Source organism: Mesorhizobium sp. M0030 (genome assembly GCF_040323695.1).
Taxonomy (GTDB): Bacteria; Pseudomonadota; Alphaproteobacteria; order Rhizobiales; family Rhizobiaceae; genus Mesorhizobium.
The window spans coordinates 1-55450 of record NZ_JAMYVE010000010.1; the positions used below are offsets into that span (position 1 = coordinate 1).

The 55450-nt window shown below is 61.9% G+C and carries 52 protein-coding genes, 2 tRNA genes and 4 pseudogenes (1 of these 58 cut by a window edge); 29 read left to right on the forward strand and 29 right to left on the reverse strand.

The genetic code is table 11. The features are described 5' to 3' along the window. The 5 genes and pseudogenes from NKJ80_RS19790 to NKJ80_RS19810 all read right to left on the reverse strand — a co-directional run. On the reverse strand, positions 1-550 hold a 550-nt coding region (locus NKJ80_RS19790), incomplete at its 3' end, for an IS256 family transposase (RefSeq protein WP_352498168.1). 462 nt (positions 551-1012) lie between these two features. Continuing rightward, positions 1013-1810, reverse strand: a complete 798-nt coding sequence (locus NKJ80_RS19795) for an alpha/beta fold hydrolase (RefSeq protein ID WP_156936044.1) — start codon at positions 1808-1810, stop codon at positions 1013-1015. A gap of 143 nt (positions 1811-1953) precedes the next feature. Next, positions 1954-2127: pseudogene (locus NKJ80_RS19800) on the reverse strand (IS110 family transposase); the annotation flags it as partial. A 262-nt stretch (positions 2128-2389) separates the two neighbouring features. Continuing rightward, positions 2390-2635, reverse strand: coding sequence for a hypothetical protein (locus NKJ80_RS19805; RefSeq protein WP_023804518.1), 246 nt, complete (start codon positions 2633-2635; stop codon positions 2390-2392). A 275-nt stretch (positions 2636-2910) separates the two neighbouring features. Continuing rightward, positions 2911-3183, reverse strand: coding sequence for a helix-turn-helix domain-containing protein (locus NKJ80_RS19810; protein ID WP_348524314.1), 273 nt, complete (start codon positions 3181-3183; stop codon positions 2911-2913). Positions 3184-3313: 130 nt separating this feature from the next. Between NKJ80_RS19810 and NKJ80_RS19815 the strand changes: the two genes are divergently transcribed. Then, positions 3314-3826, forward strand: a complete 513-nt coding sequence (locus NKJ80_RS19815; RefSeq protein ID WP_081740608.1) for a helix-turn-helix domain-containing protein — start codon at positions 3314-3316, stop codon at positions 3824-3826. Between the two features lie 14 nt (positions 3827-3840). Here NKJ80_RS19815 and NKJ80_RS19820 read toward each other — a convergent pair whose 3' ends face one another. The 4 genes from NKJ80_RS19820 to NKJ80_RS19835 all read right to left on the reverse strand — a co-directional run bounded on the left by NKJ80_RS19820 (position 3841) and on the right by NKJ80_RS19835 (position 7491). Next, positions 3841-5094 (reverse strand): CapA family protein, encoded by a 1254-nt coding sequence (locus tag NKJ80_RS19820; RefSeq protein WP_023690244.1) that lies wholly within the window; start codon positions 5092-5094, stop codon positions 3841-3843. 73 nt (positions 5095-5167) lie between these two features. After that, complete coding sequence (locus tag NKJ80_RS19825; protein WP_023690243.1) at positions 5168-6016, reverse strand: transporter substrate-binding domain-containing protein; 849 nt, start codon at positions 6014-6016, stop codon at positions 5168-5170. Between the two features lie 50 nt (positions 6017-6066). Continuing rightward, positions 6067-6819 (reverse strand): ABC transporter permease, encoded by a 753-nt coding sequence (locus NKJ80_RS19830; RefSeq protein ID WP_023690242.1) that lies wholly within the window; start codon positions 6817-6819, stop codon positions 6067-6069. Between the two features lie 12 nt (positions 6820-6831). Next, complete coding sequence (locus NKJ80_RS19835) at positions 6832-7491, reverse strand: ABC transporter permease (protein ID WP_023683618.1); 660 nt, start codon at positions 7489-7491, stop codon at positions 6832-6834. A 269-nt stretch (positions 7492-7760) separates the two neighbouring features. On the opposite strand from NKJ80_RS19835, the gene NKJ80_RS19840 reads away from it, so the two are divergent. The 6 genes from NKJ80_RS19840 (at position 7761) to NKJ80_RS19865 (ending at position 12381) form a co-directional block, all read left to right on the forward strand. Continuing rightward, on the forward strand, positions 7761-8699 hold the full coding sequence (locus NKJ80_RS19840; RefSeq protein ID WP_352498169.1) for a LysR family transcriptional regulator: 939 nt from the start codon (positions 7761-7763) through the stop codon (positions 8697-8699). A 973-nt stretch (positions 8700-9672) separates the two neighbouring features. After that, the gene (locus NKJ80_RS19845; RefSeq protein ID WP_023684828.1) at positions 9673-9933 is read left to right on the forward strand and encodes a metal-sensing transcriptional repressor; all 261 of its coding nucleotides are present in this window, start codon (positions 9673-9675) and stop codon (positions 9931-9933) included. After that, positions 9930-10961 carry a cation diffusion facilitator family transporter gene (locus NKJ80_RS19850; protein WP_023694080.1) on the forward strand — a complete coding sequence of 344 codons (1032 nt, stop codon included), beginning with the start codon at positions 9930-9932 and terminating at the stop codon, positions 10959-10961. The genes NKJ80_RS19845 and NKJ80_RS19850 overlap by 4 nt, the downstream gene beginning before the upstream one ends. Before the next feature lie 39 nt (positions 10962-11000). After that, a complete protein-coding gene (locus NKJ80_RS19855; protein ID WP_023690239.1) occupies positions 11001-11714 on the forward strand; it encodes a HoxN/HupN/NixA family nickel/cobalt transporter in 714 nt (237 codons plus the stop codon). A 134-nt stretch (positions 11715-11848) separates the two neighbouring features. Then, entirely contained in the window at positions 11849-12037 is a 189-nt protein-coding gene (locus NKJ80_RS19860; RefSeq protein ID WP_023699951.1) for a hypothetical protein, read from the forward strand. A gap of 98 nt (positions 12038-12135) precedes the next feature. Next, complete coding sequence (locus NKJ80_RS19865; protein ID WP_023723634.1) at positions 12136-12381, forward strand: hypothetical protein; 246 nt, start codon at positions 12136-12138, stop codon at positions 12379-12381. A 1018-nt stretch (positions 12382-13399) separates the two neighbouring features. Here the strand turns inward: NKJ80_RS19865 and NKJ80_RS19870 are convergent. Further along, positions 13400-13693 (reverse strand): helix-turn-helix domain-containing protein, encoded by a 294-nt coding sequence (locus NKJ80_RS19870; RefSeq protein ID WP_081731668.1) that lies wholly within the window; start codon positions 13691-13693, stop codon positions 13400-13402. Between the two features lie 323 nt (positions 13694-14016). Further along, positions 14017-14316 (reverse strand): DUF1236 domain-containing protein, encoded by a 300-nt coding sequence (locus NKJ80_RS19875; RefSeq protein ID WP_023669226.1) that lies wholly within the window; start codon positions 14314-14316, stop codon positions 14017-14019. A 1102-nt stretch (positions 14317-15418) separates the two neighbouring features. Here NKJ80_RS19875 and NKJ80_RS19880 point away from each other — a divergent pair. Then, complete coding sequence (locus tag NKJ80_RS19880) at positions 15419-15736, forward strand: hypothetical protein (RefSeq protein WP_352498170.1); 318 nt, start codon at positions 15419-15421, stop codon at positions 15734-15736. A gap of 348 nt (positions 15737-16084) precedes the next feature. Here the strand turns inward: NKJ80_RS19880 and NKJ80_RS19885 are convergent. After that, positions 16085-16282: pseudogene (locus NKJ80_RS19885) on the reverse strand (DoxX family protein); the annotation flags it as partial. Positions 16283-16899: 617 nt separating this feature from the next. Between NKJ80_RS19885 and NKJ80_RS19890 the strand changes: the two are divergent. The 3 genes and pseudogenes from NKJ80_RS19890 to NKJ80_RS19900 form a co-directional block, all read left to right on the forward strand. Next, positions 16900-17112: pseudogene (locus tag NKJ80_RS19890) on the forward strand (nucleotidyl cyclase domain-containing protein); the annotation flags it as partial. 261 nt (positions 17113-17373) lie between these two features. After that, entirely contained in the window at positions 17374-17664 is a 291-nt protein-coding gene (locus tag NKJ80_RS19895) for a hypothetical protein (protein WP_023690232.1), read from the forward strand. Beyond that, complete coding sequence (locus tag NKJ80_RS19900) at positions 17657-18844, forward strand: site-specific integrase (RefSeq protein WP_050587499.1); 1188 nt, start codon at positions 17657-17659, stop codon at positions 18842-18844. Before NKJ80_RS19895 ends, NKJ80_RS19900 begins: the two co-directional genes overlap by 8 nt. A 45-nt stretch (positions 18845-18889) precedes the next feature. Here the strand turns inward: NKJ80_RS19900 and NKJ80_RS19905 are convergent. Further along, positions 18890-18966, reverse strand: a tRNA-Asp gene (locus tag NKJ80_RS19905). 218 nt (positions 18967-19184) lie between these two features. Between NKJ80_RS19905 and NKJ80_RS19910 the strand changes: the two genes are divergently transcribed. Continuing rightward, positions 19185-19260: transfer RNA gene (locus NKJ80_RS19910), tRNA-Val, on the forward strand. 75 nt (positions 19261-19335) lie between these two features. Here the strand turns inward: NKJ80_RS19910 and NKJ80_RS19915 are convergent. Further along, complete coding sequence (locus tag NKJ80_RS19915; protein WP_245260457.1) at positions 19336-19914, reverse strand: hypothetical protein; 579 nt, start codon at positions 19912-19914, stop codon at positions 19336-19338. Positions 19915-19971: 57 nt separating this feature from the next. On the opposite strand from NKJ80_RS19915, the gene NKJ80_RS19920 reads away from it, so the two are divergent. Beyond that, entirely contained in the window at positions 19972-20793 is an 822-nt protein-coding gene (locus NKJ80_RS19920; RefSeq protein ID WP_156941057.1) for a M15 family metallopeptidase, read from the forward strand. Here NKJ80_RS19920 and NKJ80_RS19925 read toward each other — a convergent pair whose 3' ends face one another. From NKJ80_RS19925 to NKJ80_RS19945, 5 genes are all read right to left on the reverse strand, one after another. Continuing rightward, positions 20794-21564, reverse strand: coding sequence for an SDR family oxidoreductase (locus NKJ80_RS19925; protein ID WP_023806457.1), 771 nt, complete (start codon positions 21562-21564; stop codon positions 20794-20796). It lies immediately after the preceding gene. Positions 21565-21577: 13 nt separating this feature from the next. Beyond that, the gene (locus NKJ80_RS19930) at positions 21578-22573 is read right to left on the reverse strand and encodes an ABC transporter permease (protein ID WP_023690226.1); all 996 of its coding nucleotides are present in this window, start codon (positions 22571-22573) and stop codon (positions 21578-21580) included. Positions 22574-22733: 160 nt separating this feature from the next. Continuing rightward, the gene (locus NKJ80_RS19935; RefSeq protein ID WP_352498171.1) at positions 22734-23774 is read right to left on the reverse strand and encodes a sugar ABC transporter substrate-binding protein; all 1041 of its coding nucleotides are present in this window, start codon (positions 23772-23774) and stop codon (positions 22734-22736) included. A 41-nt stretch (positions 23775-23815) separates the two neighbouring features. Further along, the gene (locus NKJ80_RS19940) at positions 23816-24580 is read right to left on the reverse strand and encodes an ATP-binding cassette domain-containing protein (RefSeq protein WP_352498172.1); all 765 of its coding nucleotides are present in this window, start codon (positions 24578-24580) and stop codon (positions 23816-23818) included. Further along, positions 24577-25743 carry an ROK family transcriptional regulator gene (locus NKJ80_RS19945; protein ID WP_023694099.1) on the reverse strand — a complete coding sequence of 389 codons (1167 nt, stop codon included), beginning with the start codon at positions 25741-25743 and terminating at the stop codon, positions 24577-24579. Before NKJ80_RS19945 ends, NKJ80_RS19940 begins: the two co-directional genes overlap by 4 nt. A 212-nt stretch (positions 25744-25955) precedes the next feature. Here NKJ80_RS19945 and NKJ80_RS19950 point away from each other — a divergent pair, with 212 nt between their 5' ends. Then, entirely contained in the window at positions 25956-27137 is a 1182-nt protein-coding gene (locus tag NKJ80_RS19950) for a M24 family metallopeptidase (protein WP_023748552.1), read from the forward strand. Between the two features lie 47 nt (positions 27138-27184). Here the strand turns inward: NKJ80_RS19950 and NKJ80_RS19955 are convergent. From NKJ80_RS19955 to NKJ80_RS19965, 3 genes and pseudogenes are all read right to left on the reverse strand, one after another. Continuing rightward, a pseudogene (locus tag NKJ80_RS19955) lies at positions 27185-27442 on the reverse strand (ABC transporter permease); the annotation flags it as partial. Positions 27443-27535: 93 nt separating this feature from the next. Next, a complete protein-coding gene (locus NKJ80_RS19960; RefSeq protein WP_023690221.1) occupies positions 27536-28819 on the reverse strand; it encodes a M23 family metallopeptidase in 1284 nt (427 codons plus the stop codon). Between the two features lie 165 nt (positions 28820-28984). Then, positions 28985-29452, reverse strand: coding sequence for a peroxiredoxin (locus tag NKJ80_RS19965; protein WP_023706427.1), 468 nt, complete (start codon positions 29450-29452; stop codon positions 28985-28987). Positions 29453-29636: 184 nt separating this feature from the next. Between NKJ80_RS19965 and NKJ80_RS19970 the strand changes: the two genes are divergently transcribed. Continuing rightward, on the forward strand, positions 29637-33023 hold the full coding sequence (locus NKJ80_RS19970) for a YhdP family protein (protein WP_352498173.1): 3387 nt from the start codon (positions 29637-29639) through the stop codon (positions 33021-33023). A 17-nt stretch (positions 33024-33040) separates the two neighbouring features. Here NKJ80_RS19970 and tyrS read toward each other — a convergent pair whose 3' ends face one another. Further along, the gene (gene tyrS, locus NKJ80_RS19975) at positions 33041-34294 is read right to left on the reverse strand and encodes a tyrosine--tRNA ligase (protein ID WP_023669134.1); all 1254 of its coding nucleotides are present in this window, start codon (positions 34292-34294) and stop codon (positions 33041-33043) included. A gap of 254 nt (positions 34295-34548) precedes the next feature. Here tyrS and NKJ80_RS19980 point away from each other — a divergent pair, with 254 nt between their 5' ends. From NKJ80_RS19980 to NKJ80_RS19995, 4 genes are read left to right on the forward strand one after another with little or no spacing between them, the layout of a single operon-like run. Beyond that, complete coding sequence (locus NKJ80_RS19980) at positions 34549-35283, forward strand: glycosyltransferase family 2 protein (protein WP_023694104.1); 735 nt, start codon at positions 34549-34551, stop codon at positions 35281-35283. Further along, the gene (locus NKJ80_RS19985) at positions 35276-35608 is read left to right on the forward strand and encodes a lipid-A-disaccharide synthase N-terminal domain-containing protein (RefSeq protein ID WP_023669132.1); all 333 of its coding nucleotides are present in this window, start codon (positions 35276-35278) and stop codon (positions 35606-35608) included. The genes NKJ80_RS19980 and NKJ80_RS19985 overlap by 8 nt, the downstream gene beginning before the upstream one ends. 39 nt (positions 35609-35647) lie before the next feature. Continuing rightward, positions 35648-37291 carry an ArnT family glycosyltransferase gene (locus tag NKJ80_RS19990; RefSeq protein ID WP_023819423.1) on the forward strand — a complete coding sequence of 548 codons (1644 nt, stop codon included), beginning with the start codon at positions 35648-35650 and terminating at the stop codon, positions 37289-37291. 30 nt (positions 37292-37321) lie between these two features. Beyond that, positions 37322-38227 (forward strand): phosphatase PAP2 family protein, encoded by a 906-nt coding sequence (locus NKJ80_RS19995; RefSeq protein ID WP_023826176.1) that lies wholly within the window; start codon positions 37322-37324, stop codon positions 38225-38227. A gap of 30 nt (positions 38228-38257) precedes the next feature. On the opposite strand, the gene NKJ80_RS20000 is transcribed toward NKJ80_RS19995, so the two are convergent. Together NKJ80_RS20000 and NKJ80_RS20005 are read right to left on the reverse strand one after the other, a co-directional pair. After that, positions 38258-38905, reverse strand: coding sequence for an FMN-binding negative transcriptional regulator (locus NKJ80_RS20000; RefSeq protein ID WP_023700865.1), 648 nt, complete (start codon positions 38903-38905; stop codon positions 38258-38260). 212 nt (positions 38906-39117) lie between these two features. Continuing rightward, positions 39118-39792, reverse strand: coding sequence for an alpha/beta hydrolase (locus NKJ80_RS20005; protein ID WP_023669128.1), 675 nt, complete (start codon positions 39790-39792; stop codon positions 39118-39120). Positions 39793-40047: 255 nt separating this feature from the next. Between NKJ80_RS20005 and NKJ80_RS20010 the strand changes: the two genes are divergently transcribed. The 7 genes from NKJ80_RS20010 (at position 40048) to sufA (ending at position 47282) form a co-directional block, all read left to right on the forward strand. Next, positions 40048-41211 (forward strand): cysteine desulfurase family protein, encoded by a 1164-nt coding sequence (locus NKJ80_RS20010; RefSeq protein ID WP_352498174.1) that lies wholly within the window; start codon positions 40048-40050, stop codon positions 41209-41211. 185 nt (positions 41212-41396) lie between these two features. Further along, positions 41397-42914 carry a Fe-S cluster assembly protein SufB gene (sufB, locus tag NKJ80_RS20015; RefSeq protein ID WP_023706434.1) on the forward strand — a complete coding sequence of 506 codons (1518 nt, stop codon included), beginning with the start codon at positions 41397-41399 and terminating at the stop codon, positions 42912-42914. Positions 42915-42941: 27 nt separating this feature from the next. Then, positions 42942-43697 carry a Fe-S cluster assembly ATPase SufC gene (gene sufC, locus NKJ80_RS20020; RefSeq protein WP_023711504.1) on the forward strand — a complete coding sequence of 252 codons (756 nt, stop codon included), beginning with the start codon at positions 42942-42944 and terminating at the stop codon, positions 43695-43697. 43 nt (positions 43698-43740) lie between these two features. Further along, complete coding sequence (gene sufD, locus NKJ80_RS20025) at positions 43741-45009, forward strand: Fe-S cluster assembly protein SufD (protein ID WP_023825123.1); 1269 nt, start codon at positions 43741-43743, stop codon at positions 45007-45009. A 137-nt stretch (positions 45010-45146) separates the two neighbouring features. Further along, on the forward strand, positions 45147-46388 hold the full coding sequence (locus tag NKJ80_RS20030; RefSeq protein ID WP_352498175.1) for a cysteine desulfurase: 1242 nt from the start codon (positions 45147-45149) through the stop codon (positions 46386-46388). Positions 46389-46409: 21 nt separating this feature from the next. Beyond that, positions 46410-46796: an SUF system Fe-S cluster assembly protein gene (locus NKJ80_RS20035; RefSeq protein WP_023709315.1), complete on the forward strand. Its 387-nt coding sequence runs from the start codon at positions 46410-46412 to the stop codon at positions 46794-46796. 105 nt (positions 46797-46901) lie between these two features. Continuing rightward, positions 46902-47282 (forward strand): Fe-S cluster assembly scaffold SufA, encoded by a 381-nt coding sequence (sufA, locus tag NKJ80_RS20040; RefSeq protein WP_013532156.1) that lies wholly within the window; start codon positions 46902-46904, stop codon positions 47280-47282. A 149-nt stretch (positions 47283-47431) separates the two neighbouring features. Here sufA and NKJ80_RS20045 read toward each other — a convergent pair whose 3' ends face one another. Continuing rightward, positions 47432-47929 carry a GFA family protein gene (locus tag NKJ80_RS20045; protein WP_023706439.1) on the reverse strand — a complete coding sequence of 166 codons (498 nt, stop codon included), beginning with the start codon at positions 47927-47929 and terminating at the stop codon, positions 47432-47434. An 83-nt stretch (positions 47930-48012) separates the two neighbouring features. Between NKJ80_RS20045 and NKJ80_RS20050 the strand changes: the two genes are divergently transcribed. Continuing rightward, on the forward strand, positions 48013-48336 hold the full coding sequence (locus NKJ80_RS20050; RefSeq protein ID WP_023669120.1) for a TfoX/Sxy family protein: 324 nt from the start codon (positions 48013-48015) through the stop codon (positions 48334-48336). Between the two features lie 201 nt (positions 48337-48537). Here the strand turns inward: NKJ80_RS20050 and NKJ80_RS20055 are convergent, their stop codons facing one another. Further along, positions 48538-49455 carry a pseudouridine-5'-phosphate glycosidase gene (locus NKJ80_RS20055; protein ID WP_352498176.1) on the reverse strand — a complete coding sequence of 306 codons (918 nt, stop codon included), beginning with the start codon at positions 49453-49455 and terminating at the stop codon, positions 48538-48540. A 70-nt stretch (positions 49456-49525) separates the two neighbouring features. Next, the gene (locus NKJ80_RS20060; protein WP_352498177.1) at positions 49526-50470 is read right to left on the reverse strand and encodes a carbohydrate kinase family protein; all 945 of its coding nucleotides are present in this window, start codon (positions 50468-50470) and stop codon (positions 49526-49528) included. Between the two features lie 282 nt (positions 50471-50752). Between NKJ80_RS20060 and recA the strand changes: the two genes are divergently transcribed. Together recA and alaS are read left to right on the forward strand one after the other, a co-directional pair. Continuing rightward, the gene (gene recA, locus NKJ80_RS20065) at positions 50753-51856 is read left to right on the forward strand and encodes a recombinase RecA (RefSeq protein ID WP_352498178.1); all 1104 of its coding nucleotides are present in this window, start codon (positions 50753-50755) and stop codon (positions 51854-51856) included. 271 nt (positions 51857-52127) lie between these two features. Continuing rightward, on the forward strand, positions 52128-54794 hold the full coding sequence (alaS, locus tag NKJ80_RS20070; RefSeq protein ID WP_286461055.1) for an alanine--tRNA ligase: 2667 nt from the start codon (positions 52128-52130) through the stop codon (positions 54792-54794). A 117-nt stretch (positions 54795-54911) separates the two neighbouring features. Here alaS and NKJ80_RS20075 read toward each other — a convergent pair whose 3' ends face one another. After that, on the reverse strand, positions 54912-55450 hold the 3' portion of the coding sequence (locus NKJ80_RS20075) for a demethoxyubiquinone hydroxylase family protein (protein WP_352498179.1). The gene runs 43 nt beyond the window's last position; only the last 539 of its 582 coding nucleotides appear in the window; its start codon lies off the right edge, out of view; the stop codon is at positions 54912-54914.

Sequence of the window (55450 nt, forward strand, 5' to 3'; positions counted from 1 at the left end):
CGATCAGCACCGCCTGGCTCATGACAACACCGGCTTCACGCACCTTCTCGTAGCGCGCATCGAGGATGAGGTAAGGAAACGGCTCTTGAAGGGGGCGCCTGGCAAAGGCAGCGAGGCTCTCGTCCAGCCGCTTGTTGATGGCCGAGATCGACGAGGCCGAGAAGGCATGGCCGCACAGTTCTTCCGTGATCGCCTTCACCTTGCGGGTCGACACGCCCTGCACATACATCTCCGCCAGTGTCGCCACCAAGGCCCGCTCGGAACGCTGGTAGCGCTCGAACAGCTCGGTGGAGAAGCGCCCGGCCCGGTCCTGCGGAACCCGCAGCTCGAGCTTGCCGACCCGCGTCACAAGGGTACGGCCGTAATAGCCCGAGCGATAGCCAAGCCGTTCGGGCGTGCGCTCGCTCTTCGAGGCACCCAGCGCCTCGTCCATCTCGGCCTCAAGCACCTCCTGCATCACCGCACGGAGCACTTCGTGCAATCCATCCGGGTTCGAAAGCAAAATGTCTTTGACGGCAGCGCTGGCGGTCTTAACTTCAGTCTTGGTCATGGTGGCGTTCCTTCGCGGGAATCAGGTGACGTTGAACATCACCAGCCTGCCATGACCGCCCTCTCTCAGCGAATTTGCAGAACTCTCAGCACACTACCGAGTCTTGTCCGGGTTCATGACGAATGCCTCGCACATTTCAGTTGCGGGCGATCGGCGCTTCGGCGCGCCGGTCACCAGCTATTGCACCAGGTATCGGTCATACTTTTGGATTGGTTCGACGCCTGATTGCGAAACGCAATGTGCGGGTGTCGGCGCTGGAGCCGGGCCACACCCCGCGCGCAGATGTCTGGCCTTTAGAATTCGGTTTCGCGACGTGACGTCAGCGCAGCGGGTGTCGAGGCGCCCGATGCGCTTTCAGTTCTGCAATGCCAGGTCGCGCTATGATCGCGACGATCTGCCTGACGCCTCGGCAGGTTCCTGTTGGCCGGGAGGAAGCGCCCTACCTGCCCCCGCTGCCAGATGTCATTTGGCGGCTTCGACCGCTTCCAGAATGACCGCGGCTACTTCTTTTGGGTGCGACAGCATCGGGACATGGCTGGACGCAATGGTTTTGACATGGGCGTTCATGGTCTTCGCGCTGTCTGCAAGCAGCTTGGGATCGATCATCTGGTCATTCTTGGTGACCACTGCCCAGCTCGGTTTCGACTTCCAAGCCGCCGTCGTCACCTTCTCGTCGAAGTTCCCACCGCGCACTGGGCCTTGTGTGACCGCGATCAGATTGGACTCCGCCTTCGGAACATCCGGAGCGAAGTATTTGGCGATATCGTCGTGCGACAGCGTCAGAAAGCCCCCGGCATCAACCTGCGGGTGCGCCAATCCGGGCGGGGTCGGGTAATTTTTGTTGAGATCGGACGTCGACTGCCCATCGCCAGGAGAGAAAGCGGCGACATAGACCAACGCCTTGACGTGGTCGTCATTGCCGGCCTGGGTAATAACGGTCCCTGCCCAGGAATGGCCGACCAGAATGACAGGGCCTTTTTGCTGCGCGATGGCGCGCTGCGTGGCGGCCACGTCGTCGGCAAGCGAGGTCAGCGGATTTTGAACCGCGACAACGTTCAGGCCCTTTGCCTGAAGCAGTGGAATGACTTTGTCCCAAGACGAGCCGTCGGCGAATGCGCCATGGACAAGAACGACTGTTGTCGGGGCAGTCTGCGCCAGCCCCGGTGTCGAACCGCCGGCGGCAGCCAGGAGCGTGGCTGCTGCAAACATCCCGATGCCTGCTCGCCGAATGCCAAGCTTTGAGATGGCAATCCTTATCATGACCTCTCTCCTTTTCATTTGCTTATGATGCCCAGACAGATGCCCGTTCAAAGAACGAAGTGCCATTGCACGTTGGTATAGCCTATACTTTTGGATTGGGCCTGACAGGCGCGCCTTGGACGTGCCAATGAGGATTGCCCCATCAGCGGCCCCGTCTCGAACACGATCCGCCGGGCATACGGTGCGCGCTTGCGGATCACCGCCGCGAGCAGTTGCGGGTCGGACGCGCACTTGCCCCGCCAAATCCTCTTGCCGCCCTGCCGGATCGATATTGCCGTCTCTTTCATGGATACGTCGAGACCGATATACTGTTCCATGGCTGTCCTCCGTTCGATGCCTGGGCCCGGTGTCGATCGTGAGCCCGTTCTTCATCCTATCGGGGGACAGCCAGCCGGCTAGAGGTTCGAACATCGCCGCCACATCGAAGGTGGCCACCGCTCCCGCGATTACGTCATGTTCGTTCTCCGGCCCCTTTTCAGTCGTTCAATGTCACCTGTGCGGATGGCCGCACCTAGTGCAAAAAGCAAGCGGACGTCGGCGATGAGATTTAGACGATCGCTCGAAGCTGCGCCTTGTTCGCTATTGCCGTTTCGCCAAGCGCACGCCAGCGCCACCGCCGTTTTCCGAAATGAACTCGATGCCCGCCCTTTCCAGGGCACCACGGATCGCATTCCGATTTGCTATTGTGATTGGAGGGACGCCATCCGCAGCTTCTGCGCGCCTAACTGTGGCTACTCCCACGCTCGCCGCATCGGCCAAATCTTCGGCACTCCAACGTATTAATCCTCGCGCTCCTCTGATCTGGGCGCCCATAATTTCTTTCATATCATCTAATTTCAAGTTGATCACTTATGGCTCATGTGATATGAAATCGCTCACATAGTTTTTCTGCTTCCAAAGTTTCATAGGAGCAGGGGCTCACATTTGGACTCGGCTGAGGGACGTGCGTCGGGGGGCATCCCAGCCTGACCACAACCAAGCTTCAGGAAACTCGGATCATGGCTGATTCCGACAATATCACGACTTTGCCTCTCGTCACCCGCCGGGGGGTAGTTGTGGCGGTTGCAGCTACGAGACCTGTCCTTCCGCCAACGGGACATTCAAACCTGAGGATCTAAGAGCCGAACACCTTCACCCTTTTGACCAGCGGACAAGAATTCGACACCTGCTTTTATCAGAGCCGCCTCAATGGCCTGCAAAGTGCTGATCCGGGAATCTACCGTGCCGTTTTCCAACCGGACCAACGCATTCAAAGACACAATTGACTTGTCGGCAAGCTCCTGCTGCGACCAACCAAGCAAAGCCCGTGCGGCTCGAATCTGTCGTGGACTGACCATAAGTCCACAATCGGCAGGCAGATTTTTCTTTGCCACCAATAGGGTAATTTTGAACCCTATAAGGTATTTTTAGTGGCGATTCGACCTGCAGATCACATCGGTGCGAAGAGCCCGGCGCGTAGCGACAGACTCTCTGTTCGGCTGACTAGTGGAGGATCGAAAGGCCTTGTTGAAACAGCAACGCTCCGTCCTCCTTCGGACGGGGCCGAAGCCAAATATCGACAGAGACCCTCATCTCGCCGATCAGCATGTCGGCAGGCAGATTGCGACCGTTCGCGTCCAGTCTGACGTATCGCAAGCCCAGCTTGCCCGATCGATAGGCATCAGCTTCCAGCAGCTCCAGAAATATGAGAACGCGCGGAATCGCGTGAGCGCTTCGATGCTCTACGAGATCGCCAGCTCGCTCGGCGTTCCTGTCAGCCGCTTCTTCGAAGGCCTGCCGGGAAACGATGAGACCCGCGTCGAGGCGCGGCCCCTCCCGGTCGATGAGCGCCTGGATTTCATTGCCAGCGCGGAGGGCCGGCGCCTGATCGAGGGGCTTGTCAAACTTCCGCCGCGTGTGCGCGGTCGCGTCTCGTCCCTAATCACAGCGTTAGGAGAAGAACTGGCCGTGATGGACACAAAGGCGGATAGCGAGACAGCCGGCGAATCCGCGCCGGCTGAATTAAAGACGCCCTGAGGGCAGGCGGCTTGTCAGCCGAATTTTCGTGCAGCGGGCACGGCGATGCGGCCGCAAGCCGAGGACACTTCGATTTCGACCCCGAACGCCCGCGAGCGGGTCGCGAATCCCTCGAGGACCTCTCTCGCCGCGCTTCCCGTCACGGCGACGGGCACCAGTCTGCCTGTTGCCGATCCGAGAGACTGAGGGTCCGAACCGATCGCGACGGGCAAGAGATCTATGCCTGCGAGGTTTCCGCCCGCATCATAGCGGCACGCGGCGACGATGCTTTGCCAGACTTCCGGTGGGTTCCATTCGGTTTCGTCGGGGTGGACGTGGAATAGGAAGTTTCCGAGGCCGTAAAAGATCGGGGAGCCATTGTAGATTTCCACGGCCTGCAGCACCGGAGCGCCGTGGCTGACGAGCAGGTTCGCGCCGGCGTCGATGCACATCCGCGCAAAGGTCTGCACCCAGCGGGGCACGTCCTGCCAACCTGGTTCCCAATGATGGTGGTGCAGATAGGCAATGACGAAATAGCCTTGTGCCGCCGCGTGCCGGATGGCGGACAAATGGACACTCGCGCTCCACTGATCGACTTCGATCAGCCGGCCGAAATCGGCGGCTTGCGTGAACACGGTGCCGTAGAAATTGATCTCCTTGCCGGCCGCCACCTCCATCGGGTCCTCCGGTTGCGCATAGTTGGCCAATTCAAACGGGGAGCTTTGCAAATGAGCGCCCAGCCTTGCCAGTCGCCGGAAATGTCCGTCAGGCACCCCTATCTTGCGAACGGTGTTCAGGCGATTGACGCCGGGCCGAGCCGGCCGGAAGGCCGTTCGGTCTTCGGCATACATGTTGGTCGGGCCGGGGCCTGCATCCATCGCAAGAAGCGCGACCTCGCGCGCGCCCAGCCGGCGGCGACCCGGTTTCCTGGCGTCAGTCTCGTCGGCTCCGATGCCGGCATGCAGGAAACCGCGTGCTTCCACTTCCTCCAGGGTCGAGAGGATACCGCCGGCGCCGAGATCGAAGGCGTGGTTGTTTGCCAGAGCAAGCGCGTTGAAACCGATGGCCTGCAATGCGTCGAGCACTTCAGCCCTGGAATATCCGAAGTATTTGCCCTTGGTCGGCCACCCGCCGTGCTTGCCCAGGATCGTCGACTCGAAGTTGGTAAAGACGACGTCGCCTTGGCGCAGGAAATCCGTAACCGCGATGAAGCGTTCGTCTTTGAGGTCACGGATGTCGTGCTTGATCAGGGATTGGCCGGTAACGACCGCGCAGAACTGGTCTTTCATGGAGCTCGCCTTGAAGGAGGGGAGGGCGCTGGCGTTCCGGCCGGCACCTCGTCAATGTCGAAGTCGGTTGCCTCTATTGCGAGATGGCTGGCGAGATATCGCTTTTGAACCATTTCAGGCTCAGCGCCTTGATCGTTCCATCCTTCGTGGCCGCGTCGATGGCGGCGTTGAACTTGGCGAGCAACTCCGTATCGTCCTTGCGCAAGCCGGCGCCGACGCCCGGCCCCCAGAGCCCGCCATTAAGTTCAGGGCCGAAAAACACCACATCCGAACCGGAAGGCGTCTCCAGAAAATCGCGCCAGGTGAAATAGTCGGCGAGGCCGCCGTCGATGCGACCCGCGGCAAGATCGAGCTTCATGTTGTCCTGGCTGTCATAACTTCGAATGGTCACGACATCGCCCAGCATTTCCTTCACGACTGCTTCCGAATTCGACGAGCGCAGGGCCCCGATCGCCCTGCCGGCGAGTGTCGATCTGAGGCGTTCGATGGTCGCCTTTTCCTTGTCGCCGATGGTCGAAAGGTTGACCTTTTCCTTGGTGTCGCCGGCGACGAGACCCAGGTCCTTGCGCACCACGAACTGGTTGAAGCCGGTGGCGTAGGGGATCGAGAACGCGATCGACTGCTTGCGTTTTTCCGTGATCGCCATGCCAGACATGATCACGTCGAACTTGCCGACAAGCAGTGCCGGGATGATCCCGTCCCAATCCTGCGGGACAAAGGTACATTTGATCTCGATGCGACGACACAGCTCCTGTCCAACATCGATATCGTAACCGTAAAGTTGACCGTTCGCGTCGGTGCCGTCCCAGGGCGGCGAGGCGCCTTCAGCGGCAATCGATATGACGCGCTCGCTTTGCGCGCTCGCCGGGACTGCCGACATCAGGGATACGATAGAAACAGCAATAGCCAGGGGTATGCGCATGATGCACCTCTTCGTTGGTTGGATGGAAAGGGGAGCCCAGAACCTGGGCGTCAGGGCAGGGGGGGCGTCGTGATCTCTGGGTCAGGTAGGGCGGGGCGCAATCGCGCCTTTCGTCGGCGAACCGGATGGCCGTCGGTCGACAGCCATCGCTCCAGCAACTGGATCGCTTTCACCGCGATCGAGGTGAGCGATAGGTAGATCGCTCCGGCGACGATGAAGATTTCGTACGGCGCGAACGTGGTCGACACCATCTGTCTCGCCATGCCGGTGATCTCAAGCAGCGTCACGGTGCTCGCGAGCGACGAGCCCTTGATCATCCCGACGATCTCGTTGCCGTAGGCCGGGAGCGATATCCTGAAAGCGATCGGGAAGGTGACCAGGCGAGCGATCTGGAAGCGTTTCAAGCCGAGAGAAGTGGCCGCCTCGGTGACACCCTTAGGCACGGACTGGAGACCACGGCACAGGATCTCGGTGGTGTGTGCCGCGCTGTTCAGCGAAAATGTCAGAAGGGCACACCAGAAGGGGTCGCGCAGGATCACCCAGAAGATGCTTGTTCGCACCGCCTCGATCTGAGCGAGGCCGTAGTAGAGCAGAAAGAGCTGAACCAGCATCGGCGTTCCGCGGATCACATAGGTGTATGCGAGCACCGCGAGCGAGAAGCCGGGACGTCCGAACGCGCGGATGAAGGCCAGCGGCACGGAAAGAAGAAATCCGGCCGTCAGCGACAAGACCGTCAGGGTCAAAGTGAGACCAACGCCCGAAGGCAAGACAACCACTGCGTCAAATATCAAGCCGAGGTTCATGGGCCTTCCCTCCTACCGGCCGAGAGCCGGATAGCGCCGCTCAGTCAGCCGGATCGACAGCAACGTGACGGTGGTCAGCGAGAGATAGAGAGCGGAGGCCGCAAGGTAGAAAGTCAATGGTGCGCGCAAGGATCCGGCCCCCACATACGCAACGCGCATGATGTCGGTCAGGCCGACGATCGAGACCAGTGCGGTATCCTTGAAGAGCGAAATCCAGAGATTGCCATAGGCAGGCAGCGCCAGCCGCAGCATCTGCGGACCGATGACGAACATCCAGCGCTGCCAGGCGTTCAGCCCAAGCGACTTTGCCGCTTCGGTTTGGCCCGCTGGCACTGCCGCAATCGCGCCGCGAAACACTTCGGTCGCATAACCGCTGAAAATGACCGAGAGCGCGATAACCCCTGCGGTGAATGCGTTCACCTCGACATACCGGCCGGCGATCTTGCTGGCGAGCGTGGTTCCGCCGAAGTAGATGAGCAGGATAACGAGAAGTTCTGGTACACCACGGACGACTGTGGTGTAGGCGGCCACGACCGCGTTGAGGCGCGGCTTTGCCGTGCCCTTCGAAATCGCCAAAAACAGCCCGAATGCCGTACCCAGGCAGCCGCTGACAAGAGCCAGGCTTATGGTCACGGTAAGTGCGACAACAAACTGAGTAGTAAAACCACCCATGGGGCGCTTTCCTCGGCTCGCAATTGCCGCAGGATACGCCGGTCTTTATTGCCGAGACCAAGCCATATAACCCAAGGTTGCGAGTTGTTATATTTCTAATGTGCAGTTAATTTGAGATACTGGCCAATTCTAACGCTTGAAATTACACACTCAATCTATAACTTTTATTATTTTATCTATAACGCGTCGTTATATACTGAGGCAGTTCGTTGCTCCCCAGGTTGGCGTTGTCTGCCGCCGGGTGGTTATCAGGGAAAGGCGCGCAGGGAATGGAGTTGTTGCAGAGCGACCTCAAGCTCCGTCAGCTGAAGGTCTTCCGGGAAGTGTTGCGGGCCGGTTCGACTAGGCGGGCGGCGGTTGCGCTCGGGATAAGCCAGCCGGCCGTCAGTCAACATGTGAAGCAGCTTGAGACCACGCTCGGCATCACACTCTTCAAGAGATCAGCCAACCGCATCGTCCCCTTGCAGGAAGCCTGGGAACTCCTGCGAAACGTAGAACTGGCCCTGACGTCGCTGGATCGCCTGGACGCGTCGATCTTCGCTATGAAGAACGAGGAAAAGCAGCGGATTGCGATTGCCGCGCCCTCTGTTTTCGGTTTCGTGACCTTGCCCAAGGTCGTGGCGATTATCCGCTCACAGACCGCTTCGAATGTCCGGTCGATTTCTGGAAGCTACGAGCAGATCGGCGAACACATCCTGGCCGGCCGCGCCGATCTTGGAATTTCGAGACTGCCTCTGGATCCAGGCTTGTTTGAATGGGCGCCGCTTGGGTCGGCACGAAACGTATGCATTTTTCATCCCGACCACCGCTTTTCAAAACAGACCTGCATCGAGGCGCAAGACCTGGCAGGCGAAACGATCGTCGATATCGATCCCCAGTTTGCCGCCCACCAGATGAACTTCAATGCCTTGCGCTTCGCCGGCGTTGAGCCGGACATACTGGTGGAATTCGATTGCAACGGTCACGAAGCCGGATACGTTTCGGCTGGCCTGGGCATTTCGATCACAAACGAGATCATCGCACGTGAGTACGCGGCGTTTCAGTTGGGAGTAAGGCCAGTGGAACCGTCCGCGCTCTATCACTACGTGGCGATTTGGCAGAGGGGCAGGACCTTTTCCAACGCCTTGAATGTATCGCTCGAGGCGATAATCACAGCGTTTTCGAAGACGCCGACGGGAGAGCAACAGTTTCTCCAGACGTCGTCCTAGCCGGCCATGGTTTATTTCGGTTGGGACGTGCCGCATAAGGCCCAACCGGGAGGCTTTCTGCGAAGTGGCGCGAATGGCTAGCCTGAACGGCCAAACTGATAGCGAGCGCTCCGCGAACGGCTGGATCGACGGCCCCTATCCGGCGCAGATGGTGCCGTTGGCCGTTCCCGAAGCGGTGCAGGAATTGGTGGCTTCCAGTCTAGAAGTCCAGTCTCGCCCAATGGGCGGCCCTACGCCGCCTTAAGCGCAGGCAATTGCGGGATTACTCTCACCAGGCAGGGTGCTCGTCTGGACTGGCACTGGCAATCCGAAAAGCGGACAGACCTCCCAGAGCGCCGGCAGCTTGTTGCAGAGCTTGCGCGCTCCACGCCGTCCTTTCATGGCGCGGCGAAGTTTCTGTGTCGCGCTCGCTGGGCAACAACTCGCCGCTCCCTGGATCCTTGGGGAGCGACGAGCGCGGGTTGCTACCGAACCTTCCGCCGTCGTTGAACTATGCTGGATGAGTCCAGCTACTCCAGATCGATTGCCCGCCGGCTCATGCTGGCGGGCTTTTTGCGTCAGCCGGGAACATTCCCGCTCCAAGGCAGTTCGGTCACACCCGGCTCGTTCTTCAGCGGTCCGGCCGGTGACCAAGATGCGTCCCTCACTCGTCATGGTCGGCCCGCGCAGCCTCGGAAGCAGGCGCGGGCCATCCATCACAAAGCCCGCTGATCCGACCGACGGGCTTCTTCAGTTTCACCACGCAAAGAAAGGCCCGGTCGTGAACTGACCCCATAAAGTTGGACGGTTCATTGAGTTGGTAGGTTTAATGGCTGGTTCCTGTATTGCACAGGGGCCAGCCCTTTCAAGCCTAGATTCCAATTTCCGGAACCATTCAGCGCCATGGATACACGCTCTGCGGGGTGGCTGATCAAGAGCCGATCTGCGCTCACATCATACTTGACGCATCCTCCCCGGGGGGATACCGGTGGGCATGTCCGAAGGCATCCATAGTTCTCATCCGGCTATCGTGAAGCGCTTAAAGCGCGCACAGGGGCATCTTGCATCCGTGCTTGGCATGTTCGAGGCGCAGCGATCCTGCCTGGACCTGGCGCAGCAACTCCATGCAGTGGAGAGCGCCATCAGCAGCGCAAAGCGAGAACTGATCCACGATCATATCGAACATTGTCTGATCGACACGGAAGCGGGAGGCAACTCGCTGGCAGAGCTCAAGCAACTGGCGAAATACCTATGACCAGTATCGGCGCACGCGTCTTGGATTGGTTCGGCTTCGGGTCACATGATCATGACGCGCATGCTCATGACGATGGCTCGCACGGCCATACGCACGGGGTCATCGACGCAACGATTGCAACCACTGACCGCGGCATCTGGGCCATCAAATGGTCGTTCGTCATCTTGGCCATGACGGCGGCATTGCAGATGGCCGTGGTGTTGGTGTCACGCAGCGTGGCGCTGTTGGCCGATACGATCCACAACATAGGCGACGCCACAACCGCCATTCCGCTCTGGATCGCATTCATGCTGGCACGACGCAAGCCGTCACGGACCTTCAGCTACGGCCTTGGCAGGGTAGAGGATCTGGCCGGTATCATTATCGTGCTGATCATTCTGTTCAGCGCCATCGTCGCCGGGTACCAGGCTATCGAGCGCCTGGTCAGTCCGCAGGCAGTGACTCATCTCGGTTGGCTGACCGCGGCGGGCATTGTCGGCTTCCTCGGGAATGAGGCCGTCGCGGTGTTTCGCATCCGTATCGGCAGGGAAATCAACAGTGCGGCGCTCGTCGCCGACGGCTACCATGCCCGCACCGACGGGCTTACCAGCCTTGCAGTGGTCATCGGCGCCATGGGCGTCTGGCTCGGATTTCCACTGGCCGATCCGATCATCGGGCTTCTCATCACGGTCGCTATATTCGGTATCGTCTGGCAATCGGCGCGCTCAGTGCTCACCCGCATGCTCGACGGCGTCGAGCCGGGCGTGATGGCCGAAATTCAGCATGCCGCTGCGCATGTGCAGGGTGCTCGCGTTGTCGACGCCAAGGCCCGCTGGATTGGCCACAAGTTGCATGCCGACATCGCTATTGCAGCCGACGGAACCTTGCCTCTCTCAGAGGCAAACAAGATCACGGCGGCGCTGGAGAACGAACTGTTCGAACACATGCCGGCGCTCGCAGCTGCCAACATCCGGTTTTCGACCGACCAAGGTGAGCACGAGCATCCGCACTCTCATGATCAGGGCGAACATCACGGCCACCAGCACTGACAACTGCCGGAAACCACTCGCTTTTGCCGGTCTCGGCTGATGTTCCAGGCGCTTGTCGAATTTCAGCGCTCCATATACCTGGCGCTCGCAGATCAGATAAAGCTGCTGTCAGTTGGCGGTGATTGGCTTGCGTTCCTTGCCTTTCTGCCGATGGGCCTCCTGTTCGGTGCGGCACATGCTCTGACGCCCGGCCACAGTAAGGCTGTCTTGGCGACTTACCTTGCAGGTTCGGATGCGAAGGTTTCGCGCGGCCTCCTGGTGTCGATTACGCTGTCCTTCACTCACGTGGCGACAGCGGTGCTGATCGCCGTATTCTCCCTGCCGCTCGTCTCGATTGCATTGGGCAGCGTTGGACGCGCACCACTGCTTGAGGGTGTGAGTCGCGGTCTGCTCGGGCTGATCGGCGTCTGGATGCTTTGGCGTTCGGTGAGCCACGGCCACCATCACAAGCATGAGGGCGAGGCCGTTGGAGTCATGGCCGGTTTGATTCCGTGCCCGCTGACCCTTTTTGTCATGACCTTCGCGATTTCCAGAGGGGTGCCGGGAGCTGGAATTCTGTTCGCAATCACCATGATGGTGGGCGTGGCCCTAACGCTGTCCAGCGTGGCGGTACTGTCGATCTTGTTTCGGGAGCACCTGGTGCATTTTTTCGACAGCAGGCCACGGCTGTTCGATACCATATCGCGAGCAATCGAAGGCGCAGCGGGCCTTGCCCTCGCCAGCGTAGCGGTCTGGCAACTTACAGCCGGATAGAGCCACAGCTGTCCACAGACCCTCTCCTTTCTTAGGAAAAGGCGATGAGAAGCTGCGGCACGCAAGGCTGCTGGAATTCTGGGAGGATGATGGAAATGGCCGTGCCTAAGAAATAGCGCGCCACCTACGCCTGGATGTACGGCGCCCAAGCGCGCAAGGATGGCAAGGAGCGTGAGGCGCCAGCTTACTGGCAGGAACATGCCGATGCGTGGCTGCAGGGCTTTGACGGTGTGGCGATGGCTGGTTTTGGTAAGACCAAGACCGTCAAAGACGAGATGGAAGCCGAGGTCGACGAAGCCGCCGTCGAGCGGCCCGCCGAATAGCCATTTTGCCGTATGCTGTATGGTCGTTTTTGATTGAAGAAAGGGCTTCGTTGGGCCTATAGAGATTGCGTTTACCATTGCCTTTTTGGGAGGATGCGATGGTTGCAACGCCCATAGAAATCGCTCAAGCCGCTACTGCGACTACGGCCACCTTGCTGAAGTGGCAGAAGTCCATGGAGGAACGCGCCACGTTTCGCCAGAACATGGATCAATCGCGCAGGGCGATACAAGCCTCACGCGATCTGCTGAAGCGCCTTCGCCAACGTCATCGCGACGACATGGCGGAAAGTTCGGAAAATGCCAACCCGTCTACTGCGCCGATATCGCAACGCGCCGGCAGCTAGCGGGAGGCGACCAGAGCCGATGTGATGGGTAAAGTTTCACTGGCCGTTCCTTGGGTGGGCAGGCAAGTTAAACTTTGTCAACGAGCGGCCTTTTTCGCGCTCGCGGAAGCGCCACGTGGCTTTCGACCAGGCGCACGTGCTCGGCGTCGACAGTCACCAATGGCCGGAGGCTGACGGTTACCTTGTCCCCGTCGATGCGTGTGACAGGGCCGATCAATTCCATATGCTGGCCAATTACAGCCTTCGAAGTCGAATCGACAACAGAATGCGGGAAGTCGTAGGAGGGGATCGTCACGCTTATGCGATCGGGCGTCACGCGGCCGCGCACAATCGCCGTGACTGCGACCTCGTTGCCAACTTTGATAGTTCCCCGAGCCATGCCCAAGACTTTGGAGCAGCCGGCGCCAGCGTCAAGATGAGGGGGAGCTAATAAAACCCCTCCGCGCCGCGATGCAACATCCAGCGCTAATGCGGATTCCACCTTGAAAGATCGATTCCCCAGGTCTTATAATCCGTAATTAGCCTGTTGGAGGTGGAAGGAACTGCGATGGGCGGCACAGTTCAGAACACAAACTCAGACAGTGTGGAGTGGCCGAAGCCTGCTGAGAACGGCTGGTCCGCGTTATAGAGAAGGGCAAGGAAGACAGCTGATCGAGCTCGAATCTTATGCCATGGCCTCTGCGGAAGGCCAACGGATCCGTCTAATCTCGAGAAGTTCGGTCGCGAGGCTTTGCCGGTCCTGTCCCATTCCACTGGATGAACTGCGCGACGTACCTTTAGAATTCCAATGCCCCTCCTGTTCACGCCGTATGGTGAGAAGGGGATCCTGGCTGAAAACGATTGCCGGTTTCAAATGCGATAGTTGCAGGTCCAGAGTGCGGATCGGCTACGAAGAGAAGCTGGCCATATTCGAGCGGCACCTTAGAAAGGTGAGCGCCAGCACAAAGTCAGTGAACAACCGCCCTTGTTAGCGGCCGCTTTAGAGATCGGGTGCAGTGGGTACACGGGCTTTTCCCCGCTATCCTTTTTTCTCCCGGCCCCGCCACCGTCTATTATCGGCGGCTAGGCCGCTATCACCTTCTGAGCGGGCTAGCGATGGAGTGCCTTGGACGGTGAAAACGATTCCGGCATCCTCAAACGCTTTGCGGATGGCGGCGATGTTGTGGGGACGCGGTTTCCTGTATCCGTTCTCAAAAGCGCTGATCACCATCTCGCTAAGATTGGCCTTGGCGGCAAGTCGCACACGCGGCCAGTTCAGTAGGGCTCGTGCTGCTCTGACTTGATCTGCTGAGAGTACGGTTCGGCTGTCCATAGCCAGTCGAACATTTAGTATCGCTAAACTGTTCCCCTTGACCTTCTGCGATTTCTAACGGTGTGAGGCCGGCCTGTCGCAAGCCGTCATCGATTGTGGCTGCAACCTTTCGGACGGTTGTTACCTCGGCACCAACAAGACGTGCTGCCTGCATTCTTGCTTGGAGATCAGCCAAGCGGGCAACCAGGGCTTGCGTCCTCTCGAGTTCAGGGTTCGTCATGTTCATTGTCCAGCTGAGTGGCAATTCGATTTGTCCGGCTGAGTATCGTTTGAATGCACACACTCGCCACCCAAGGGTGGCGAGCGTGGGTTCGTTCGAAATCTCAGTCGTAAACTTTCACGATCTTGCGGGTACCCGGATCGACCAGGACCGTGCGGTTGTCGACCACCACGTAACGGTATTTGACGTTCGGGACCTCGTGGATCTCCACAGTTTCCGGCAGAGCTGTCCCGACGTTCAATTCCACGCCGGGAAGGTTCACCGAAGCCAAGGGCTGCTTCTTAACATACTCACGGATGACCGTGTCCTGTTCCGGCTGGATGATAATGTCGTCAGCGGCGGCGGAGCCGATCCCCGCCAAGAGCAACATGGCTGCGGCGGTGTTCACAAAGTGCATCTTCATATCTTCTCTCCTGCAAGGACCGGCACACGACGACCATCGTCCCGCACTGCCCGGCAACCAACTTTGAACCGGGGTAAACGTTCCCGCCTACGCACCTTTGTCTAATCCGATTGGTCTAAAGTCCGACCGTACAACGCAATGGTCTTACCTTTGGACTAGGCGGAACGGATTAGGGCTTCAGCTTGTTGTTTCTCCACAACGGGAGAGAACAAATGGATCAAAGTGTTGGCCAGGCGCGATGGTTGCTCGCACCGATTTTTGCAACAGCCGTTACCTTTCTGGTAATGGCGGTCGTCCTTAGCTGACATGTCTTGGATCGGCGCAGCCAGGTCCCTTCCTGCGCTGATAGGATTCGCGAGTTGCTTGAGCGGCTGGCAAATCCTCTATTTTACCGTGCGCTGGGCCTGCTCCTTCAGCAGGCGGGGCGCTTCGTTCAGCTCATGTAACTTGGGAGGTTTACTATGGATCGGCGATCCTTTTTGACAGCGATATTTGGCGTTGCAGGGGCAGCAGCCTTTGCAAGCGCGGTCCGGCCTATCAACGCATTGGCCGGTGTTCCAGCGGCAAAAAGCGGCATTCTCGAAGAACTCGACGCGCCAGACGCCTTCGACAACGAAGGTACTCACGCGGAAGTGGAGCCGGTCAACCATCGGCGCTACTACGACCAAGATTACGACCCAGACTACGACCCAGATTACTACCACCGGCGCCGCCGCCGCCGGCGCGGCTGGAGAAGAGTCTGCCGTAGTTACTGGCGACACGGGCGCCGTCGGGTCCGGTGCTATCGCCGACGTGGTCCTTCGGTCGTCTTGCGATTTTAGCTAGTCGGCTGCTTCTGCTCATGGCCCGTTCCGGCTGACGTGCTGAGAACGGGCCGGTGCTGCCTCACGGTGGCTGGCTTCAGTTTTTGTGTGGCACGATGTAGCGACTGCTCACCGCACCCGCCCCTGTGCCCCGCGTGACGACAATCGTGCTATACCCGGCTGGAAGGGAACCTGTAGCGGAGGGATCAATCGAACTGCATCGCCCCACGATCTCCCCGTTGGGAGCGCCCTCGAGCCTCACGGCTAACGCTAACTGGCATGTCTCAAGGGATCCGAACATGGACGGTGATGTATCGAGTGGCTTGCAGACTCCCTGGGCGGGACTGCAAGAAAGCAAAATCATCACAGCTGCAGTTGCCGGATCCATTCGTGAAGCTCCGTTGTTCGACGAGCCTCAACGCGGAATAGCGAGCTTTGTTTCGCAGGTGCTAAAATATGAGTTTTCTGGTCTGGCTCACGGTGGCGGACTTTTCATTGTCACAGCTTTCGCCTCTCAATTGTCGATCCCGAACGGTAAAACAGCCATCCGACGAGACACACCGAGAGGATTGCGATGGCCAGAAGGATGCCGCCGGCAATGTTCACCATCAACATGAAATCCATCGGACCTCTCCCTCTTATATGCCGACAGTCGGAAACTCGTGAAATCAACATGGGTGAACAGGTTGCGAACATGCTGCTACGGTTTTTGCAGAGCCACGGGATGAGACGAGACGGACCAGCACGACAGGGACTAGCTCTCGTCGCAACAAATTGACACACAAGGACTCGACGGAGTCGAACGGCAAGGGCAGGGACGCCATCAAGCGAATTTCAAAACCGGTGCCTTGGCCGACGGGTAATCGCTGATAACATCAAGGTATGCCCTGAGGTGACGTCACAAGGCAGTGTGCTGGGTGCCGATTGGGCGGGCGGGTTGTATGATGCCCGGCGTATTGGCCGGTTTAGAATGGAAGCTTGATTTCGCCGACCGAGAGAGGCCTACCGGCCGCTATGAGCGCCGCAACCGTCTCTCTGTCCTGTTGCCGGCGCTTCACGAGGCCGTTCAGCACCCTGTCGAGAGATATCGCGCCGGCGCCGGCTACGGCCAGGACGAACATGCCGCCCGCTTTGGCGAGATCCTTTTCGAAATGCAGCAATTTCACGACCATATCGCATCCGCAGCGCATGAGGTTTCTTGATCCCGACCGGGGCAGCACCTTGCGGTAGACAGGTGAGTCAGCCGGCCGCAGGCGGCCGACCTCTCGCCTTCCAGAGGTCCTGGAATGCGCCGACCGACCCCGTCGTGCTCGTCAATGTGTAGGTTTGCAGTGTGGTGTTCCTTCAAGGTCAATCAGCAGCTTATGCATGGAGGACCACGGCAAGCGGCGTTTTATTCCCGGACAGCGCAATTTCTGTCTCGGCAATGTGATTGGTCCGGGCGCCTCGTTTTTTTAACGCTCTTTGGCCCGCAACATCGGCCGTCCAGTTCGGGAATATCGGGGCCTTTCAAGAATTCGGATATTATGAGAGCAGCGACGCGTCGGGCGACGAAGGGGGAAACAACTTCGCAGTCTCGTGCGACAGCGGCAAAGCTGCCTTCCTCAGCAGCGTCGAGTAAGTGGCGGAGCAGGCTTTGTGTCCTGTCACTGTAGCCAATTTCCACCCGAGCCGAGAGGAGGCGCCTGGCTCAGCGTCTGCTTGCCGGCATCCTGTGTGGGGCGGGAGCGCGGGGGGCAGTCCAGGCGACCGGCAGGCAACACTCGCGTCTGTCTATCGCGGCGATGGGAGCCTCGTCGAGTTCAGCAGCGTTGTGGAAGCAGTCCGCTGCGCGCGTCAAAACGCTATTGCTAAGCACAATGCCGGGGTGCCCGATGATCGTCGCATTGAGTTCCGGATTGGCATTCATCTGGGTGACGTCGTGCAGGAGCACGATGGCGACCTGATGGGTAGTGGCGTCAACATCGCCGAGGGTATCCGGGTTGCCCGGGCGTAGCGGCTTTGAAGCCGCCGATTACAAGTATTCTCGCCCTGTGGCCGCCGATTCTGCGAATTAAGGATTGGACGAATAGGCATGGGGGAAAAAGGCCGTTATTCTAAGCCTCATTCACCCTCGATGCAGGAATAACGAGATCACGGAGTAGGAAAATCGCATGCTGTGCGGCGGAGGTGCTGACACGGGCGAAATTCACACCCGCTCAACGACAAGCGCCCATCCGCTGTCCCGATGGACGGTGGATAGAGTTTTGGTGCCATGAGCCAAACCCACACATTACAACCGTCATCTATCCGCTTCCCGGTACAGCCGCGGCTCGTGCCGGCGGTCAAGGCGGCGCGTTATCTCCACCTGACGCTGCGGGAATTCATGGAATTGCTGCCCGCGTTGCAGGATCAAGGCTTTCCCAAGGCCTGCCCAATCACCGGCAACTACGACATGGTTGCGATCGACTCCTGGCTCGATCGACGCTCGGGTCTTGCAGGATCGGGATCCGGCGGGCAGTCTAGCATTGACATTGCAAGAGCGAGGCTGGCGACCCTTGGGTAAGATCAAGTTGAAGCACTACGTCATCCGTAAGGGCAGGTACGGCTACTGGCTGCCGACGCCGAAGATGGTCGAAGCTGGCTTCAGATGCATTTCCTGTGGAATCGACGGGCCTGAGGCTTGGACGATAGCCAGGGAGTGGGAAGACCGCTGGCAGGAACTCCGCAAGGGCAGGGAGCCGTCGCGCCTGCATGTATGGCCAAAGGATTCCATCGGAGACGCCTTTGCACGCTATCGCCGCATGGATGCATGGAAGCGCAAGCCACCGCGCACCCGCGAGGATTGGGAACGCGGCTGGACCTTCATCGAGCCGTACTTCGCCGACCTGCCGCCAGCCGACATCACCCTCGAGCTGCTCGACGACTGGTATGGCCGTCTGCTCCGGGTCAAAGGTGTCGACATCGCCTACCGTGCCGTAAAGACGTGGCGTTCGCTCTATAATGTCATGGCCGGCATGAAGCTATGCCCGCCCGGCTCCGACCCATCGCAGGCGATCCGCCGCCAGACGCCACCACCGCGCCACCAGACCTGGACGGCAGGCGAGGCGGTGCGCATGGTCAAGGGCGCCTGGCGCGCCGGCTACCGCGGACTGGCCTGCGTCATCGCCGTTGCGTGGGACACGAGCTTCTCACCCGTCGACGTGCGCACGCTCACACCGGCGCAGGCAATGCAGACAGCACAGGAATGGGGTTTTCTGATTGCACGCAGCAAGAGTGGCGAGGCGGCTTTCGGCACGCTGTCGTCACGCACGCAGCGCCTGGTGCTGGCCTATGTCGAATCACTAGGCGTCACCCTGCTTGACGATGCGCCGATCTTTCGCTCGCGCGGTTTCGCGCCGGGCCCGAAGGGCGGCCGGCCGCGCGCCGGCGTGCCTTACACCAAGGATTCTCTGGTCGACGACTTTGCCGATCTGCGCACGCTGGTGTTCGGGACATCAGAGAAGCGGCGGCTGATGGACATGCGGCGTTCCGGCGCGGTCGAGGCAAATGCCGGAGGCGCGTCGGTCGAGGCAATCTCGGCCAAGATGGGCAATTCGATCGACGGGAACAAGGCGCTGCAGAAGACCTATATGCCGGTCAATCTGGCCGCCGTCCGCTCAGCTGACGCCAGCCGCCGCAAGGGCAGAACGCTGCTTGGCCTGGAACGGAACGAATACAGAAAGTTGAAACTCTCCGGAGAATGAGAGTTGAAACTTTTCAAGGGGCGGTAGCTAACCCCTTGAAATTAATGGCGCGAGTGACGGGGCTCGAACCCGCGACCTCCGGCGTGACAGGCCGGCACTCTAACCAACTGAGCTACACCCGCGCATTGGACGAGCACGTGTCAGCCGTGTTCGTCGTTGGGGCGGTGGATAAGGGGTTCGCCACCGGGTGTCAAGCGCAGCTGGACAGCATAAACGCAAACAGGAGAAGGTTTTTTGACGGGCGGCACTTTGCCCGCGAAAACCACTGTGCGGCTAAGCTAGCAGCTGCTCATTTGGCCTTGCGAAGCCGGTTGCGACCGCTTAAAGGTCCGGCCGGAGCGGGCGATTAGCTCAGTTGGTAGAGCGCTTCGTTTACACCGAAGATGTCGGCGGTTCGAGCCCGTCATCGCCCACCATATCCCGGCCGACCATATCTCGAATGCCGGGCGCGGCCGCAATGAGCCGCACCCGCACTTCTTTCCCAGTGCAACCTATCGCTTGACGTAGCAGTTCTTCTTCACGCGGCGGATGGGATCCTCGCCAAAGGCGTCGACGCTGCATGTGACGCCGTTCCTGAATACGCCCTGGACGTACTGGCCACGCGCCCCGTATCTCACCAGTTTGCGGCCACGGAACTCGCAGAACCGCCCCTCCGAGGCGCAGGCCACCCATCTGCCGCCGCCCTGGCCGTAGTCGTCATCACCGTAATTGTCATCGTCGTTGTTGTCGCCATAGTCGTCACCGCCGCCGCGCCTCACGATATAGCAAGCCTTGTCGCGGCCGGGCGCCGGGTCGCCAAAGACGCGATTCGTACACGGCACGGCACGACGATCGATGAAGCGCGAAGTGGTCTGCCCGCGCGCGCCGTAGACCACTTCCGAGGGGTAGGGCAGGCGGCAGATTTCGCCTTCGTCGGCGCATCGCTGCATCCGCTGGGCGGATGCGGTGGCTGGAAAAAGAATAGAGACGGACGAGGCCAGGCCGACCAGGCAGATGAATGTAAACGTCATCCGGATCAAAGCATTGAAGGTTTTTGACACGATTTGTCTCCCGTTCGATTCGACCAGCATGGTACAGCAGCCTTGTTAAATACACGATGAACGAAAGCCCTCCGGGAAGGCAGGACAATGATGGATCATCCAGGGCGCCTGATGCTGCGGTTGCTGTTCGCATTGGCAATCGTCGGCACTGGACGCTTCGCCTATGCAGGGAATGCGGGCGACGGCGTCGACCAGCCGGCCGCCAAGGCTGCCTTGCTCAAGGCCTATCCCGGACTTTTCACCATCTCGGGCAATGTGCTGTCCTGGACCGACGGCACCACGATGATGTGGGACGACGGCAAGGCGCGCGACGCCGACGCGCTGCTTGAGAGCCCCGACATCGAAGACATGTTTCGCTACGTCTATCCCAGAGCAGCCGAGGGCGCGCTGGTCCCGGCGGAGGATTTCGATCCCGGCCGTATCCGCAATGAACCTTTCTTCGAGAAGCTCTACGGGGCAAGTGCCGCCGAGGTGGGCAAGCACATCGCCAACGTCAAATGGTTGCCGAAGCTCGGCAAGAAGACCGTGCAGGTCACCAGGATTTTCGGCATCAACGACCGGCTGGGCAAGGTCTCCGCTGCGCTTGAGGCGATGCCCGCGGAGCTGAGCCGTTACGGGCTCAAGCCCGGCGGCGGCTTTGTCTGGCGGCCGATCGCCGGCACCGACCGGTTGAGCGTTCACTCGTTCGGAGCGGCCTTCGATATCAATGTCGGCTTCTCCGACTATTGGTACAACAACAGGAACAAAACCAACCCGAAGGCCCACATTCCCTTCAAGAACCGGATTCCGCTGGAAATCGTGGAATTGTTCGAGAAAAACGGCTTCATCTGGGGCGGGCGCTGGTATCACTACGACACCATGCACTTCGAGTACCGGCCTGAGTTGCTGCTGTACAAGAAATCCGGCTGATCACGGCGGCAGCAGCCGGAAATCCTTGCCTTCGGGCAGCAACTGGCCGCCGTCGACGACGATGGTGGTGCCGGTGATGTAGCTGGCATCGTCGGAGGCGAGGAACAGGAAGGCGTTGGCGACGTCGCGCGGACTGCCGAGGCGTCCGAGCGGGATCGAATCCTCCATGTTCTTGATGTAGGCGGCGCCGCGATGCAGCTCGATCGCTTCGGTCAGGATGTTGCCGGGCTCGACGCCGTTGACGGTGATGCCGTAGCCCGAAAATTCCAGCGCCGCCGAGCGGATGAAGCCGTTGATGCCGGCCTTGCTGGCGGCATAGTGGCCGTGGCCGGGGCTGGTGACGTGCGGACCGGTGATCGACGAGGTGTAGAGCATGCGCCCGTAATGCTGCGCCTTCATCGGCGCCAGCGCTGCCAGCGTGGCGTTGAACGTGCCGCGCAGATTGACCGCCATCACCCGGTCCCAATCGTCCGGGCTGGTATTTTCGATGAGCTGCCAGGGATAGATGCCGGCATTCTGCACGACGATGTCGAGGCGGCCGTGGCGGCTCAGCGCCAGCGCAACCGCGGCTTCTGCGTCGGCAATTTGCGAAATGTCGGTGCGAATGAAATCCGCGCCGAGCTCGTCCGCGGTCGCCTGGCCGGCTTCGGCCTCGCTGTCGGCCAGGACCAGCCTTGCGCCTTCCTCGGCAAAGCGCAGCGCAATGCCCTTGCCGATGCCGCGCGCGCTGCCGACGATAAGCGCGACCTTGTCTTGCAGCCGTCCGGTCATGTGAGCTGTCCTGTCATGCGAGTCTTTGGCGAATGGTTTGCTTGAAGGCGTCGAGCAGCACGGCGGCGAGCACCAGCAGGCCATGGATCACCTGGGTGAAATTGGCCGGCAGGCCCATCAGGTTGATTGCCGTGTTGATGGAGGAGAGCAGCAGCACGCCGGCATAGACGCCGGGCAAGGTGCCGACACCGCCTTTCAGGCTGACGCCGCCGATGACGACGGCGGCAAAGGCGTTGAACAGCAGCCCGGTGCCGAGATTGGCGGTGGCGCCCGAGGTGCGGATGGCGAGCAGCCAGCCGGCGAGGCCGGCAATGGCGCCGGCCAGTACGAAGGCGATGATCAGATTGCGGTTGACGCGGATGCCGGCGCGGAAGGTCGCGGTCTCGTTGCCGCCGATCATCACGAGGTGGCGGCCGAACGGCGTCTTGGCCATGATCAGCGAGAACAGGACGAAACAGGCGACGGCGATCCAGGCGGTCAGCGGCAGGCCGGCCATTCGCTGGATGCCGAACCAGCGGATGGCCGGCGCCAGATCCTGTGCCGAGCGGCCGCCGGAAATCACCAGCACCAGGCCGCGCACCCAGATGTAGGACGCCAGCGTAATGATAAAGGCGCTCATCTTCACCTTGACCACGAGATAGCCGTTGAAGGCGCCGATGAGGCCGCCGACGGCCAGCGCAACCAGCAGCGAAACCGGAACCATCAGCCATTGCGGATTGAGCTGTATGCCCATGCCGATGCCCGACGAGCAGAACAGGATGCCGACCGCCATGGCGCTGAGTGCGGCCACCGATTCCACCGACAGGTCCATATGGCCGGCAATGATGACCAGCGACAGGCCGATCGACATCACGCCGAGCACGCTCGAGGCTTCGATGATGTTGGCGAAGATGCCGAGCTGGAAGTAGTTGGGGACGAAGACGGAAAAGACAACCAGCACAAAGATCAGCATGAACCAGACGAGGTTGTCGAGGACGAACTCCAGGGCTTTGCGGCTGCGCGGGTTCATGGGCTGATCCGGTTGGCGCCCCCGAGAAAATCAGGCTGAGAAATCAACTCGATTTCGTCGGGTTCAGGCGCGGGTTTAGGTTCGCCACGGCGTCCTGGGTCGCGGCGTCGTGAATGGGCAGGCTCCGGGCCGCAATGGCCCGGAGCGCTTCGCTAGGCGACTATTCGACAGACTTGATCGTGTCCGTCGGCGGCTTCTGGTTGCCCCAGAAGGCCGGATTGTCGACGTTTTCCTTGGTGATGGCGGCGCCCGGGATCTTGATGTTGGGGCCCCAGCTCTCCTTGGTCACGGTCGACTTCAAGCCGAGCACGTCATACTCGCCAGGCTTGATTTCCTGCTTGCCGGCGATCTTGTCCATGAACATGGCGACGGCCGCGGCCTGCGCATAGAGCGGTTGCTCGACTTCGACATTGAGCCAGCCCTTGCGGATCAGGTCGAGACCGACCGGAGCGCCGTTCGAGCTCATCAGCATGACGTCGCCCGGCTTCTTGCCGGCGGCCTCGAGCGAGGCGACGGCTGCGACCGACAGGTGCGCGGCATGGCTGAAGATCAGGTCGATGTCGGGGTTGGCGAGCATCTGGTCGGCAACGATCGTGCCGGCGTTGCTGGCTTCCCATTGCATGGCCGGCAGCGAGATGATCTTGACGTCAGGAAACGCCTTCAACTTCTCCTCGAAACCCTTCTGGATGTCGAGCGTGTAGGGATCGCCGGGATCGCCCAGCACCTGCAGAATCTTGCCCTTCACCGAGCCGTTCTTGGCGGTCAGAAGCTTTTGCGCCTGGTCGGCGGCGACGTAGCCGATCTCGACCGTGCCCGCGACCGACGTGAAGTCGGACGGGGTCGAGGTGATCTGGCGGTCGAACTCGACCACCGGGATGCCGGCCGCGCGGGCGGCTTCGATAGACGGCTTCAAGGCGTTGAAATCGACGGCGGCCAGGATGATCGCCGCCGGCTTCAGCGCGATGACGTCGTTCATCTGCGATTGCTGCGCGTCGGTCTTGTTGTCGGCGTTGAGTGTTTTCACCTCATAGCCGACCTGCTTGAGGAACAGCTCCAGCGCGCTCACCGAGCCGGTCTGGAATTCATCGAGCAGGGTCGGAACCATATAATAGACGATGCCCTTGGTCTGGGCCAATGCCGGCGTGAGCGAGGCAAGAGCCAGTGCCAGGATACCGAAGACAAGAACCAGTATTCGCTTCATGTCGTTCGCTCCTCTTTTATACCGGACCCCTCTTTTGTCCCTCAACTTGCCGGTCCGGCACCGGCAAGCGTCTCACCGGTGATCATGTTGATCACCGCATCGGGACTTGTTTTGTTGCGTGCGACATCGCCGGCCACGACGCCTTGCCGGATCACCACGATCCGGTCGGCGACCTGGAAGGCCTGTTGCATGATGTGGGTGATGATCACGACGCCGATGCCCTGGTTGGCCACCTGGCGGATCATCTCGAGGCCGCGCCTGGTCTGCTCGACGCCGAGTGCCGCGAACGGCTCGTCCAGCAGCACCAGCTTGCCGCCCCAGTGCACGAAGCGGTTGAGCTCGATGGCCTGGCGTTGGCCGCCCGAGAGATGCTCGACATTGGTGCGCAGCGACGGGATGCGGGTGCCGGCACTTGCCAGCGCCTTGCCGACCACGGCCTCCATGGCGCGCTCGTCGAGGATGGGGACACCGAGAACCTTGCGGGTGATTTCGCGGCCCATGAAGAAATTGGCGACGACGTCGACATTGGTGCAGAGCGACAGGTCCTGGTAGACGGTCTCGATGCCGGCAGCCTTGGCCTCGGCCGGCGTTTTCGCCAGGAATTCCTTGCCCTCGAACAGCATGCGGCCGGAACTGGGTTCGAGGCCGCCGGCGATGATCTTGACCAGCGTCGACTTGCCGGCGCCATTGTCGCCGAGCAGCGCCACGACTTCGCCCTTGCCGATCGAGAAGCTGATGCCTCTCAGCGCATGAATGGCGCCGTAATTCTTGGTGACGTTTTCGAGTACCAGCAGCGGTTCGGTCATGCCGCCACTCCCTTGCTGTGCATGAGGTCGGACCGGCGCTCGCGCTCGGCGATGAACATCTGGCCGAAGCGCGGCGACAGCACGCCCGAAACGGCTAATGCGGCAGCGCCGCGCAGCACCGAATGCTTGCCGCCGGTCGCCACCGTCACGCGCGGTGTCTTGCGGTCGCGCCGCGCCGAGACCGAATTGGGAAGCTGTCCCGCCGCGCCGACCAGCTTTTCGAGCAGGTCGGTGGGCGCAAGCCCGCCGAGGATGACGGTTTCCGGGTCGAACACATTCTCGATGGTGACGATGGCGTTGCGGAAGATCGGCGCGATCTCGGCCACCCAAGCGGCGTCGCTGATGTTGCGGCGGCGACGTGCTTCGAGCGAGAGATACCGTTCGAGGCAGCCGCTGTTACCGCATGGGCAAGGCTCGCCACCGGGAACGGCAGGGATGTGTCCGATTTCGCCGGCATTGCCCCAGGCGCCGCGCATCACCGCGCCGTCATGCACGATGACGCCGCCGAGGCCGACGCCGAAATAGAGGTAGTAGTATTCGGAATAACCGGAGCCGAGACCGTAAAGCCGTTCGCCCATGGCCGCCGCCGCCATGTCGGTTTCGAAGAAGGCCGGCAGCCCGGTCGACGCCGCCAGCCGTTCCGGCAGCGCGACATCCTTCCAGCCGGCCATGGTCGTCGGGCCGACGAAGCTCATCGACTCCACGCCGAACGGTCCAGGCAGCGCCATGCCGATGCCGAGCACGCGTCCGCCGGGCCGCAGCGCGGTCAGCTCGGGCACCATCGCGCCGATCAGCTCGAAGGCATGGTCGGGCGTCGCATGCGGCGCCTCGCGATGCATGCTCTCGATGACATCGCCGCTGAGATTGATGAGCGCCGCGTCGATCCCCAGCGGGGTGAGGTGGACGCCGACGGCATAGCCGCCCTCGGGGTTGATCCTGAGCGTCGCCGGCGGCAACCCGCGTCCGCGCGGCTCTTCGCGCAGCGACAGCACATAGCCATGCTCTTCGAGTTCGCGAACGATGGTCGATACGGTCTGGACGGTGAGGCCAACGCGGCCGGCAATGTCGCCGCGAGCTATGGGACCGTGAAGGCGGATGGACTCCAGCACGATGCGCCGGTTGTAAGGCCGCCCGAACTCCTGATTGGTTCCCCGCAGTGCCATGTCCCGCGCCCTTTAGGAAGGCTAAGACTTGCACAGGCAATTTATTCAGTCAAATGGAATTCAAAAATAATTCGGAATGGTTCCCAGACGCGGTGCAGGACCTGTCCCATGCGCCGCGCTGGCCGATTGCAGCCGGGCTGAAACCACCGCAATGGTGAATGACGTCAGGCGGGCGCGGGGCTCGCCCGACCAGTGATCCAGCAGGAAAACCGATGATCGAATTGCCTTTTGCGCGCGATGAGTACCAGCGGCGGCTCAAGAAGATCCGCGCCGAGATGGCGGCGCGTGGGCTGGAACTGCTGGTCGTCAACGATGTCGCCAACCAGCATTACATCACCGGCTATGACGGCTGGTCGTTCTACACGCCGCAGGTCGTGCTTGTCCCGATCGAAAACGAGGCCGAGCCGGTCTGGATCGGCCGCGCCATGGATGCGGCAGGCGGCTTGCTGACGGCCTGGATGAAGCCGGAGAATGTGGTCGGCTTCCCCGAGGACCACGTGCAGCGCGCCGATCGCCATCCGATGGACTGGATAGCGGCCTGCATCGTCGCCAAGGGCTGGGGCGCGAGACATATCGGCATCGAGCTCGAAGCTTATTATTTCTCGCCGAAGGCGCATGCCCGGCTGGTCGCTGGCCTGCCCAATGCGAAATGGCACGACGCCGATCTCCTGGTGAACTGGATCCGCGCCGTGAAATCCGCTCCGGAAATTGCCTACCTGCGCAAGGCGTCGACCTTGGCTGAAGCAGCTGTTGCGCGGGCTTTCGAAGTCATCGCGCCAGGTGTGCGCGAATGCGATGCGATTGCCGCGATCCAGGCGGCGCAGATCGCCGGCAGCCCGGACTTCGCCGGCGACATCACGGCACTGCCGCCGACCATCCTCGGCGGCGAGAATGCATCGGCTCCGCACATCATGTGGAGTGACCGGCGGTTCGGAAAGGACGAGACGATTGCGCTCGAACTTGCCGGCGTCTGCCGCCGCTATGCCGCAGGCCTCGCCCGAACGATGCAGCTCGGCAAGACGCCGGCCCGTGTCGCCGACACCGCAAAGGCGGTGATCGAAGGCATGGATGCGGTGCTCGACGCGGTCAGGCCCGGGACCACAGCCGAAGCGGTCGAGGCCGCATGGCGCAAGGTTATCCAGCGCTACGGGCTGAAGAAGGAATCGCGCATCGGCTACTCCATCGGCGTCGCTTATCCCCCGGATTGGGGCGAGCACACGATCAGCCTGCGGCCCGGCGACAAGACCGCGCTGCAACCCGGCAACGTCCTGCACTCCATTCTTGGCATGTGGATGGATGGCTGGGGCATCGAGATCAGCGAGACCATTCTGGTGACCGAGACCGGCCATGAGACGCTGACCAAATTCCCGCGAGACATCCATGTCAAATCCTGACCGGTCAGCCACGACGGACGCCACCGCGACCCGCCTGACGCATCTGCTCAATATTGGATCGTCCGGCGCTCGATCAGCACCACAAGACAAAACAGGACGATCGACAGGCCCGATGACAGCACGATCGCCGCGTAGAGGCGGTCCGACTGGTAGTTGAAGGACGCCTGGACGATCAGCGCGCCAAGTCCTTGGTCGGAGCCGATCCATTCGCCGACAATGGCGCCGATCACGGCGGTGGCCGAGGCAATCCTCAGCGATGAGAACAGCATCGGCAAAGCGCGCGGCAGCCGCAGGCTCCAGAACGTGACGCCGGAGCACGCGATGTCGGATTGCCAAACAACAGGATGGTACAACGGGTGAAGGAGGCGGGGGCGTGCAACCAGCCGCCTGGCTTGACCCTACAGATACTGCTCGACCTTCTTGCCGACGGTCAGGAAGCGCAGCGGGTCGATGGCCTCGCCATTGTGGCGGACTTCGTAGTGCAGGTGCGGGCCGGTCGAACGGCCGCTGCTGCCGGTTTTGCCAATGATGTCGCCGGCTGCGAGTTTTTGGCCGACGGCAACGTCGATCTCGCTCAGATGGCCGTAGCGCGTGGCAAAGCCGTTGCCGTGATCGACCTCGACCATGCGGCCATAGCCGCCGTTCCAGCCGGCCTTGGTAACGATTCCGGCCGCCGTGACCTTGGCTGCCATGCCGACCGGCGCGCGGAAATCCATGCCCGAGTGCAGGGCAGCGGTGCCGAGGATGGGGTCAGTGCGCACGCCGAACGGGCTGGTGACGGAGTGGCCCGGCGCCGGGTTGGCGAGCGGCAGCCGCCGCGCCTCTTTCTTCAACTGGTCGAGCGTATCCAGCGCCTCGTCCAGTTCCTTGACCTTGCTGTCGAACATCATCGAGCTGTCAAGCGGGATCAGCGGTCCGCCGACATCGCTTTCGTTTTTGCCGAAATCACTGTCGACCGGCAGACCGGCCGCTTCCAGCGCCTGGGTGATGGCATCGGCGTTCTTGTAGGCGTTGTCGGCCAGGGTTTCGATGCGGGTGAGTTGCTGGCTTTCGATAGCCTTCAGTGAATCATTGATCGAGACGAACAATTTGTCGGCACGGTCCGCAGCCGTTTCGCTGGGCAGCGGATCGGAACGTGTCGACCACAGCGAGAATGGCCTGGTGTCGCCCGAACCAAGGCTGGCGACCGAATAGGCGAGTGGCTCGCCGCCAGTCAGTTCGGCATGTTCGTCGGGTTTTGTTGTCGCTGCGGCATCAGCGGTTGGCGGCGTCCCGACCTCGTTTTCGGCCCGCTCGAGAATCGGGCCGAGGCGGCCATGGCGCTGGCTGAGCTGGCTCTGCCGCTCGATCAATTCGCTGACCTTGGTCTCCATCAGTTTCTGGTCGAGAAGCTGGCGGCTGGTGATGCGGTCGACCTGCGCGCGAAGCGCCGAGATGCGATCCTCATAGGCCTGCTGCATGCGCGCCTGCCGGGCCGTGGTGGCGCCGATCAGATCGTCGCGCAGCACGAGATAGGAGGTCGCCAAGAGATAGCCGATGGCGATCGCCGCCAGTGCCGAGCCGAGAAAGGCGACGAGCCACGGCCGGATGGTGAAATGTCGTATTTCATTGCCCCGCGCAATGATGACCGTATGCGGCTCCTTGCGCCTGCCGAAGACCGCTGACTGACCGGTTAGGTTCACGGGACCAAGCTTTCGTTACGACACCAACGAAGCCCGATTACACATTATTAGGGTTAACAAAGTTTTGCCGTTCGCGGGCGCGCTAGTGACCAACGGTGTCAGCCAACCGCATATATGTCTTATGCCCCTAATGCACTGCGCGGCGTTGGCCAGATCGGTGGCGCCTCAGAGCGCGCGGACCGCCTCCAGCACTGCTTCGGCATGGCCTTTCACCCGGACCTTGCGCCAGATCCCGGCGATCCGCCCGTCCTTGCCGATCAGGAACGTCGCCCGCTCGACGCCCATATAGTTGCGGCCATACATCGTCTTTTCGACCCACAGATTGTAAGCCTCGATCACCTTGCGCTCCTCGTCGGCAACCAGGTCGACGGTGAGATCGTATTTGGTTTTGAACTTGTCGTGCTTCTTCACGCTGTCCGGCGACAGGCCGATCACCACGGCGCCGGCCTTTTCGAACTCCGGCTTCAGCTGCGAAAAGCTGATCGCCTCATTGGTACAACTTGTGGTGTCGTCCTGCGGATAGAAATAAAGTACAACGGGCTTCCCCCGCATCGAGGCAAGGCTGATCGAGCCGCCGCCGTCGCGCGGAAGATCGAATTGCGGCGCAACGTCGCCAACGTCGAGATCAGCCATATCGATGCCCTTGTTTGAGGTTACGCGGCCCTAAATCAAAGAGATAGAGCATGATGTCTGGACAAACGGAAACCGTTTGTCCGAGAAAACCGCCTCACACTTTTCGGCATCATGCTCTAGCCTGCGTCGTTATAGTGTCGGGCGGGGATTCGTCCACGATCGAATTCGCACAACGGAAAATTGCGTGGATCAGGAAGAACCGCAGCACGAGAAAATCCGGTTCAGGCGTGACGAGATCACCGACCTGGGGGCTTTCCCGTCCGCTTGCCGCGTGCCGCCGCTCGGCAAGGCACGGATCGGCCGCGGCTTTCGCATCCTTGCCCGGCTGTTTGCCGGCATTGGAGCCCTTGTGCTGCTGGCGGCGGCCGCCGTCTACGTCATCGGCGCCACCGGCATCGGCAGCGAACGGCTGCGGTTGGAAGCCGAAACGGCGATCGAGAAACTGGCCGGTTTCGACGTCAAAGTCGCCGTCGGTCCTGCCAGCCTGACACTTGACGGATCGAGCTTCATTGCGCTGCAGGTCAAGGATGTCAGCGTCGAGACGGCCGACGGCAAGCCGATGGCCGATGCCGGGCGCGTCCGCTTCGGCATCCGGCTGGTCCCGCTGCTTTCGGGCGAGGTTCGGCTGACCAGCGCCAGGATTTCCGACGCCCATATCGTCACCGCGGCAATGCCGTCGGGTGGTGACTGGATAGCGCGCCTGCGCAATCAAGACGGTCTCATCGATCCGGAAAAACTGGCCGCCGTCGTCTTCAGTGACGTCAATCGTGCACTCGATGCCGTGCGCGAGGATTCGATGCGCCGCATCGATCTCAAAAATGTCGCGTTCGAGCTGCCCGAGGCCGGATCGGTCAAGCTGGTCACGATCGCCAACGCCACGGTGCTGCAGTCAGGCCCCGGCAGCATGGAGTTCTCGTCCGAGGCGGATGTCGATGGCCGCGCGCTCACCGTCACGGCCACCGCCACCCGCGATACGAGCTCGATGCGCGTTACCGCCTTGAACGCCGCCATCGACATGGCGGATGTCGCGGAGACAACGCCGGCGGCCGGCGGGCGAACCGGCGCGATGGCTTTGAAGCTCACGGGATCCGAAGGCTCGGGCGAGACCGATTCGCGGCTGACGGGCTCGCTGTCGCTAACCGGCTCGGTGCTCGACCTCGGCACACGCGGGCTGTTGCCGGCCGATGTCGATGTCGACGCCGCCCTTGTCTCCGGCTCCAACAAGATCGATGTCGGCAGGCTGGTTCTAAAGACCGGGCGCTCGGCGTTCAATTTCGCCGGCTCGATCGGGCCAAAGCCGTCGACCGGCGCGGCCGGCGAGGAGCCTTCCTATCGTTACGACCTGACCAGCGACGGCTCGACGCTGGCGCCTTCGGAATCGCCCGAGCCGGCGCTGAATTTCTTCGCCCGCATCGCCGGCGTCTATCAGATCAAGAGCCGCAAGCTTGTCGCCGACCAGATCGGCATCAGGTCGGGATCGGGGAGCGAAGTGCTGGGAACCGCTGCGGTTTCCTTCATCGACAACGGACCGCCGGGTATCTCGGTGTCGCTCAACGTCCACGACATGGCGGTCTCGCACGTCAAGCAATTGTGGCCCTGGTTCTCGGCCAAGAACGCGCGGCTGTGGGTGCTGCAGAACCTGTTTGGCGGCCGCGTCGTCGATGCCAGCCTGCAGTTCCAGGTCGTGCCGGGGCGTCTCGGCAACGGCGTGCCGCTTTCGGCCGACGAGGTGTTCGGCCGCTTCCAGGTCGAGGGCTCGCGTTTCGACACCGCCGGCCGCATCCCGCCGATACGCGATGCCGTCGGCGTCGTTTCCTTCCACGGCAACGATGTCGACGTCGCGCTGTCGTCGGGCAGCGTCTATATGCCGAGCGGCCGCACCGTGGCGGCAAGCAATGGCACACTGTCGGTAAAGGCGGCAAACCACCCGCCGGTGATCGGCGCGCTCGACATCGACGTCGCCGGCGAGGCGCCGGCCATCGCCGAACTTGCCTCCTACGAACCGATCAACGCCATGCGCCATGTCGGCATCTTGCCGGACGACCTGTCGGGCACGGTGACCGGCCACGTCAAGGCCGACATTCCGTTGCAATCCGGCGTCGACACGTCGAAGCTCGATTGGCTGGTATCGCTCGACTACAAGGACCTGTCGCTCGCCAAGCCGTTCGAAGGCCAGATGGTGACCGATGCCGACGGCTCGATCGAAGTCGGGCCCGGCAAGGCGGTGATCTCTGCCAAGGCGCGGCTGAACGGCATTCCAGCCGAGCTCGATCTGGTTGAGCCGCTCAGGGATGGCGGGCCGCCGCGCAGCCGCAAGGTGGCGCTTGTGCTCGACGACAAGACGCGCGCCATCGCCATGCCTGGCCTGTCGCCGCTGATTTCCGGCACCATCAAGGTGACAATCGACAAGAGCGGCGAAGGCGGCAGCCAGAACGTCGACGTTGACCTGACGAGCGCCAGGCTGGACATTCCCTGGGCAGGCTGGAGCAAGGGGCCGGGCATTGCCGCCAATGCCACTTTTACAATGAGCAAGTCCGGCGATACCACGACGCTGTCTGACTTCGACCTCGACGGAAAGAGCTTTTCGGTCGAAGGCGATGTCGTCCTGGTCAAGGGCGCGCTGTCTTCGGCCCGCTTCAGCAAAGTCGCCTTGAACCGGGGCGACGATGTCGCCGTGACGGTGAAGCGGTCGGGCAAGGGCTTCGCAGTCGATGTCAGCGGCAACGCGCTCGATGCCCGCTCGCTGATCAAGCAGTTCACCTCCGATGTCGATACCGCCACCAAAACCACCGGCACGGACGCGGTTTCGGTTAGCGCCGACGTCAATTCGCTAAGCGGGTTCCATGACGAGGTCCTGTCCAATTTGAAGCTCGACTACAGTGCCGCCGGCTCCAGGGTGAACAGGCTCAAGGTCAGCGCCGCGGCAAGTTCCGGCGCCGCCATCACCATCAGCAATACGGCAGGCAATGGTGCTCGCGCGCTCACCATGAAGTCGGCCGACGCAGGCGCCATATTGCGCTTCCTCAACATCTACGAGCATATGGAAGGCGGATCGATCACGCTGGCGCTCAGCGGCGCAGCCGACGGCCCGATGCGGGGACAGGTCGATTCGAGCAACTTCTTCATCGTCAATGAACCGAAGCTTGCGTCCATCGTATCGACTACGCCAGCCGGCGACAGCCGCAGCCTGAACGAAGCGGTCAAGGGCAAGATCGACACTTCGCGGGTAAAGTTCGAGCGCGGCTTTACCGAGATCGACAAGGGGTCGGGCTATTTGAAATTGGCGAATGGCGTGCTGCGCGGCCCGCGCATCGGCACCACCTTCCAAGGCACGCTCTACGACCAGAACAACAATATGGACATGACCGGAACCTTCATGCCGGCCTATGGCCTCAACCGCATCTTCGGCGAGTTGCCGTTGGTCGGCGTTCTGCTCGGCAACGGCCGCGACCGAGGCCTGATCGGCGTCACCTACCGGCTTAAGGGCAACGCCAACAAGCCGGTGCTGGACATCAACCCGCTATCGGTAATCGCGCCGGGCATTTTCCGGTCGATCTTCGAGTATCGCTGAGGATCCCAGAAGACGGCTCAGGCAGGCCGCACAAGCACGTGCTTTTTCTTGCCCACTGAAAGCTTTGCGACGTTTTCCGGACTCAAATCCTGAGGCGTCACCATCCGCCGGTCGTCCGCCACCGGCTGGTCGTTGAGGCGCACGGCGCCGCCCTGGATATGCCGGCGCGCCTCGCCGTTCGACCCGGCAAGGCCCGCGGTGACCAGCAGCGACAGGATGCCGATGCCAGCTTCCAGCGCTGCGCCATCCACCTCGACGCTCGGCAGGGTTTCGGCCGTCACGCCTTCCTCGAACGTCTTGCGCGCGGTTTCCTCGGCCGCGAGCGCCGCCTCGCGGCCGTGCACGATGGCCGTGGTTTCTGTGGCCAGCACCTTCTTGGCCTCGTTGATCTCCGAGCCGCCAAGGGCGGCCAACCGCGCGATCTCCGAAAGCGGCAGCCGGGTGAAGATCTTCAGGAAGCGCTCGACGTCGGCATCCTCGGTGTTGCGCCAGTATTGCCAGAAATCATAGGGCGAGAAGAGGTCGCCGTTCAGCCACACCGCGCCCTTGGCCGATTTGCCCATCTTGGCGCCCGACGATGTCGTCAGCAGCGGCGTGGTCAGCGCATAAAGCTGCGGCGTGCCCATGCGGTGGCCGAGATCGACGCCGTTGATGATGTTGCCCCACTGGTCCGAACCGCCCATCTGCAGCCGGCAGTCGTGGCGGCGGCTGAGCTCGACGAAATCATAGCCTTGCAGGATCATGTAGTTGAATTCGAGGAAGGACAGCGACTGTTCGCGCTCGAGCCGCAGCCTGACGCTGTCGAAGGTCAGCATCCGGTTGACCGAAAAGTGGCGGCCGACATCGCGCAGGAACTCGACATAGTTGAGCTTCATCAGCCAGTCGGCATTGTTGACCATGATGGCGTCATTGCCAGTGTCGCCGAAGCGCAGGATGCGGCCAAAAATTCGCTTGATGCCCTCGATGTTGGTGGCGATCGCCTCGGGCGTCAAAAGGCTGCGCTGGTCGTCGCGGAAGGACGGGTCGCCGATCATCGAGGTGCCGCCGCCCATCAGTGCGATCGGCCGGTGGCCGGTCTCCTGCATCCAGTAGAGCATGGTCGCCGATATCAGATTGCCGATGTGCAGGCTGGTCGCCGTGGCGTCGTAGCCGACATAGGCGGTCACGGTTTCCTTCGCGAAAAGTTGATCCAGCCCGGTCTCATCCGAAATCTGGTGGATGAAGCCGCGCTCGCTCATGACGCGCAGGAAATCGGACTTGAAGGCGGGCATTGTTTCTTCCTGAAAGCGCCGGGTCCGAACGGCCCGGCATGGCCTGAACGCGGGCGTTTAGCATCCAAGCGCGTCAAGCAAAAGTGGTTTCCGATTTTGCGCCGGCATGGACAGCCTATTCTGCACTGCCGCGCATGCTTGCTTCATCCTGTCGGCTGGCGTAATGAGGCGCCGCGCCAACGGGTTCGATCCGCTGGAACGGCACCGCACGGCATCCACCGAATGCCATATCTTGTGACAGAGCCCGACGCGATATGCCGGACGCATTGATATCCATCGTCATTCCCTGCCGCAACGAGGCGGCGAACCTGCCGCTGCTGATCGACGAGATCGAGGCCGCGATGACCGGGCGCGACTTCGAAATCATCGTTGTCAATGACGGTTCGACTGACGACACCGCTTCGGTGCTTGCCGCTGAAGCCGCCACACGTCCGTTTCCGCTTCGGCAGCTTCGGCACGAAAAATCCGCCGGCCAGTCGCTTTCGGTGCGCTCGGGCGCCTGGGCGGCGCGCGGCTCGATAATCGCCACCATCGACGGCGACGGCCAGAACGACCCGCAATATATCCCCGTGCTGGTCGATGCGCTGCGTCGGGCAGGGCCCGATTTCGGCGCCGCGCAGGGGCAGCGGTTGAAGCGCCGCGACAGCAAGATCAAGCAATTGGCATCGCGTTTCGCCAACTGGCTGCGCGGCGCGATCCTGCATGACGACACCCGCGACACTGGCTGCGGCTTAAAGGCGATCCACACCGATATCTTGCGCAAACTGCCGTTTTTCGACGGTACGCATCGTTTCGTTCCGGCGCTTGTCATCCAGGAAGGCTACCGCGTCGTCCATTGCGACGTCGTCGACCGCTCCCGCCGCCACGGCAAGTCGAATTACGGCATCTTCGATCGCGGCCTGCAGGGCGCGCTCGATCTCGCCGGCGTCTGGTGGCTTCGGCGCCGGCGCCGCAGAATGCCAAAGGTAGAGGAAATCACGCATGGCTAACGTGTTTCAGGAATTGGCGACCTGGCTGCACCAGGTTTTCGTCAAGCAGTTCGACGCCTGGGTTCTGCTCGGCTTCGTTGCCCAGTTCTTCTTCACCATGCGCTTCCTGGTGCAGTGGATCGCTTCGGAAAAGGCCAAGCGCAGCGTCGTGCCGATCGCTTTCTGGTTCTTCTCGCTGTTCGGCGGCGGGCTGCTGCTGGTCTACGCCATCCAGCGTGAGGATCCGGTGTTCATCGCCGGCCAGGCCATGGGCATGGTGATCTATGTCAGAAATTTATGGCTCATCGCCAATGAGCGCAAGGCGGCGATGACCAAGGTCGACTGAGCCACCAGTCCCGCCAAATCCAGTCTGTCCGGTGTCGAAATGAGCAGGAACTACATCTTTCTCTTCCTGTTCAGCCTGATGATGACGGCGTCGGGACTGGCCTCTTTGCCGCCGCTCGACCGCGACGAGCCGCGCTTCGTCCAGGCGACCAAGCAGATGACGGAGACCGGCGACTATGTCGACATCCGCTTCCAGGACGCGTCGCGCTACCAAAAGCCGATCGGCATCTACTGGCTGCAATCGGCGGCGGTGACGCTGAGCGGCGAGGGGGCACAGGCGCCGATCTGGATTTACCGGCTGATCTCGGCGCTGGGCATCGCCATCGCCGTCGTCGCAATCGCCTGGACCGGGGCCAATCTGTTCGGCGCCAATGCCGGTCTTGCCGCCGGCCTGGTCATGGCGGCGATTTTCGCCACCGCCTTCGAAGGCCGTGACGCCAAGACCGACGCGATGCTGCTTGCCTGCTGCGTTCTGGCGCAAGGCGCGCTGGCGCAGATTTATCTGGCATCGCGCCGCAACGAGCCTGTCGCCGGCCATCTGCCGTGGATTTTCTGGGCTGCGCAGGGCGCGGCTATCCTCATCAAGGGGCCGATTGCACCGCTGCTGTCGGCGCTGACGGTGCTCACGCTGGTTGCTTTCGAGCGCGACTGGCGCTGGCTGGCGAGGCTGAAAGCCGGGCGTGGGCTGATTCTGGTGCTGTTGATCGTGCTGCCTTGGCTCGCCCTCATCACCTGGAAGAGCAACGGCGCCTTCCTGCAGCAGGCCGTCGGCAAGGATATGCTCGGCAAGGTCGCGCAAGGCGAGGAGTCGCACGGCGTTCCGCCGGGCTTCTACGTGCTGACCTATTGCCTGTTCATGTGGCCGTTCGGCCTTGTGGCGCTCGGCGCCGGACTGCAGGCGCTCAACCGATTGCGCGACGATCCGCGCCTGCGTTTCTGCCTCGCCTGGTACGTTCCGTTCTGGCTCGTCTTCGAATTGATCCCGACGAAACTGCCGCATTATGTGCTGCCGGCCTATCCCGGCATGGCCCTGCTCATCGGCTGGCTTTTGACGCTGACGCCGCAAGAGGCAAATGCGCCGCTCAGGCGCTGGCAGACATGGCTGTGGTGGGCGACCGCATTCGGCACCGTTCTGGTGACAGTCGGTCTCGCCGTGCTTTGCGTCGGTGCGCCGATCTATCTCATGAAGACATTTTTATGGTGGAGCGTTCCGGCCGCCGCGGCAGCATTGGGCGCCGGCTACCTCGCTGTTTCGCGCCAGACGCTGGTGCCGCTGGTCCGCATCGGCGGGGCTGCGGTTTGCGCCGGTATAACCTACGCCCTGCTGTTCGGTGTCATCGTGCCGTCACTGAAACCGATTTGGATGAGCCGGGAAATCGAGGCTGCGGTTCGCGCCGATCGTCCCTGTGAGATGAGCGTGCTCGCCTCCGCGCAATATCACGAACCGAGCCTGGTATTTCTGGTGGGCACAAAGACGGTACTGACCGATGTCGACGGGGTTGCGCAACATCTGCTTGGCGATCCGGCCTGCGCGCTGGGCCTGGCGCCGGTCGGCGATGAAAAACGGCTGGATGACCTGCTGGCAGGGCAAGGCAAGAAGGCCAGCCGCGTCGCCGAGATCGACGGCATCAACTATTCGTCAGGTGATAAATTGTCGCTCGGCCTGTACCGTGTGGCGAACTGATAGCTCTTCAATGATCGCGCCGAGCTCCGCATGTTGATGAAGTCGCCATCGCCGGCGCGTGCCGCTTTGCCTGCCATGCTCCGGCAGTCTGTCGCTAATTTCCGCGATACTTTCGGGATTGTACGGCATCGCCTGGCGACGCGCCCGGCGCGCTACCCGAAAATCCTGTGGTCGGTCTGGGTTGTGGCCTGGCTTTTGCTGACGATCGCGGTGTCGCTCCGTTTCGACCATCTTGCAGGGACCATGGCGAGGGAGTGGGCTTCAGGCTCGACCAATGTCTTCCGCATCGCCGAGTTTTTTACCTTCTTCGGCCTAGGCGGCTGGTATCTTGTCCCGTCGGTATTGGTGCTGATTGCCGCGAATCTGACGGATTGGCGCAGCCTTTCCCGGCGCGCGCGGATGACCTTCTACAACTGGACCTGCTTTGCTTTCATGGTGCTGGGTTCGATCGCACTCTCGGCCATGGTCGTCAACGTGCTGAAATATGGCGTGGGCAGAGCCAGGCCGATGAATTTCGACAAGCTCGGCGATCTGTCGCTGCATCCTTTTTCCTTGGAGGCGCGCTTTGCCAGCTTCCCGTCCGGCCATGCCACGACCATGGGCGTCATTTTCGGCATTGCACTGCTGTTGTTGCCCCAGCGCAGATGGGTGCTGCTGGCAGCAACCTTGTCGGTCGCATCGACCCGGATCTTTATCGGCGCGCACTACCCGAGCGACACTGTCGCCGGATTCGGCCTTGGCTGTGCTGTTGCCATCGTCTGCGCGATGGTGCTTGGCCGGCTGGGATGTATCTTCCGCTACACGGCGTCGGGGTTGCCGGTGGCAAAAACTACGTTCCGCCTATTCCGTCGGGCTCGCAAACCAAACCAAAACGATGCGCCGAGACAAGACGAATTTCCGCATTGGAGCAGCGCCGGCAAGCAACTGAATTGCTGACGCCTTTGGAACCATCTAAGACCACCCCAGCTAGCTGTCGATGCCACCCCAGCTCCGCACCAGCCGAGCCATGTCAGGCGCGCCGGCGGCGTCCTTCTCCAGCCCTTCGGCGACACCGACGCGGTCGGCGACAGGCCGGTTCTGGCTGACTTTCCACTTGCCGCTGATTTCGGCGATCTCGATCTCAAGCCCGACAATGCCCTTGATTTGCGACTGGATGAAGGTCGGCGGCGCATCGGTCACCGCCCAGGGTGCCTCGCGGGCGCCTTCCTGCGACAGCGTCAGCTCGGTGATCTGCTGTGCGATCCAGGCGGAATCCTCGATCACTCTGACGGTTCCTCGCACCTGGACAATGGCGTAGTTCCAGGTCGGCACGACCTTGCCGGTCTCGCGCTTGGTCTCGTACCAGGACGGCGTCACATAGGCGTCGGCGCCCTGGAAGACGACCAGCACCGGCGATGTCGGATTGTCGGCCAGCTGACGCCATTGCGGGTTGGCCCTGGCCAGATGGGCGCGCAGCCGGCCATTCGGCCCAACCTCTGCATCAAGCAGGAAAGGAATGGCATTGGCGACCGGGCCATCGGTGCCGTTGGAGATCAGCAACCCCAGCGGATGCGTCCGGATCAGCCCGTGCAGGACGTCCGGCCGCGTTTCCTGGAAATGGGGAGGCTGGTACATGATCGGTCATGCCTTCTTGCGCTGGCTGAACCGGCATTGTGCACCGTTCAGCCGAGCCGCGCCACATGTCAGGCGGGCTTCACCGTTTGGATCAGCCGAAATGGCATTGTCGCGCCCGTCATGGGCACGACTGTGCACGGCATCTGACCGGGCGTTTTCGTTTTGACGCAATTCCGGACGGAAAACCCGTTTACACTTTTCCGGAATTGCTCTTAGCGCAGCCGCTTCGGCCGCGGATCGGACAATTCGCCGGCCAGCCGCCGGTCGAGATAGTCGGCGCATTCCTCGAGCAGCAGATCGGCGTCGTTGGCGAAGAAGTGGTTGGCGCCGGGCAAGGTCTTCTGCGTGATGGTGATGCCCTTTTGCGTGTGCAGCTTGTCGACCAGGCCCTGCACATCCTTGGGCGGCGCCACCTTGTCGGCATCGCCATGGATGATCAGACCCGATGACGGGCAGGGCGCCAGGAACGAGAAATCATAGGTGTTGGGCTGCGGCGCGATCGAGATGAAACCCTCGATCTCGGGCCGGCGCATCAGAAGCTGCATGCCGATCCAGGAGCCGAAGGAATAACCGGCCACCCAGCAGCTCTTGGAATCCGGATGCAGCGACTGCACCCAGTCGAGCGCTGCGGCGGCATCCGACAATTCGCCGGTGCCGTGGTCGAATTCGCCCTGGCTGCGGCCGATGCCGCGGAAGTTGAAGCGAAGCGTGGTGAAATCGCGCTTCTGGAACATGTAGAAGAGGTCATAGACGATCTTGTTGTTCATCGTGCCGCCGAATTGCGGATGCGGATGCAACACGATGGCAATCGGCGCGCTCTTCTCCTTGGAAGGCTGGTAGCGGCCCTCCAGGCGGCCGGCCGGACCGGTGAAAATGACCTCAGGCATGAAATACTCCAAATGGCATACGAATGCGCGGCGCCCGGAACAATTCTTACTCCAGCCCCAGCCCTTCCGGGCCTTGACGCAGGGCAAGCGTCTTCTTAGAAGCTAGTTTAGAATTGTTCAAAACTGGATAGCCAGCCGTGACGGCCCGGCCATCCTCGCCGCAAGCCGCGTAAATAGGACGTCTTGCCTTGCAATTTCAAGGAAATAACGCGCTATCCTTGCGGAAAGGGTCTTGACGGGATCGATTGGGTGAAAATGGCCGCAGCACGCGCCTATCTCGACTACAATGCCAGCGCGCCGCTCATTGCCGAGGCGCGCGAGGCGATGATTGCCGCGCTCGATCTCGTCGCCAATCCGTCGTCGGTGCATGCCGAGGGGCGCGCGGCGCGGCGCCTGATCGACACTGCCCGGGGCGATGTGGCAGCACTTGTCGGCGCCAAGGCCGAGCATGTTGTCTTCACCTCGGGCGCGACGGAAGCCGCATCAACGCTGCTGACGCCGGATTGGCGGATGGGCCGTGTCACGGTGCGCATGAGCCGGCTCTATGTCTGCGAGGCCGACCACCCTTGCCTGTTGAACGGCGGCCGCTTCCCGGCAACACAGGTTTCGCGGATCGGCGTCGACGCCGATGGCATTGCCGACCTCGCTCAGCTGACAGCCGCTCTGGCCGCGCATGACAAGGCCGAAGGCCTGCCGTTGGTCGCGATCCATGCCGCCAACAACGAGACCGGCGTCATCCAGCCGATCGAGGCAATCGCTGCAATCGTCAAGGCGGCGGGCGGCATTCTGGTGGTCGACGCGGTGCAGGCTGCGGGCCGCGTTCCCATCGACATGTCAGCGGCTTACGCCGACTATTTGATTCTGTCTTCGCACAAGATCGGCGGCCCCAAGGGCGTCGGTGCCATCGTTGCGGCAGCCGATCTGATGATGCCGAAGCCGCTGATCAATGGCGGCGGCCAGGAAAGGGGCCATCGCGGCGGCACCGAAAACTTGGCGGCCATCGCCGGCTTTGGCGCTGCGGCGCGGCAGGCTTTGGCCGGACTGAAAGACGTCGAAGCGATCGCGCAACGCCGCGGCGAGGTCGAGAAAACACTCAAAACGCTGGTGCCGGACGCAGAAATCTTCGGAACCGGCGCGCCAAGGCTTGCCAATACGACATTCTTCGCTATTCCCGGCATCAAGGCCGAGACGGCGCAGATCGCTTTCGATCTGGCTGGCGTTGCGCTGTCGGCGGGATCGGCCTGTTCGTCGGGCAAGGTCGGGCCGAGCCATGTGCTGATGGCCATGGGTCATGGTGACAGCCTCGGGGCTTTGCGCGTGTCCATCGGTCGCGCAACGAGCGCCGGGGACATCGAACTGTTTCGTACAGCGCTGGCCGAAATCGCCCAGCGCCGGGCGGGCAGGGAACAAGCCGCCTGAAGGCTACAAAGAATTCAGGCCTCGCGGCCTGGTAGAGCCGTGCGTTTGCAACTGGCCGGGTGAATTCCCGGCCGAGACGCACTATATGAAACTTACGCCGCCTTCGGCGCCTCATGGGCAGCCCTCGGCGATGCCATAGTTTGAAAACTGTCGGGCCTTGACCCCGGCGTGGATGGAGAACGCTTATGCCTGCTGTGCAGGACACGATCGATCGGGTCCGAAAGATCGACGTCGACCAGTACAAATACGGATTCCAGACAGAGATCGCGATGGACAAGGCCCCCAAGGGCCTGAGCGAAGACATTATTCGCTTCATCTCGGCCAAGAAGGATGAACCGTCCTGGATGCTGGAATGGCGTCTGGAAGCCTATCGGCGCTGGTTGACCCTGGAAGAGCCGACCTGGGCGCGCGTCCATTATCCGAAGATCGACTTTCAGGACCTCTATTACTACGCGGCGCCCAAGAGCACGCCCGGCCCGACCTCGCTGAGCGACGTCGATCCCGAGCTGTTGAAGGTCTACGAGAAGCTCGGCATTCCGCTGCGGGAACAAGAAATCCTCGCCGGCGTGCAGAAAACCGACGTCTCCGATCTCGAGGAGCCCAGCGACAACGTCTACAAATCGGGCCGTGTCGCCGTCGACGCGGTGTTTGATTCCGTTTCCGTCGTCACCACGTTCAAGAAGGAACTGGCGCAGGCCGGCGTCATCTTCTGCTCGATCTCGGAAGCCATCCGCGAGCATCCGGAGCTGGTGCAGAAATATCTCGGCTCGGTCGTGCCGACATCCGACAATTTCTACGCCACGCTGAATTCGGCTGTCTTCACCGACGGCTCGTTCGTCTTCGTGCCCAAGGGCGTCCGCTGCCCGATGGAGCTGTCGACCTATTTCCGCATGAACGAGAAGAACACCGGCCAGTTCGAGCGCACGCTGATCATCGCCGAGGAGGGGGCTTACGTCTCCTATCTCGAAGGCTGCACGGCGCCGCAGCGCGACGAGAACCAGCTGCATGCCGCCGTCGTCGAACTGGTGGCGCTCGACGATGCCGAGATCAAATATTCGACGGTGCAGAACTGGTACCCCGGCGATGCCGAGGGCAAGGGCGGCATCTACAATTTCGTCACCAAGCGCGGCGACTGCCGCGGCCACCGTTCGAAGATCTCGTGGACGCAGGTCGAGACCGGTTCGGCGATCACCTGGAAATATCCCAGCTGCATCCTGCGCGGCGACGATTCCTCCGGCGAGTTCTATTCGATCGCTGTGTCGAACGGCTACCAGCAGGTCGATAGCGGCACCAAGATGATCCATCTCGGCAAGAACACGTCGAGCCGCATCATCTCCAAGGGCATTGCCGCCGGCTTCTCGCAGAACACCTATCGCGGCCAGGTCTCGGCGCACCGCAAGGCGACCAACGCCCGCAACTTCACCAATTGCGATAGTCTCCTGATCGGCGACCAGTGCGGCGCGCACACCGTGCCCTACATGGAAGCCAAGAACTCGACGGCGCAGTTCGAGCATGAGGCGACGACGTCAAAGATTTCCGAGGACCAGAAGTTCTACGTCATGCAGCGCGGCATCCCGGAAGAGGAGGCGATCGCGCTGATCGTCAACGGCTTCGTCAAGGATGTCATCCAGCAGCTGCCGATGGAGTTCGCGGTCGAAGCGCAGAAGCTTATCGGCATCAGCCTCGAGGGCTCGGTCGGCTGACCGGACAATATATCCAGGAAAGAAAAAATGCTTGAGATCAAGAACCTGCATGCCCGCATCGTCGATGACGGCACCGAGATCATCCGCGGCCTGAACCTGACGGTGAAAAACGGCGAGGTCGCTGCCATCATGGGTCCGAACGGCTCGGGCAAATCGACGCTGTCCTACATCCTCGCCGGCCGTGAGGACTATGAGGTCACCGAAGGCGACATCCTCTATAACGGCCAGTCGATCCTCGAAATGGATCCGGCCGAGCGCGCCACCGCGGGCATCTTCCTCGCCTTCCAGTATCCGATGGAGATACCTGGCGTCGCGACCATGGAATTCCTGAAAGTGGCGATGAACGAGCAGCGCAAGGCGCGCGGCGAGGAGCCGCTGAAGATCCCGGAATTTTTGAAGCGGGTGAAAGAGGCGGCAGCCTCGCTCTCGATGGAGATGGCGATGCTCAAGCGGCCGCTCAATGTCGGCTTTTCCGGCGGCGAGAAGAAGCGGGCCGAGATCCTGCAGATGAAGCTGCTGGAGCCAAAGCTCTGCGTGCTCGACGAGACCGATTCCGGCCTCGACATCGATGCGCTGAAGATCGTCTCGGACGGCGTCAACGCGCTGCGTTCGGCCGACCGTGCCATCATCGTCATCACCCACTACCAGCGCCTGCTCGAGCACATCGTGCCCGATAGCGTGCACGTCCTATACAAGGGCCAGGTGATCAAGTCCGGCGACAAGTCGCTGGCGCTCGATCTCGAAGCCAATGGCTATGCCGGCGTGATCGGCGAAGCCGCGTGAGACGCCAGAAGGCCATTTTATGCTGAAAGGCGGGGCAAAACTGATGAATATGCATACACAACCCCAGCGCACGCAGGCCGAAACGGCGCTGATCGACGCCTTTGGCGAGCGTCTGTCGTTGCTGCCGGGTGACGGCGCGGTGATGCTGAAGCGCGACGACGCCATTGAGGCAATCAAGCACGGGCTGCCGACGCGGCGCATCGAATCCTGGCATTACACTGACCTGCGCCGGCTGTTGACTGCGGTGCCGGCGTTCGATCCGACGGCCGCCGCCAAGGGGCTGGCGCCCATCGTCGAAGGCTCCGCCGTGCTGGCGGTTCTGAACGGCGTCTCCGGCGCGAAGTTCCCCGCGATCGAAGGCGTGACCATCCAGCGCCTGTCGGAAAAGCTGACTGACGGCTCGATCGCACCGGGCCTCGATCCCTATGGCAGCGATGACGCCATCGGTGCGCTGAACACCGCCTTTGTCGCTGACGGCTATTTCGTCGACATTGCGGATGGCACAGCACTGGAAAAGCCGATCGAATTGCAGAATTTGCAGGCCGGTGGCCAGGTGCATGTGCGCTTTCCCGTGCGTGTCGGCGCCGGCGCCAAAGCTGCTCTCGTCGAGCGTCAGGCCGGCGAGGGCGCGGCACTGGGCAGCTCGGTCAGCCAGCTCGTTCTGGGCGAGGGTGCGGACGTTACCTGGCTGATCGTGCAGGAGCAGCCGGAAACGGCCACGCATCTTGCCCAGTTCAAGGCGCATCTCGGCAAGAATTCGAAGCTGACGCTGTTTTTCATGAATGCCGGCGGCAAGCTTGTGCGCCAGGAGATCGTGGTGAAGACCACGGGCGAAGGCTCCGACTTCAAACTGCGCGGCATCAACCTGCTCGCCGGCGACACCCACACCGACGTGACCATGGTGCTCGACCATGCCGTGCCGCATACGACGTCGACGGAAGTGATCCGCAATGTCGTGACCGGCAAGGCGCGCGGCGTCTTCCAGGGCCGCATCAACGTCCACCAATACGCGCAAAAAACCAACGCCAAGATGGCCTGCAACACGCTGCTTTTGTCGGACGATGGCGAGTTCTCGACCAAGCCTGAGCTGGAGATCTTCGCCGACGACGTCATCTGCGGCCATGGCGCGACCGTTACCGAGATCGACCACAACCATCTGTTCTACCTGATGGCGCGCGGCATCGACGAGAAGAGCGCCCGCGGCTTGCTGGTGAAGGCGTTCGTGGCCGAAGTGATCGAGGAACTGGACGACGAAACCATCGTCGAGGCCCTGGAAACAAGGCTGGACGACTGGTTCGTGGCGCACGGGTAAGCGCCTCTTTCCCTTCTCCCCTTGTGGGGTCCGAAGGACGGGCGAGGCAAGTGACTCGCCCCGGGCGGTGGCCGAGCGAAGCTCGGTCGGATGAGGGGTGCGTGACGAAGTGAGGCGGTGCCTCAAGAGAGCTTGTAATGGACCAGAAGATCGAAACAACCCCATACGACGTCGAGGCGATCCGCCGCGACTTCCCGATCCTGTCGCGCGAAGTCTACGGCAAACCGCTGGTCTATCTCGACAATGGCGCCTCGGCGCAGAAGCCGCAGGTGGTGCTGGATACGATCCAGCACGCCTATTCCCAGGAATACGCCAACGTCCATCGCGGCCTGCATTTCCTGTCCAATGCCGCAACCGACGCCTATGAGAAGGCGCGCGAGACGGTGCGCCGTTTCCTCAATGCGCCAAGCACCGACAACATCGTCTTCACCTCCAACACGACAGCCGCCATCAACACCGTGGCTTACGGCTATGGCATGCCCAATATCGGCGCGGGCGACGAGATCGTGCTGTCGATCATGGAGCACCACTCCAACATCGTGCCGTGGCATTTCATCCGGGAACGGCAGGGCGCCAAGCTGGTCTGGGTGCCGGTCGACGATCTCGGCATCTTCCACATCGAGGAATTCGAAAAGCGCCTGACCGACAAGACCAGGCTCGTCGCCATCACGCATATGTCGAACGCGCTGGGCACGGTGACGCCGATCAAGGAAATCGTGCGCATCGCGCATTCGCGTGGCATTCCCGTACTTGTCGATGGCAGCCAGAGCGCCGTGCACATGCCGATCGACGTCCAGGACCTCGACTGCGATTTCTTCGTCTTCACCGGTCACAAGGTCTACGGGCCGTCCGGCATCGGCGTGCTTTACGGCAAGAAGGATATTCTCTCGGCCATGCGCCCTTTCATGGGCGGCGGCGAGATGATCGAGGAAGTGACGGAAGACGTCGTCACCTACAACGAGCCGCCGCACCGCTTCGAGGCCGGCACGCCGCCGATCGTCCAGGCGATCGGGCTGGGTACAGCATTGGAATACATGGAAAAGATCGGCCGCGAGCGCATCGCCGCGCACGAGGCCGACCTCAAGACCTACGCGCACGAGCGGCTGCGCGCCATCAACTCGCTGCGCATCTTCGGCGACGCGCCGGACAAGGGCGCCATCATTTCCTTCGAATTGCAGGGTATTCATGCCCATGACGTGTCGATGGTGATAGACAGGCAGGGTGTTGCCGTCCGCGCGGGCACCCATTGCGCCCAGCCGCTGTTGAAACGCTTTGGCGTAACCTCCACATGCAGGGCATCGTTCGGCATGTATAATACCATGGCCGAAGTCGACGCTTTGGCCGATGCGCTGGAAAAAGCGCGCAAGTTCTTCGGGTGACAGGTTCTTTGGATGACGACCATGGATGATGCGAGCCACACCACCGCGCCGGAAGCAGCCATCAATCCGCTGGTTTCCGCCTCGGCCATTCCCGCCGACGAGCTGGCGCGGCTGACCGACGACATCGTCTCGGCGCTGAAGACGGTCTATGACCCGGAAATCCCGGCCGACATCTATGAGCTGGGCCTCATCTACAAGATCGACATTGAGGACAACCGCGCGGTCAAGATCGACATGACCCTGACCGCACCCGGCTGCCCGGTGGCCGGTGAAATGCCCGGCTGGGTGGAAAACGCCGTCGGCGCCGTCGAAGGCGTCTCCGGCGTCGAGGTCAACATGACCTTCGACCCGCCCTGGTCGCCCGACCGCATGTCGGAAGAGGCGCAGGTGGCGGTTGGCTGGTACTAGGTTGACTGAGGTTGGTGCACTTGCACCAGTGGTAAAACTTCACCATTTTAGGTGAGGAATCATTCGGCAGGCCTTGAACCTGCATGGAATGGAAGAGGAAAAAGAATGGGACGCTTCGCCGTCATCACGATGACCGAAAAGGCAGCCGACCGGGTGCGCGAGATCGTCGCCACGCGCGACAATGCGCATGGCATTCGCCTCGGCATCAAGAAGGGCGGTTGCGCCGGCATGGAATATACGGTGGACCTGGTGACCGAGCCCAACACCAAGGACGACCATATCGAACGCGACGGCGCGCATGTCTATGTCGCGCCCGAGGCTGCGCTTTTCCTGTTCGGCACCGAGATGGATTTCGAGCAGACGACGCTGCGCACCGGCTTCACCTTCCACAACCCGAACCAGAGTTCGGCCTGCGGCTGCGGCGAATCCGTCGAACTGAAGCCCGCCGACCTGAAGGCGCTGGCTGAGGCGCGCGCTTCGGCCTGATCTTCCTTCTCCCCGTTCACGGGGAGGTGAGGAATGGTCCGCGCAGCGGGCGAAAAGCCAATTGCTTGGCTTTTCGAATGACGAACGGCCCGAAGGGCCGGATGAGGGGCAGCGCTGACCATCGGAAGTCGCGCTCCGCGCCTCCCTGCTTACTTCACCCACATCTTCGTCCGCTTGTGCCAGTCGGCGATCGATTCCTCGGGATAGACGTCGAACGCCTTGTCCTTTTTGCCGATCACCGGCTCGACCCAACTCGCCTTGTATTTCAACATCAGATGCACCTTCTCCGGTGGCTTCGGCAGCTCGCTGTCGATTGCCGAGGCGAAGGGGTGGACCAGGTCCGGCCATGTCGGATCGTAGAGCCAGAGCGCCGAACCGCACTTCTTGCAGAAATTGCGCTCGCCCGTCGAAATCTCACACTTTGGATGCTCGTCGTCCGCGATCTCTGCCTGGTAGACGCCGAGATTGCGCTTGCCCTTGATTTTCAGCGTCTTGTAATCGGCGCCGAGATTGATGGCGAAGCCGCCGCCGCCCTGCTGCTTGCGGCAGATCGAGCAGTAGCACAGCATGAACGGCACCGGCGTGTTGCTCTCCACCTCGAAATGGACGGCATCGCAGCGGCAGGATCCCTTGAGCAGCAGCGGCATGACAGAACTCCGACGGATGGCTCTCAACTTGCCAGCATGGTTTTTGGTTGCAGCCATGGCAAGCCCGGTGACATGATTGCGGCATGGACAATGAACGCATCGAAGAGCTGTTCGAAGGCCTCGGCCCGGTCAGTATCCGAAAACTGTTCGGCGGCAAGGGTATCTATTTCGACGGCGTCATCGTCGCCATCGTGCTGCGCGGCGAATTGCTGCTCAAGGCTGACGAGCAAAGCGCGCCCGACTTCGAAGCCGCCGGCTGCAAGCAATGGACCTATACCGGCACCCGCCACGGCAAGCTGGTCGCGATGCCGTACTGGAGCATTCCCGACGACGCGTTTGATGACCCTGACGAGATGAGGGTGTGGGCGCGCCGGGCGTATGAGGCGGGACGCCGGGCGGGGAAGTGAACCGGGACCGCCGCGTTTCTTCCCACCCCCCTCTGTCCTGCCGGACATCTCCCCCGCAAGGGGGGAGATCAGTTGTCACATTGGCCTTCGCCAATCACCAACGTTGAAAATGGGAGCCTGCGGCTAAGCTGTTAATCTCCCTCCTTGCGGGGGAGATGGCCGGCAGGCCAGGGGGGTGCTGTCCCGCCGACGTAGGCGATCCTACAGCGCCTTCGCAATCCTCGCCGCCAACCGCGCATTGTTCTCGACCAGCGCGATGTTGGTCTTCAAGCTCCGGCCGCCGGTCAGTTCGAGGATTTTGCCCAACAGGAACGGCGTCACCGCCTTTCCGGTCACATTCTGCACTTCCGCCGCCTTCTGCGCGGCCTCGATATAGCCGGCCATCTCGTCGGCCGGAATTTCATCGTCCTGCGGCACCGGGTTGGCGATCAGCATGCCGCCGACCAGGCCAAGTGCCGCCCTGGTCTTGTAGAAATGCGCGATCTCTTCCGGTCTGTGCAGGGTCAGCGGCGCGCGGAACGGCGAATGCCGCGACCAGAAGGCCGGCATCGTCTCGCAGCCATGGCCAATCACCGGCACGCCGCGCGTCTCCAGCACTTCAAGCGTCTTTTCGATGTCGAGGATCGCCTTGGCGCCGGCCGAGACGACGATGACCGGCGTGCGCGCCAACTCGTCGAGATCGGCCGAGATGTCGAAGCTCTTTTCCGCGCCCTTGTGGACGCCGCCAATGCCGCCGGTGGCGAACACCTTTATCCCGACCATGTCAGCGGCGATCATGGTGGCGGCGACCGTGGTGCCGCCGGTGCGGCCTTGCGAGACCGCAAAGCCGAGGTCGGCGCGCGACAGCTTCATGGCATCGCCGGTCATGGCCAGCGACTCGCGCTCGCCGTCGGACAGTCCGATCTTGATGCGGCCGGCGACCACGGCGATCGTCGCCGGCACCGCGCCATTGTCCAGGATCATCTTTTCGACATTGGCGGCCATGGCGCCATTGTCGGGGTAAGGCATGCCATGGGTGATGATGGTGCTTTCCAGCGCCACGACCGGGCGGCCAGCGGCGAGCGCCTCGGCCACGGGCGCGTGGATGTCGATGAAGGGGCGGGCGCTTTGCGGTGTCATGATGGTCTCCGATCCGGAGATCCGCGCGTCCGCTTGGACGTCGCGCTCCGGCAATGGCAATTGGCCGCCCTCATGCCATTTCCTGCGCGTCGGGCACAAGAGCCAGTGCCTCGGTGAAGATCGCGGCGGTGAAGGCCGGCACGGCATCCGAACTTTCGATGGCGAGCGTCGCCGCGGCAACGCCTTCGCGGAGGGCTTGGCGCAATGCCAGGCCGCGCAGCAGGGCAGCGATGGTGGCGCCGGCCAGCGCGTCGCCGGCGCCGGTGACGTCGGCGACTTTTCTCGGCGCCGGCGGCAGGATAGAGAAGGCGCCGGCTTCGTCGAATCCTAGCACCGGGCCGTCGCCCGCCGTCACCACGCCACTGGTGAGGCCGCTGCAGCGCAGTCCGTCGACGGTCTCGCGCTCGGTGGCATTGGCATCGACGCCGGCCAGCACCATGGCCTCGCGCCGGTTCATGAAGACCTGCGCGAGTTCCTTCAGCACCGGTATCAGCCGCACCACCTTGGCCGGCGAAATGGCGATGGCGAACACCGGCTTGCCGGCGGCGAGCCCCACCAGCCGCTCCAGCGCCGTTGATGGCAGATTGGCGTCGCAGAGCACCGCATCGGCCTCGGCGACCACCTCGCGCACCTTGGAGCGGCGGATCTGCTTGGGGAACGCCAAATCGTAGAGCGCCATGTCGGCAAAGCCGGTGATCAGCTCGCCGTCGCGATCGATCAGCGCCGTGTAGCTCGGCGTCGTGCGGTCGAGGAAAACCGCCGACAGGTCGGCAATGCCGGCCTCAGTGATGGCGCGCGCAACCGTCTCGGCCGAGGCATCGCCGCCGCGCACCGACAAAAGCGAGGCCGAGACGCCGCGCCGCACCAGGCTGCGCAGCGCGTTGAATACGCCGCCGCCGACATCCTCGCGCATCGTGCCGGGGTTGGACGCCGCGGGCACGTACGTGCCCGACACCTGGCCGCGGCGATCGATATGGGCGCCGCCCACCGCCAGTATCTTTGCTGATTTCACCATGCCGGCGATATGACCTTTGTTATTCGAGCCGCACAAGCGCTACGCTGTGCGGCGGAGCTTCGCAGGCGAGCCGGCGATTCGGCCGATCGAAACAGCCGGCGCGTCTGGCCCAATGCGGAACGCGTCCGAAAACCAAACCAAGAGACAAAAAAAGAACAAATCCGGATAAAGATGGTTTTTCAGTTATTTGACCCCTCTTGCCAAACGAGAACAAAAGTAGTACAAAATGGGCAGGGATTACGGATTGTCCGGCCTTCATTGACGACCAAGGGGTGATGTATCATGGCTCAGAATTCTTTGCGGCTTGTAGAGGACAAAGCGGTGGACAAATCAAAGGCTCTGGACGCGGCGCTGTCGCAAATCGAGCGCGCCTTCGGCAAGGGCTCGATCATGCGGCTTGGCGCCAATGAGCAGGTCGTCGAGATTGAAACCGTGCCGACGGGATCGCTGGGCCTCGACATCGCGCTTGGCGTCGGCGGCCTGCCGCGCGGCCGCATTGTCGAGATCTACGGGCCGGAAAGCTCGGGCAAGACGACACTGGCGCTGCACACAGTTGCCGAAGCCCAGAAGAAAGGCGGTATCTGCGCCTTCGTCGATGCCGAGCACGCACTCGATCCGGTCTATGCCCGCAAGCTCGGCGTCGATCTGGAAAACCTCTTGATCTCGCAGCCGGACACCGGCGAGCAGGCACTGGAAATCTGCGACACGCTGGTGCGTTCCGGCGCCATCGACGTGCTGGTCGTCGATTCGGTGGCGGCACTGACGCCGCGCGCCGAAATCGAAGGCGAGATGGGCGATTCGCTGCCCGGTCTCCAGGCTCGTCTGATGAGCCAGGCGCTGCGCAAGCTGACCGCCTCGATCTCGCGCTCCAACACCATGGTCATCTTCATCAACCAGATTCGCATGAAGATCGGCGTCATGTTCGGTTCGCCGGAAACCACGACCGGCGGCAACGCGCTGAAATTCTACGCTTCGGTGCGCCTCGACATCCGCCGCATCGGCTCGGTCAAGGACCGCGACGAGGTCGTCGGCAACCAGACCCGCGTCAAGGTCGTCAAGAACAAGCTGGCGCCGCCCTTCAAGGTGGTCGAGTTCGACATCATGTATGGCGAGGGCGTGTCCAAGACCGGCGAATTGGTGGACCTCGGCGTCAAGGCCGGCGTGGTCGAGAAGTCCGGCGCGTGGTTCTCCTACAATTCGCAGCGTCTCGGCCAAGGTCGTGAAAACGCCAAACTGTTCCTGCGCGACAATCCCGACACGGCGCGCGAGATCGAACTGGCACTGCGGCAGAATGCCGGGCTGATCGCCGAGAAATTTCTTGAAAATGGCGGCCCCGAGCGCGGCGAAAGCGACGACGGCTTCGAGGAAGAATCCGGCGCCATTTAGGGCACGGCCAGAGTTCGGCCATAAATCCAGTCTATTATCCGATGCTTAAGTAACCGAGTTCTTTAGTATTGCGTTTCAAACCGCCGGCCTTCGCGCCGGCGGTTTTCGTTTTTGGGCAGCGTGAAGCCGGCTTGGCAGTTGCCGGATTGGCCCAATTCCGTGTTTCTGGACAGGGTGGGGCGTGCCCGCTAAAAGGCCAAGTCGATCTTCTAAAAAGCAGAGACCAGTGTCCGCCGGCCGCGCCGGCGGTTTTCGCGAAAAGGCAGCAGTCATGAGTGGCGTGAACGAGATCCGGTCGACATTCCTCGACTATTTCCGCAAGGAGGGCCACGAGGTCGTCGCGTCGAGCCCGCTCGTGCCGCGCAACGACCCGACGCTGATGTTCACCAATGCCGGCATGGTGCAGTTCAAGAACGTCTTCACCGGCCTGGAGAAGCGGTCCTATTCGCGCGCCACGACCGCTCAGAAGAGCGTGCGCGCCGGCGGCAAGCACAACGACCTCGACAATGTCGGCTACACCGCGCGCCACCTGACTTTTTTCGAAATGCTCGGCAATTTCTCCTTCGGCGACTATTTCAAGGAGCGCGCCATCGAGCTGGCCTGGAACCTGATTACCAAGGAGTTCGGGCTGAACAAGGACAAGCTGCTGGTCACCGTCTATCACACCGATGACGAGGCGGCCGGCTTCTGGAAGAAGATCGCCGGTTTCTCCGATGACCGCATCATCCGCATCCCGACCTCCGACAATTTCTGGGCGATGGGCGACACCGGACCGTGCGGGCCATGCTCGGAAATCTTCATCGACCGTGGCGAGCACATCTGGGGCGGCCCTCCCGGCAGCCCGGAGGAGGACGGCGACCGCTTCCTTGAATTCTGGAACCTGGTGTTCATGCAATATGAGCAGGTCACCAAGGATGAGCGCATCGACCTGCCGCGGCCGTCGATCGACACCGGCATGGGCCTGGAGCGCATGGCGTCCATCCTGCAAGGGGTGGAGAGCGTCTTCGAGACCGACCTGTTCCGCCACCTGATCGATGCGGCGTCATCGGCGCTCGGGCAGGGCCCGGACAAGGAGACGGTCGCCTCCTTCCGCGTCATTGCCGATCATCTGCGCTCGTCCTCCTTCCTGGTTGCCGACGGCGTGCTGCCGTCGAACGAAGGCCGCGGCTATGTGCTGCGCCGCATCATGCGCCGCGCCATGCGCCATGCGCAGTTGCTCGGCGCCAAGGAGCCGTTGATGTGGAAGCTGGTGCCGGCGCTAGTGCGTGAGATGGGCCAGGCCTATCCCGAACTGCTGCGCGGAGAACAGCTGATTACCGAGACGCTGAAGCTCGAGGAGACCAGGTTCCGCAAGACGCTGGTGCGCGGCCTCGGCCTGCTCTCGGAGGCGACGGATACGCTGCACGCCGGCGATATGCTGGATGGCGAGACGGCGTTCAAGCTCTATGACACGTACGGCTTCCCGCTCGATCTGACGCAGGACGCACTGCGCCAGCGCAACATCTCGGTCGACCTTGCCGGCTTCACCCATGCGATGGAGCAGCAGAAGGCCGAAGCGCGCAAGCATTGGGCTGGCTCCGGCGACGCGGCCACCGAGACCATCTGGTTTTCTGTACGCGAGAAGGCCGGCGCCACCGAATTCCTCGGCTACGAGACCGAACAGGCGGAAGGCCTCATCCAGGCCCTGGTCAAGGACGGCAAGACAGTCGATAGCGCCGGCAAGGGCGACGCGGTGGCGGTGGTCGTCAACCAGACGCCGTTCTATGGCGAGTCCGGCGGCCAGATGGGCGACACCGGTATCATCTCCGGCGAAGGTTTCTCGATCGAGGTTTCCGACACGCAGAAAAAGGCCGACGGCCTGTTCGTGCATCTGGGCAAGGTGACGAACGGCACGGTCAAGCCAGGTGCAGCCGTCGAGCTGAAAGTTGACCATGCGCGCCGCACCCGGCTGCGTGCCAACCATTCGGCAACGCATCTGATCCATGAGGCGCTGCGCGAGGTGCTGGGCACCCATGTCGCGCAGAAAGGTTCGCTGGTCGCGCCCGAGCGCCTGCGCTTCGACATCTCGCACAACAAGCCGATCTCGGCCGAAGATCTCGAAGAGGTCGAGCGCATGGCCAACGAAATCGTCGTCCAGAACAGCCCGGTGACGACGCGCCTGATGTCGGTCGATGACGCCATTGCCGAGGGCGCCATGGCGCTGTTCGGCGAGAAATATGGTGACGAGGTGCGTGTCGTCTCGATGGGCACCGGCGTGCATGGCGCCAAGGCCAATAGACCCTATTCCGTCGAACTTTGTGGCGGCACCCATGTCCGGGCGACCGGCGATATCGGCCTGGTCCGTGTCGTCTCCGACAGCGCGGTCGCCGCCGGCGTGCGCCGCATCGAGGCGCTGACCGGCGAAGCCGCGCGCAAACATCTCGATGAGCAGGACAGGCGCCTGAAGGCAACTGCGGCCGTGCTGAAGATCTCGCCGGCCGACGTGCCGGCGCGTGTCGAGACGCTGCTCGAGGAGCGCAAGAAGCTCGAGAAGGAGCTGAGCGAAGCGCGCAAGAAACTCGCGCTGGGCGGTGGTGCCGCGGCCGATGCTCCGGCCACCACCGAAACCGTCGCCGGTATCGGCTTCCTCGGCAAAGCGGTTTCCGGCGTGTCGCCGAAGGATTTGAAGCCGCTGGCCGATGCCGGCAAGACATCGCTCGGCTCCGGCGTCGTCGTCTTCGTCGGTGCGGGCGAAGACAACAAGGCAAGCGTCGTGGTCGCCGTGACGGACGATCTCGTCGGCCGCTTCAGCGCTGTCGATCTTGTGCGCGTTGCCTCGGCCGCATTGGGCGGGCAGGGCGGTGGCGGACGGCCCGACATGGCGCAAGCCGGCGGCCCGGACGCCTCGAAGGCCAATGATGCGATCGCCGCGGTGAGGGCGGCGCTGGAGGCAGCCTGAAAGCCACCCTATGCCTTATCTGGTTTTGTGTGCGGCTTTCCGGCCTTCGCCGCCGTGCTTGCCATTCTGTGGCTGATAGTGGCAAGCCGGCAATCAGCTCTTAGACGGTCCGTCTAGCTAGTTCTTTTTCGCCGCTTTCAGGGCGCGCGTCATTCTGCTGGAATCGCCCCAGGTGGACAGCCAGATCAGCACGTCCGTGGCGATCGAAATCAGCGACCGTAAAAAGTTCAGCGCCGGGCCGGACGATTTCAGCTGCTCTTCGGCGTGATGGAGATGGGCGAGCTCTTCCTCGCGGATCGCCAGGATGATGCCGTGCAAGTCGTGGTCGCGATTGGCGAGGAAAAACAGCTGATCGTCCAGATGGCGATGCACCGCCGCTTCAACCGCCGCCGTGCAGGCCCAGATGCCTTGCGGACCGAGCAGGGCGGTGACAAAACCCAGCACCCAGCCACCCCAGCTCCAGAACTGCATTACCCGGCACGGTCGCGACCGCCGCGCCGGCATGGCGGCGCGGAACGCAGCCCAATGCGTGCGCTCGTGCCCAAGCATCTCCGACAAGGATGGCACGCAATCCGGCCAGAAGCGCCTGGCGACAAGAATCTGCGCCGAATAGATCCTGATCGCACCGAACTCACCGGCGTGGTTGACCCTGACAA

Excerpts from the sequence above, each read along its gene's own strand:
- NKJ80_RS19795 (WP_156936044.1), bottom strand. The coding sequence starts at position 1,810 with ATGATAAGGATTGCCATCTCAAAGCTTGGCATTCGGCGAGCAGGCATC.
- NKJ80_RS19980 (WP_023694104.1), top strand. The coding sequence starts at position 34,549 with ATGCCGGACGCATTGATATCCATCGTCATTCCCTGCCGCAACGAGGCG.
- NKJ80_RS19880 (WP_352498170.1), top strand. The coding sequence starts at position 15,419 with ATGGACGGTGATGTATCGAGTGGCTTGCAGACTCCCTGGGCGGGACTG.
- NKJ80_RS19995 (WP_023826176.1), top strand. The coding sequence starts at position 37,322 with ATGTTGATGAAGTCGCCATCGCCGGCGCGTGCCGCTTTGCCTGCCATG.
- NKJ80_RS20030 (WP_352498175.1), top strand. The coding sequence starts at position 45,147 with ATGGACCAGAAGATCGAAACAACCCCATACGACGTCGAGGCGATCCGC.
- NKJ80_RS19875 (WP_023669226.1), bottom strand. The coding sequence starts at position 14,316 with ATGAAGATGCACTTTGTGAACACCGCCGCAGCCATGTTGCTCTTGGCG.
- NKJ80_RS19985 (WP_023669132.1), top strand. The coding sequence starts at position 35,276 with ATGGCTAACGTGTTTCAGGAATTGGCGACCTGGCTGCACCAGGTTTTC.
- NKJ80_RS20050 (WP_023669120.1), top strand. The coding sequence starts at position 48,013 with ATGGACAATGAACGCATCGAAGAGCTGTTCGAAGGCCTCGGCCCGGTC.
- recA (WP_352498178.1), top strand. The coding sequence starts at position 50,753 with ATGGCTCAGAATTCTTTGCGGCTTGTAGAGGACAAAGCGGTGGACAAA.
- sufB (WP_023706434.1), top strand. The coding sequence starts at position 41,397 with ATGCCTGCTGTGCAGGACACGATCGATCGGGTCCGAAAGATCGACGTC.
- NKJ80_RS19840 (WP_352498169.1), top strand. The coding sequence starts at position 7,761 with ATGGAGTTGTTGCAGAGCGACCTCAAGCTCCGTCAGCTGAAGGTCTTC.
- tyrS (WP_023669134.1), bottom strand. The coding sequence starts at position 34,294 with ATGCCCGCCTTCAAGTCCGATTTCCTGCGCGTCATGAGCGAGCGCGGC.
- NKJ80_RS19825 (WP_023690243.1), bottom strand. The coding sequence starts at position 6,016 with ATGCGCATACCCCTGGCTATTGCTGTTTCTATCGTATCCCTGATGTCG.
- NKJ80_RS19935 (WP_352498171.1), bottom strand. The coding sequence starts at position 23,774 with ATGAAGCGAATACTGGTTCTTGTCTTCGGTATCCTGGCACTGGCTCTT.
- NKJ80_RS19820 (WP_023690244.1), bottom strand. The coding sequence starts at position 5,094 with ATGAAAGACCAGTTCTGCGCGGTCGTTACCGGCCAATCCCTGATCAAG.
- NKJ80_RS19845 (WP_023684828.1), top strand. The coding sequence starts at position 9,673 with ATGTCCGAAGGCATCCATAGTTCTCATCCGGCTATCGTGAAGCGCTTA.
- NKJ80_RS19855 (WP_023690239.1), top strand. The coding sequence starts at position 11,001 with ATGTTCCAGGCGCTTGTCGAATTTCAGCGCTCCATATACCTGGCGCTC.
- NKJ80_RS20045 (WP_023706439.1), bottom strand. The coding sequence starts at position 47,929 with ATGCCGCTGCTGCTCAAGGGATCCTGCCGCTGCGATGCCGTCCATTTC.
- NKJ80_RS20000 (WP_023700865.1), bottom strand. The coding sequence starts at position 38,905 with ATGTACCAGCCTCCCCATTTCCAGGAAACGCGGCCGGACGTCCTGCAC.
- NKJ80_RS19940 (WP_352498172.1), bottom strand. The coding sequence starts at position 24,580 with ATGACCGAACCGCTGCTGGTACTCGAAAACGTCACCAAGAATTACGGC.
- NKJ80_RS20060 (WP_352498177.1), bottom strand. The coding sequence starts at position 50,470 with ATGGTGAAATCAGCAAAGATACTGGCGGTGGGCGGCGCCCATATCGAT.
- NKJ80_RS19915 (WP_245260457.1), bottom strand. The coding sequence starts at position 19,914 with ATGCTGGTCGAATCGAACGGGAGACAAATCGTGTCAAAAACCTTCAAT.
- NKJ80_RS19805 (WP_023804518.1), bottom strand. The coding sequence starts at position 2,635 with ATGAAAGAAATTATGGGCGCCCAGATCAGAGGAGCGCGAGGATTAATA.
- NKJ80_RS20005 (WP_023669128.1), bottom strand. The coding sequence starts at position 39,792 with ATGCCTGAGGTCATTTTCACCGGTCCGGCCGGCCGCCTGGAGGGCCGC.
- sufC (WP_023711504.1), top strand. The coding sequence starts at position 42,942 with ATGCTTGAGATCAAGAACCTGCATGCCCGCATCGTCGATGACGGCACC.
- NKJ80_RS19930 (WP_023690226.1), bottom strand. The coding sequence starts at position 22,573 with ATGAACCCGCGCAGCCGCAAAGCCCTGGAGTTCGTCCTCGACAACCTC.
- NKJ80_RS19895 (WP_023690232.1), top strand. The coding sequence starts at position 17,374 with ATGAGCCAAACCCACACATTACAACCGTCATCTATCCGCTTCCCGGTA.
- sufD (WP_023825123.1), top strand. The coding sequence starts at position 43,741 with ATGAATATGCATACACAACCCCAGCGCACGCAGGCCGAAACGGCGCTG.
- NKJ80_RS19850 (WP_023694080.1), top strand. The coding sequence starts at position 9,930 with ATGACCAGTATCGGCGCACGCGTCTTGGATTGGTTCGGCTTCGGGTCA.
- NKJ80_RS19990 (WP_023819423.1), top strand. The coding sequence starts at position 35,648 with ATGAGCAGGAACTACATCTTTCTCTTCCTGTTCAGCCTGATGATGACG.
- NKJ80_RS19920 (WP_156941057.1), top strand. The coding sequence starts at position 19,972 with ATGATGGATCATCCAGGGCGCCTGATGCTGCGGTTGCTGTTCGCATTG.
- NKJ80_RS20010 (WP_352498174.1), top strand. The coding sequence starts at position 40,048 with ATGGCCGCAGCACGCGCCTATCTCGACTACAATGCCAGCGCGCCGCTC.
- sufA (WP_013532156.1), top strand. The coding sequence starts at position 46,902 with ATGGGACGCTTCGCCGTCATCACGATGACCGAAAAGGCAGCCGACCGG.
- NKJ80_RS20055 (WP_352498176.1), bottom strand. The coding sequence starts at position 49,455 with ATGACACCGCAAAGCGCCCGCCCCTTCATCGACATCCACGCGCCCGTG.
- NKJ80_RS19865 (WP_023723634.1), top strand. The coding sequence starts at position 12,136 with ATGGTTGCAACGCCCATAGAAATCGCTCAAGCCGCTACTGCGACTACG.
- NKJ80_RS19925 (WP_023806457.1), bottom strand. The coding sequence starts at position 21,564 with ATGACCGGACGGCTGCAAGACAAGGTCGCGCTTATCGTCGGCAGCGCG.
- alaS (WP_286461055.1), top strand. The coding sequence starts at position 52,128 with ATGAGTGGCGTGAACGAGATCCGGTCGACATTCCTCGACTATTTCCGC.
- NKJ80_RS19965 (WP_023706427.1), bottom strand. The coding sequence starts at position 29,452 with ATGGCTGATCTCGACGTTGGCGACGTTGCGCCGCAATTCGATCTTCCG.
- NKJ80_RS19945 (WP_023694099.1), bottom strand. The coding sequence starts at position 25,743 with ATGGCACTGCGGGGAACCAATCAGGAGTTCGGGCGGCCTTACAACCGG.
- NKJ80_RS20035 (WP_023709315.1), top strand. The coding sequence starts at position 46,410 with ATGGATGATGCGAGCCACACCACCGCGCCGGAAGCAGCCATCAATCCG.
- NKJ80_RS19835 (WP_023683618.1), bottom strand. The coding sequence starts at position 7,491 with ATGGGTGGTTTTACTACTCAGTTTGTTGTCGCACTTACCGTGACCATA.
- NKJ80_RS19860 (WP_023699951.1), top strand. The coding sequence starts at position 11,849 with ATGTACGGCGCCCAAGCGCGCAAGGATGGCAAGGAGCGTGAGGCGCCA.
- NKJ80_RS19950 (WP_023748552.1), top strand. The coding sequence starts at position 25,956 with ATGATCGAATTGCCTTTTGCGCGCGATGAGTACCAGCGGCGGCTCAAG.
- NKJ80_RS19870 (WP_081731668.1), bottom strand. The coding sequence starts at position 13,693 with ATGGACAGCCGAACCGTACTCTCAGCAGATCAAGTCAGAGCAGCACGA.
- NKJ80_RS19830 (WP_023690242.1), bottom strand. The coding sequence starts at position 6,819 with ATGAACCTCGGCTTGATATTTGACGCAGTGGTTGTCTTGCCTTCGGGC.